Raw genomic sequence first — 57,671 nt, forward strand, 5'->3', positions numbered from 1 at the left:
CAGGAAGTGGCATAGAGAAGGAGCCGAGGTTCAGGAAGTGGCATAGAGAAGGAGCTAAGGTTCAGGAAGTGGCATAGAGAACAGCGGCTCTGCGCACACGTCGTGCCCGATGGCGTCCAACACGTGCGAATCCCATCCGAAAGCGTCAAACGCGTCTGGGGCGCTCGCAACGTCCCAGGTCACCGGAACCGCTCAGACGCGTTGGACGCTGCGGGGAAATTGCGACCAATCGACGCCCTGCTCGGCCTCGGCAATCGTCACCAGGAGCTCGCGCAGGACAGCCTCGGGGGCGACCTTGGGAAGGGTGTGGTCGGCGTCCGCGACGAAGGCCAGGCGCGAGCCGGGTATCGAGCGCGCGATGAGGCGGGTCTCGTCCGCGGGAATCTGGTCGAGCTCGCCTGCCATCACGCAGCAGGGGCAGGAGATCCGTCCCAGGCTCTCTGCCTCGATGTGCGGCTCGACCAGCATGAGCCGGAGGAGTTCCGCCATCTGGGTCGCCTGCCTGCGGCTGGGGGCGGGCGTTCCGTCCTCGTAGAGGGCGGACTCGTCACCCGCCGTCGCCCAGGCCTCCCACTCGCCCGCGGCCTCCGCCAGCTCGTCGTTGCCGGGGATTCCCTCGGGAGAGAGGTTGGCGCCCACGGACGTGAGGGACGCGATGCGTTCCGCGTGGTCGCGCGCGAGCAGCAGCCCCTCGATCGCGCCGTCCGAGAAGCCCAGCACGTGGACGCGCGCGAGTCCGGCGGTATCGAGGACGGCGAGCGCGTCGTCCGCCATGAGCTCGTAGGTGAGCTGCGCCGTCCCGCGCGTGCTCGTGCCCTGGGCGCGCGAGTCGACGGCGACCACGGGGCGTCCGCAGGCCACGAGGGCGTCGACGAGGACGCCGAAGATGCCGTGCTCCTCTCCGTTGCCATGGAGCATGAGGACCGGCAAGACACCCGGCGTGGCGGCGTTCGCGGTGACGGCGGCGTCGGCGGCCGGCGCGTAGCAGAAGGCAGATATCCGCGCGCCGTCGGGGGTCTTGACCTGCAGACGTCTATCCAGCGGCGCCGTGGGACGTGCGTAGGGGCGGGGGACGTGACGTTCGGGCAGGGCGGGTGCGTCGTTGCTCATGGAAGCTCCTCCTGGCTGCGTGGCTGCCCAGATTCTAGGTGAGAGGAGCGCGACCGCCGCCTTCCGCAAGGTGACGGTCGCGCTCCGAAGCGCCCCGTGCAGGGGGTGACGGCTTTCGGTGGCCTTCCGCTCGGCGTGGCCTACCTGCCCTGGCTCTCGTGCCTCTCGAAGAAGTCGAAGCGGGGAGGCAGCGGCACGAGCTCGTGCTCGGAGGGCCTCTCGCCTAGTGCCTCGGCGAGCTGGGCCGGCGTCAGGAAGGCGTTCTCCCAGCTGAAGAAGTCCGCCGCGGCGAAGCCCAGGCGCTTGCAGATGCGCTCGCAGCCGAAGGGCGCCGCGGGGTGCATGAGCAGGGTCGTCGTGCGCAGCGCCGCGAAGGCGTTGGCGAGCGCGTGCTCGTAGGCGGCGTCGTCACCCTTGGCGGCCTTGGACTCGTCACCCCAGCGCTTGTTGGCCGTGCGGGCGAACTCCTCGGCCACGCCCAGCGCCCCGTGGGCATCGAAGCCGTGGGCGCAGCGCTCGAAGGCCAGCGTCGCCTCGCGACAGGCGGCCACGACCTCGGCGTCCGCCTCGACGGAGGGCAGCCTACCGCCGCAGACGTTCTGCGCGCCGTAGAGGCAGCTGCGCGCCAGGCGGTTGAAGATGTTGGTGAGGAAGGCGCTCTCCTTGAGGGCGGGGTCCACCACGCGCGGGTCGTCCTTGACCAGGACGTCTTCGCCGGTCCTCTTGTCCTTGTGGCTCACGCTGGTGTCATAGGGCTTGGGAGAGAAGCTCACGGCCTTCTGGTCCAGGCCCAGACTCAGCCAGTGGCACCTCAGCTGCTCGGGGGTGTAGTTGTCGAGCAGCTCGGCGGCCATGGGCGGCTTGACCTTGCCCGAGCTGGAGGCCTTCTTGTTCATGAACAGGATGTGGTAGTTGGCCACGGGCGTGTCCTGGAAGAGCCCCCAGTCGAGCGCCTTCCAGAGCGCCGGCTGTGCCACGCAGTAGAAGTAGATGTTGTCCTGGCCGATGAACTGGTAGACGCGGGCGTCGTCGTCGCACCACCAGTCGCGCCAGTCGCGGCTGGAGTAGCGGCCCTCGTCGCTCGTGGCCAGGGCGGCCTGGGTGAAGCTGATGGGGGCCCAGAGGCTCTCGGGCCAGCACCAGACGGTGAGGCTGCCCACGCCCTCGAGCTCCGGCGCGGGCACGCCCCACTCGATGTTGCCGGTGATGCGGAAGGGCAGCAGGCACTTGCCCGTGCGGAAGCGCACGCCGGCGGCCTCCAGGATGCCGCGCGCCTCGTCGCGGTCCTGCCAGCGCGAGAACTCGACGGAGAAGGACTGCTGGCCCTTCTCGGCCTCGCGCAGGGTGTGGTCGGGGAGCTGGTCGCGCGCGGAGTCGAAGGCGGCGCGGAACTTGTCCTGCACGTAGATCACGGGGGCCACGAGCGACTCGCGCACGGTCTTGGTGACGATGGGCCTGACCTGCTCGTCGAGGTCCCACTCGTCCATGAGGGCCTTGAGCTCGCCCTCGAAGGCGGGCAGGTCGAAGTACCAGTTGTCGACGGGGCGCAGCTCGGGCGTGGTGCCGGTGAGCTGGGACACGGGGCTGATGAGCTCCTCGGGGTCGAACTGGTGGCCCAGGTCGCACTCGTCGGCGTAGGCCTTCTCGCTCTTGCAGCCGCGGACGGGGCAGCGGCCCTGGACCTGGCGACCGTTGAGGAACTGCCCGGCCTCCACGTCATAGAACTGGCGGGTGCTCATCTTATGCAGGTAGCCGCGGTCGTGCAGGCGGCGGATCAGCTCGGCGGTGAGGCGCTCGTGGAACTCGCGGGCGGGCTCGAGGCCAGAGCCGGCAAAGAGGTCGAGGCTGATGCCGTAGGCGTCGAGCGCGGACTTCTGCGCGTCGTGGTTCTCTCCCACGTAGTCCACAATCGTCCCCTGGTAGCCCTCGGCCACGCGCTTGCGGTAGCCCTCCATGATGGGGGAGCCATAGCAGTCGGTGCCCGAGACGAAGAGCACGTTCTGGGCGCCGATGCGGTCGCGCAGGAAGCGGGCGAAGAAGTCCGCGGGAACGAAGACGCCGCCGATGTGGCCGAAGTGCAGGTTCTTGTTGCCGTAGGGCATGCCGCCGGTGATGACCGCGCGGCGGGGGAAGGTGGGACGGGCGGCCTCGAGGGCCTCGCGCTCTGCTGCCATGTGGGAGTTCCTTTGCTTGTGGCTGCTGTGTAACCCCTGCAGTATCCCACAACGCGCCGGGGCGGCGGCGCGGTCGCGGGTGGGCACCGGGGTGCCGTGGCGTGCCGGGGTGCCAGGGCGTACCGGGGTGCCAGGGCGCATCGGTCGTCGGAGCACGCGTCCATGCGCGCCGCTGGCGTCGAGCACGCCGTTGCGCACACCCACCGGCAACGAGCACGCTTTTGCGCACGTCGCCTGCTGCGTTTGCCCAGTTGCTGGAGGACGGCATTGTGCGTTCGAGCGTGAAGGATTTTTGGCGCGTGCGTAGCCGCGTGCACGACGGCGACAGACGTGCGTAGCCGCGTGCACGACGGCACGGAAGGGGCGGCTTCTCTCGCCTGCATATAGAATCAAGGCGAGAATGGCACGTCAGGGGATGGTGACAACAGGGACGGCGCAAGGCGAGAGGGGGCTCCGTCCGCATCAGGGAGGTGACGACATGCGTAGGCACGGACGCGGGCGGATGGTCGTCACCGCGGCGGCCGTGGCAACTCTCGCCTGCGCCCTGTTCCTTGCCTGGCAGCTCAACTATGTCCCGCACCCCAGCCACTCCAGCGAGGAGCTGGGCATCGAGCGCTACCAAAGCCCCCGCGACACGGACGCGGACGGCGTGGACGACCAGACCGACATCCTCGAGTCCGCGCGCGCATACGTGGCGACGCGGCCGCGCTACCAGAGCCGCTACTACGCGGGAGGTTGGCCGGACGACGGCTGTGGCGTCTGCACCGACGTGGTTGCGCGGGCGCTCCTCGGGGCGGGCATCGACCTGCGCGCTCTCGTGGCGGCGGACGTCGACGCGCATCCCGAGGCATACGGCATCGCCGCGCCCGACCCCGACATCGACTTCCGCCGCACGCAGGTGCTCACCCTCTACTTCGAGCGGAACGCGCAGGTCCTCACGACGGACCTCTCCGACGTGGCCGCCTGGCAGGGTGGGGATGTCGTGATGTGGGAGGGGCATGTGGGCGTGGTCTCTGACCGGCGGCGCTCGGACGGCATGCCCTTCGTCATTCACCACTGGGGTCCCCTGCAACTGCGCTACGAGGAGGACCGGCTGGACGACTGGGGGCGCATCGTCGGCCACTACCGCTTGGGATAGCCACTGCCGCTTGGGATAGCCGCTGCCGCTTGGGATAGACTGGAGGAGCGGCCGCAGGGCCGACCCCGCGACGACCGAGAGGACGGCCATGTCCAAGCTGCGCGCGAACTTCCACACCCACACCACCTTCTGCGACGGCAGCGCCTCGGCCGAGCAGGTGGTCGAGGCGGCCCTGGGCAAGGGCTTCGAGCAACTGGGGTTCTCGGGCCACATGGACCCAGAGATCCACATGGACTGGCCCGCCTACACGGCCGAGGTCAGGCGTCTGCAGCGGAAGTACGCAGGGCGCATCGACATCCTGATGGGCGTCGAGTTGGACAACCTCTACGATCCCGCCTGCTGCCCGGGCGCCGAGTACGTCATCGGTTCCACCCACTTCCTGGATGTGCAGACGCCCTTCCCCATGAGCGTGGACAGCAGCGAGGAGCAGCTGCGCGAGCTCTGCGAGGGCTGTTTCGACGGGGACTGGCTCGCGCTTTGCCGTGCCTACTACGAGCTCGAGGCGCAGGTGCACGACCGCACCAACTGCGACTTCGTGGGACACTTCGACCTGGTGACGCGCTTCAACGACTCCATGCGCTATGTGGACGAGACGAGCCCCGCCTACCTCGGCCCCGCGCTCGAGGCCATGGAGTGCCTGGTGGGGCAGGGCGTCCCCTTCGAGATCAACTGCGGTGCCGTCAACCGCGGGCGCAAGGCGGAGCTCTATCCGAGACACGAGCTTCTGAGGGCCCTGCACGACTTCGGCGGGGAGATTTTGATCAGCGCGGACGCCCACCAGCCCGAGCTCCTGGACGGCGGCTTCGACGTGGCGGTGGCCTCGGCGATCGACTGCGGCTTCACGCACGTGAACGTCCTGGCGCACGATGCCATGGGCGGCGTGGAGTGGCGCCAGCTCGCCCTCGACACGCTGGCGGGGTAGGGGGGCGATGGCGACGGACGGCAGAGGCGTACCGCTCCTCCTGCACGCGTGCTGTGGGCCCTGCTCGCTGGAGCCGCTGCGGCTCCTGCGCGAGGATGGCTTCGAGCCCACGATCTGCTGGTCCAACCCCAACATCCAGCCGGTGGCGGAGCACGACCGCAGGCTGAGGACGCTTCTCGACTGGGCGCGTGACGTCGCCCACGTGGAAGTCGTCGTCGCTGGTGACGACCGAGGGGCATGGGAGAGGGGCGTCGCTCCCGCGGGCTTCGACCGCGAGCGCCGCTGCAGGTCCTGCTATGCCCTGCGCCTGGCGGAGTCCTGTCGTGTCGCCCGAGAGCGCGGCTTCGAGTACGTCTCGACCACGCTGGCGGTCTCTCCCTACCAGCTCTTCGACGCCTGCGAGGACGTGCTGCTCGACCTTGCCCGGGCCAACGGGCTCACGGCCGTCTGGCGAGACTTCCGCCCGCACTACGCCGAGGCGACGATCGAGTCCCGCGAGCTGGGGATGTACCGCCAGAACTACTGTGGCTGCCGCTTCTCCTCGGCCGAGGCTGCCATGGAGCGGCAGCGCGCCCGCGACGCCCGGAAGGCCGCCCGCGCTGCCCGGCGCGAGGGCAGGCTGGTGGTCGCGCCCCCGGAGTACTTCCCGGGCTAGGCCGGGGACATTCTCGCCTGGGGCTTTGCCTTTGCGCGACGCGTGGGGGCTTGGCGCCTGCCGCGGGAGACGCGAGCCCGCCGCGGGAGGCGCGAGCCCGCCACGGGAGGCGAGAAGTGGGTTGCTGCGATGCTGCGGGACTTGCGAAGTGGGTGGTTTTCGGGGTGGCCTGCCATGCGGAACCACCCACATCGAGCCGCTCGCGCGAGAGGCGAGAAGTGTGTGGCCACGGTGTCATGGGAACAGCGAAGTGGGTAGCCATGCGCTGCGGGAGTGCCGAAGTGGGCGGAACTCCGGTTCGCATGTAGGCGAGAACCACCCACATCGGCCACCGCGCGCGGCAAGCAGGATGTGAGTAACGCGCCATGTGCGAAATGGGCGCCCGCGCCTCCGCAGTCCGCGCCGCAGCGCAGTCGCCGCAGCCCGCGCCGCAGCAGCCCCGGCACGCCGCTCCCTCCGACACACAACGCACGCGCCGGCACCCTATAATCTCCCCGCCACGACCCACGCGGCTCGCCGGCCCTCCGCCGGCGCCGGCGCCAACAGCAAGGAACCAGCATGCCCATGCGCACCGACGACTTCGACTACCCCCTTCCCGACGAGCTCATCGCCCAGGCCCCCGCGGAGCCCCGCGACTCCTGCCGCCTCCTCGTCCTCGACCGCGAGGACGGTTCCGTCGGGCACCGCCGCTTCACCGACGTCCTCGACTACCTCGAGCCCGGCGACCTCCTCGTCGCCAACAAGACCCGCGTCTTGCCCGCGCGCCTCATGGGCCACAAGCGCGGCACCGGCGGCGTGGCCGAGACCCTCCTGCTCAGACGCCGCGAGGACCTGGACCCGCTGGGCGGCGTCTGGGAGTGCCTGGTCAAGCCGGGCAAGCGCCTGAAGCAGGGGGCCGTGGTCGAGTATCGCGAGGGCGGCATCCACGCGCCCCAGGACTGGCCGGTCGTGCTCACGGGCGAGGTCATCGACTACCTGGACGAGAACCGCGGCGGGCGCCTCCTGCGTTTCGTCCCCGCCGCGGGCCTCACCCTTGATGCCGCCATCCACAAGGCGGGCCACGTGCCCCTGCCGCCCTACATCACGGAGTACGAGGGCGACCCCGAGAAGTACCAGACCGTCTACGCCATGCGGGAGGAGCACTCGGCCGCGGCGCCCACGGCGGGGCTGCACTTCACCCCCGAGCTCATGGGGCTCCTCCGCGACAAGGGTGTCAACTGGGCAAACGTCGAGCTCGAGGTGGGCATCGACACCTTCCGACTGGTGGAGGAGGACGACCCCACCCAGCACGTCATGCACACCGAGCGCTATCACGTGGGCCAGGACGTCGTCGACGCGGTGCACGCGGCCAAGGCGGCGGGGCATCGCGTGGTGGCCGTGGGCACGACCTCGGTCCGCTCGCTCGAGAGTGCCTTCGACGCCGGCGCCCCTGCGGCGGCTCCCGCGATGATGGCCCGCCGCTTCGAGGCCGCGGCCGACTCTGCCGCGGCCCTGGGCAGGGGAGACCTGGTGGAGAGGTGCGACGCCACCACCGACCTCTACCTCATGCCAGGCTCGACCTTCCACGTGGTCGACGCCATGATCACCAACTTCCACGTGCCCCGCTCGACGCTCATGATGCTGGTCTCGGCCTTCGCCACCCGCGAGCAGATCATGTCTGTCTACCAGGCCGCCATGGACGAACGCTACCGCTTCCTGAGCTTTGGCGACGCGATGCTGATCCTCTAGCGGGCAAGCGCGGGCTAGGGGGATGGCGGGCGAGAGGGAACGCCCCCTTGGTCGCGGGTTTGGCTGCAGCGCGAAAGGCGGTCGCGGCGCGCAATCCACGCACGACCTGCGCGCAAAACCTCGTCCACCTGTCCAAACACAGAACGCCCGCGCAAACCAGGAATGGCCTGCGCGGGCGTTCAGCTTTTGGTGTCTCCACCCTCGGGCGAGAACCGCCTCCTACCGCCCCTAGCGGGCCTCCTGCCGCCCCTAGCGGGGGAGCAGCACGGCCAGCAGCACGACGAGCACGACGAGCGCCGCGAGCACCACGCCCAGGAAGAGCAAGCGCTTGGCGCGGGTGGTCTCGCGCAGGTGGCGCTCCGTGCTGGCGAGACGGGCCACCTCCGCCTCCTGGCGCTCCAGCTCGCCCTTCGCCTCGGCCACGTCGGCGCGCAGCTGGGCCGTGAGCTCCGGCGTGGCGTGGATCTGGTTGGCGTCGTCGAGGACGGCCTGCTCCGCCTCGCGCTCCTCGCGGAGCTTGGCGGCGCGCCCCTCTCCCTCGTCGAGCTCCGCCTTCGCTGCGGACATCTGCTCCTCGAGCCCCTTCTCGGCGGTGAGTGCCTCGTTGTTCATGCCCTCGAACTCCTCGCGCCGCGCGTCCGCCTCCTTGCGGGCGTCCTCGTTCTGGCGCTCCACGGTCTCGAGCGACTGCTTCTGGGTCCAGAGGTGGGTCTGGGCGTTGTCCACGAGCTGCTGGCACTCGGCGGTGACGCGGGTGACCTCGTCGCGGGCGGCGCCCAGGTGGGCCTGCTCGGCCACGACCTCGCCCTGCAGCTTGCCCAGGGCGGCGGGGGCGGCGTTGCCGTCCTTCTGCAGGGCACTGAACTCCGCCTCGATCTTCTGGAGGCGGTCCTTGGCGCTGTCAACCGCCCGGTTGGCGGCCGCGATGCGCTGCTCGCGCTTCTTCACGGCGTCGGCCATCTGCGCGTCGGCGTTCTTGACGGCGCGCCTGATGTCAGAGAGCGAGCGCGCGGTGTCGTCGGAACGTCCCTTGGTCGACTCCATGAGCTCTCGGTAGGGTCTGAGGCGCTCCTCGTTGTCCCGCCTGAGCTCGTCGAGCTGCTGCTGGAGCTGGTCGCGTCGGGCCGAGGCGGCCTGGCAGGCGTCCGCGAGCTCGGCGAGCTGGCGGTCGAGCTGGGCCAGCGCGTCGCCCTGGCGCTGGACGATGCCCTGGTAGTCGGCCTCGACCTCGTCGCGGTGGCCCAGGCGGGCGCCGTCCTCCTCGATCTGCTCCCTGAGCGCCTTGGCGCGCTCGCGGCCGGCGGAGTGCTCGCGCGACGCGGCGCGAACGTTGCGAATCGCCTCGAGCCCCTCGCGCAGCGACCTGCCGGCCTCGCGCGCGGTGCTTGCCGCGACCGAGAGGCCGGCGCCATTCTCGCCCTCGCCCTCCTGGGCGTCCTCGGGGGAGATGGTCTCGATGGGCTCCTGGGTGCCGGGTGCCTCCCGCATCCCTCGGGCCTCATAGTGCTCAGTGTTGGGCTCGTCAGCCATGGCGAGCTCCTTTCCGGTCAGGGGACGGGTGTCCCCGACAGCTCCTCATATCCCCTCATTCTGCCCCATGGTCCTGCGCTGGCAACGCGCGCCCGGCCATCTGCCCACAATCAGCGCTTTGCGGCGAACTTCCCCGAGGCGGGACTCGGGGGGCGCACGGGCGTCGGCCGGCACGCCAGGGGAGGATTTCCGCGCGGAGGGGTCCCAACGCCATGCCAAATTCAGACCCATGGCTTATCCATGAGCCTGAATGTTTTGCTAGTATGAGTCCGTAAGCAGGTCCCGCCGGGGCAACCCTGCATGATGTCAAAGGAGAGCACAATGGTTTCCAAGCAAGTGACGATCGTCAGCGCGACTGGCCTTCACGCGCGTCCGGCCTCCCAGTTCGTTCAGGTTGCCAAGCAGTACCAGAGCGCCGTCACCATCAAGGACGTCGACAAGGGCACCGCTCCCGTCAACGCCAAGTCCATCATGATGATTCTGGCCGCTGGTCTGGGCACTGGCACCAAGGTCGAGATCAGCTGCGACGGCCCCGACGAGCAGGACGCCCTGGGCGGCCTCCTCGGCATCAAGGACGGCGACGAGAGCCTCTTCGGCGAGTAGACTCGCTCCCAGGGAATCGGACCCAAGCGAGCCCGGCATCCAGCCGGGCTCTTTTTTGTGAGGGCACCGGGGTCGTTGCCGTGGCGCAGGCGGGTGGGTCGCACGGGCGCGCCGTGGCTCAGGACGCGCCTGCGCTGGCCGCCGCCGTCCGCGGAGCAGGCCACGGCCAGGGCCCACGAGGAGCAAGGCGAGAGGAACGCAGATGAGCGAGGCCGCAGTGCCCAAGGACAAGTGGTTCAGCTACAACGTCGTGGCCGAGGACCCCCAGACGCACGCCCGGGCAGGCGTGCTGCACACCCCACACGGGGACGTCCCCACGCCCATCTTCATGCCCGTGGGCACCAAGGCCACGGTGAAGGGGCTCCTCCCCCAGAACCTCGAGCAGCTGGGCACCAAGATCCTCCTCGCCAACACCTACCACCTCTCGCAGCGCCCGGGCACCGGGCTCGTGGCCGAGATGGGCGGCCTGCACGAGTTCATGCAGTGGCACGGCCCCATCCTCACCGACTCGGGCGGCTTCCAGGTCTTCAGCCACGGCTCCAACGTGAGGCTGAGCGACGAGGGCGTGACCTTCCGCACCGTCGACTACGACGGCTCCTACGTGCACTGGACGCCCGAGTCCAACATGCGCATGGCCGAGGAGCTGGGTGCCGACATCGTGATGCAGCTCGACCAGTGCCCGGGCTACCCCGCGACGCGCCGCTTCGTCGAGCGGGCCGTCGACCTCTCGAGCATGTGGGCCGAGCGCTGCTGGAAGGCGCACCGGCGCGAGGACCAGGCGCTCTTCGGCATCGTCCAGGGCGGCATGCACATGGACCTGCGCCTGCGCTCGCTCGAGAGGCTCGAGTCCATGGGGGACTTCCCGGGCTACGGCATCGGCGGCTACTCGGTGGGCGAGAGCCACGAGCTCATGTTCGAGACCCTGGCGCCCCTCGCCAGTGAGCACATGCCCAAGGGCAAGCCCCGCTACCTCATGGGCGTGGGCAACCCCACCACGCTGGTCCACGGCGTCGAGTGCGGCATCGACATGTTCGACTGCGTGCTGCCCACCCGCACCGCGCGCAGCGGGACGGCCTTCTCCAGCGAGGGGCGCCTCAACTTCAGGAACGCCCGCTTCGCCCGCGACCACGGCCCCATCGACCCGGCCTGCGGCTGTCCCGTCTGCACGGGCGGCTACTCCCGCGCCTACATCCGCCACCTGGTCAAGCAGGACGAGATGCTGGGCTCCATCCTGCTCTCCATGCACAACGTCCACTACCTGCTGGACCTCATGCGACGCGCCCGCGAGGCCATCATTAGGGGAGAGTACGCCTCCTTCGTGTCCCGCTGGGACGAGCTCCCCGCCGCCAGGGACTGGTAGGGGAGGGGCTCGGACGGGCGCGCCTCGACGCTCGTCGGCGCTTCGTCAGGCGAGAGCTGCCGACAATTCGCCCTTTGAGGGCAAGGACACCTCCTGGCCCTCCGTTTGTCGGCAGCTTTGCGGTCGAGAGCTGCCGACCAGCTCCCTTCCCCGGCCCTCCCGGGGTCCCGTTCCACGTCATCGCCCATGTCGGGCTAGAATGACGGGGTTGACTTTTTGAGAGGGGCGCCCTGCGCCCCGGGATGGGAGTGCCGATGTCGGAAGAGAAGAGCCCGGAGCGCGCCAGCGGCGTGGACCGGTGGAAGGCCACGGAGGCCGCGGGCGGGAAGCCCCGCCGCGACCGCCGCCGCAAGGGAAGGGGCACCGGTCCGCACGCGTCCGCTCATGCCCGCCGCTACCTGGGGACCCTCGTCGCCCTCGCGGTCCTGCTCGTCGCCTGCGCCGTGGGCTTCACGCCCCTGGGCGAGCGCATCACGCAGGGCCTCGACATCCGCGGGGGCGTGTCCGTGATCATGGCGGCCTCGAAGCCCGACGGCTCCGCCCCCACCGCCGACGAGATGGCCACCGCCACGAGCATCGTCCAGAGCCGCGTCAACTCCCTCGGCGCCTCCGAGACCTCCGTCCAGCAGCAGGGCACCAACTCCATCCTGATCCAGATCCCGGGCGCCACCGACGCCCAGGCGGCCATCCAGACCATCGGGCAGACGGGCAAGCTCGAGTTCGTCCGCATGGACGAGATAGGCGACGCCGACGCCCTGGCCAAGCTCAACGCGGGCTCGGAGGGCGTGCGGCTCGAAGAGGGGAGCTACACTGCCTTCCTCGACGGCTCGCACATCTCGAGCACCGCCGTGGCGCAGAGCTCCTCCTCGGCGACCGGCGACTACGTGGTCAACCTGAGCCTCGACCCCGAGGGCTCGGCCGCCTTCGCCGATGTCACCCGCGAGCTCGCGCCGCACAAGGGCCGCATCGCCATCGTGCTCGACGGCGTCGTGAACTCCGCCCCCGCCGTCCAGTCCGAGATCACGGGCGGCCAGGTCTCGATCTCGGGCAACTTCACCCTCGAGCAGGCGAAGTCGCTCAAGACCGTGCTCGACTCCGGCTCGCTGCCCGTCACGCTGACCTACTCCGAGAGCCGCGTGGTGGGCCCCACCCTGGGCCAGGACTCCCTCTCGAAGGGCGTCGTGGCCATCGCCGTGGGCGTGGCCGCGGTGGTCGTCTACCTCTTCCTCTTCTACCGCGGCCTGGGCATCCTCACCATGGGCTCGCTCGCCGTCTTCGCCCTGCTCTACCTGGGACTCCTCGCGCTGCTCTCGCGCTTCGGCGCCTTCGCGCTCACGCTTCCCGGCCTTGCCGGCATGGTGCTCACCACGGGCTCGGCCGCGGACTCCTCGATACTGGTGCTCGAGCGCTTCAGGGAGGAGGTCCGCATGGGCCGCAGCATCAAGAACGCCGCCGTCTCGGGCGCGCGGCACGGCATCCTGACCTCGCTCGACGCCGACGCCGTCACCCTGGTCACGGCCCTCGCCCTCTTCCTCGTGGCCGTGGGCCCCGTCAAGGGCTTCGGCCTCACCCTGGCCTTGGGCATCGCCTGCGACGTCGTGACCATGCTCTGCTTCAAGGCGCCGGCGCTCAGGCTCCTTGCCCTCGGCCCCATCCAGCGCCATCCCGGCTTCTGGGGCATAGCCCAGGACCTCGAGGAGGCAGCCTCCGGCCAGGGGGACGCGGAGCGCCAGAGGGGGGGTGTGGCCCGTGCGTAGCCACTTCGAGCGCGAGATTCCCTTCATCCAGCACCGCCGCCAGCTCCTGGGCCTCTCCTGCGCCCTGGTCGTCCTCGCCGTGCTGGGCATCGCCCTGCGCGGCCTCGTCTTCGGCATCGAGTTCCGCGGGGGCACCGAGGTCGACTTCACCGGCACCGGCGAGCTCGCGATAGAGCAGATGAGGGACGCCCTCACCGCCGCGGGCGAGGCGGACCCCACCGTCCAGACCACCGTGAGCGACGGCAGCGCGGGCTTCCTGGTGCGTTCGGACACCGTTGACCCAAGCGTCGCCAACCAGCATGCCGCCGAGGCGGCCAAGGCCCTGGGGCTCACCGACCAGAACTACACCGTCACCACCATCGGGCCCGACTGGGGCGCCGACGTGACGCGCACCTCCGCCCTGGCCTTCGGCCTGGCGATCCTGGCCATCATCGCCTTCGTGTCGATCCGCTACGAGTTCAAGATGTCCATCACGGCCGTCGTCGCGCTGGTCCACGACCTGCTCATCATCGTGGGCGTCTACGCCTGGACTCAGATTGCGATCACACCCAACGTCGTCGCGGCGCTCCTCACGATCATGGGCTACTCGCTCTATGACACGGTGGTCGAGTTCAACCGCATGAACGAGAACGCCAAGGGCCCGCGCGACCCACGTCACCGCACCTACTACCAGATCTGCAACTTCTCGATCAACGAGGTCATCGTCCGCACCATCAACACCACGATCACCTCGCTCGTGCCCGTCGTGGCCATGCTCGCCCTGGGCGGCGCGACCCTCAAGGACTTCGCCTTCGCCATGCTGGTGGGCGAGCTTTTGGGGACCTACTCCAGCTTCGCCGTCGCCTCGCCGCTCCTGGCCATCTGGAAGACGCGCGAGCCCAAGTGGAGGAAGCTCGAGGAGAGGTACGGAGAGGCCGCCGCCCAGGCGGCCCCGAAGGAAGCCGAGTAGCGTGGCCGGGCTCATGGGCAGCCGGCGCTGGGAGCTCTGCGCCCCGAACCCCGCCCTCGAGCGCGAGCTCTCGTCGCAGCTGAGGCTTGTGCCCCTGGTGGCGCGCGTCATGGCCGCGCGCGGCGTCGCCTCCGTCGACGAGGCGCGGGCGTTCCTCACTCCCTCCCTCGCGCGCGACTGGTGCGACCCCCTGCTCGTCCCCGGCATGGCCGACGCCGCGGGTCGCATCGAGAGGGCCGTCCGCACGGGCCAGACCGTCGCGATATTCGGCGACTTCGACGTGGACGGCATGTCCGCCACGGCCCTCCTCACCCTGGGCCTGCGCGAGCTTGGGGCGGAGGTGCACCCCTACATACCCCATCGCTTCGGCGAGGGCTACGGGCTCAGCCGCGAGGCCCTGGGCCGCGTGATCGAGGGCTGCGACCCCGACCTCGTGGTCACGGTGGACAACGGCATCGCCGCCCGCGAGGAGGTCGCCTGGCTCGTGGGACAGGGCGTCGACGTCGTGGTGACGGACCACCACGAGCCCGCCGAGCTTGTGCCCGAGGGCGTGCCCGTGACCGACCCCAAGCTCGCCGACGACTGCCCGAGCCGCGAGCTTGCGGGGGCCGGCGTCGCGCTCAAGCTCCTCCAGGAGCTGGGCCGGCGGCTGGGCGCCCCCGACATCTGGCGTTCCTACACCGAGGTCGCGACCCTGGGCACGGTGTCAGACATGATGCTCCTCTCGGGAGAGAACCGCGCCCTCGTGGCCGACGGGATCTCCCGCATGCGCGAGGCGGCCCGCCCGGGCATCGTCGCCCTGGCGGCCACCGCCCGCGTGGACGTGACGACGATCACCTCCGACCAGCTGCCCTTCTCTCTTGTGCCCCGCCTCAACGCGGCGGGACGCATGGGCACCACCGACGTGGCCTTCGAGCTCCTGCTCACCGACGACCTGGAGCGCGCCCAGCAGCTCGCCGCCCGCCTCGAGCAGGTCAACTCCGAGCGGCGCGAGATAGAGGCGCAGCTCACTGAGGAGGCCATGGCCAAGGTCGACTCCTCCTTCGACGGGGGCCGCGTGGTCGTGGTCTCGGGCGAGGGCTGGCACGAGGGCGTGAAGGGCATCGTGGCGAGCCGCATGACCAACCGCTACCACGTCCCCGCCATCGTCTTCTCCATCTCGGACGGCATCGCGCGCGGCTCTGGCCGCTCGGTGGGCTCCGTGGACCTCTTCCGCGCCGTGGAGCAGTGCTCCGACCTCCTCGTCCGCTTCGGCGGGCATGCCGGTGCCGTGGGCGTCACCTGCGACGTCGCCAACCTGGACGCCTTCAGGGTGCGCCTGGGGGAGGTCATGGCGGAGCTCCCCGACTCCCAGTTCGAGGACAGGGGGGAGGTCTGCGCCCTGGTGGACCTGGCCGAGATGACCGTTCCCAACATCGAGGCGCTTGAGACGTTGCAGCCCTTCGGCCAGGGCAACAAGAAGCCGCTCCTGGGCGTGCGCGGCGTGAGCATGCGCAACCGCGCCCGCGTGGGCTCTGATGGCAGCCACCTGCGCTTCGTGGCCACCGACGGCATGTCCTCGGTTCCCGCGATCATGTTCCGCGCGCCCGACATCGAGCGCGCGAACGACTGCGACGCCGCGGTCGACCTGGTCTTCGAGCCCGTGGCAGAGACCTGGCAGGGCCGCACGAAGCCCAAGCTCATGGTGAAGGACATCCTCTATCGCGACGAGCCCGAGCCTGCCCGTGAGGGGGAGGCCGGCGTGGCCGAGGAGCTCTTCTCGCATGCGTCCGAGATACTCTCGCGCGACGAGTTCGCGGGCATCGCCGAGGCGCAGGGCTTCGTGACCAAGCTCATGGGCGTGAGCTTTGCCGGGCGCCAGGAGCTTGTGCGCGGCCTCTCCGCAGGCGACGACCTCCGGCTCGGGCGCGAGCCCCAGAACCCCGACGACCCCAACGCGATCGCGGTGCTCGACGGCTCGGGCAGGCGCCTCGGCTACCTGCGCCGCCAGATAGCGGCCGCCCTCGCGCCCCACGTGGACGCGGGACGACGCTACGAGGCGCGCGTGCTCGACGTCACCGGGGGAGACGAGCTCCGACCCACGCTGGGCGTCAACCTGCGCCTCGAGCGCGTGGCCGGAACCGAGCCGACGGGAGGGGACGCGGCCTGCGCCCCCTCGTCCGTGCGCGCCGAGCTCGCCTCGCTGGGCGCGGGCGAGCTGAGGGCGCGCCTGGTGCGCTCCCTCATCGGCGACCACGAGCTCCTTCCGGCCCAGGTCGCGGCTCTCGACCGGCTCGCCGCCGGCCGTTCCACGCTCTGCGTCATGGCGACGGGCCGCGGCAAGTCCCTCGTCTTCCACGTGCACGCCGCGATCTCGGCGCTCCGCGCCGGGAAGGCGAGCGTCTTCGTGTACCCGCTGCGCGCGCTGGTGAGCGACCAGTCCTTCCACCTCGCCGCCGCCTTCGCCAAGCTCGGCATGAGCGTGCGCGTCCTCACGGGCGAGAGCTCCCGCGGCGAGCGTGACGACGTCTTCTGCGGCCTGGCATCCGGCGCGGTGGACGTCCTCCTCACCACGCCCGAGTTTCTGGCCATCCACGCGGACCGCTTCGCCTCCTCCGGGCGCGTCGGCTTCGTGGTGGTGGACGAGGCCCACCATGCGGGCGAGACGGGCGGGCGCAGCGCCTACGCCCAGCTCCCACGGGTGTTGGAGCGGCTCGGGAACCCCGTCGCGCTGGCCGTGACCGCCACGGCCCAGGCGGGGGTCGCGCGCGAGCTCTGCCGGCTCCTCTCCATCGACGAGCGCGACGTCGTGGTGGATGCGAGCGTCCGCGACAACCTGCGTGTGCGCGACTGCCGCGAGCTCCGCGACCGTGACAGCGCCCTGGTCTCGGTCGTCGCGACGGGCATGAAGACCGTGGTCTACGTCAACTCGCGCGAGCAGTCCGTCTCGCTCGCGCGGATGCTGCGTAAGGCCGTCCCCGAGCTCGCGCGGCGCATCGCCTTCTACAACGCCGGCCTCACCCGCGCCGACCGCGGCAGGGTCGAGGACGCCTTCCGTGCGGGCGAGCTCAAGTGCATCGTGTCCACGAGCGCCTTCGGCGAGGGCGTCAACCTGCCCGACATCCGCAACGTGATGCTCTACCACATGCCCTTCGGCTCCATCGAGTTCAACCAGATGAGCGGCCGGGCGGGCAGGGACGGCCAGGACGCCTGCGTCTGGCTGCTCTTCGGCGGCAGGGACGCGCGCATCAACGAGAGGATCCTCGCCGCCTCGGCCCCGGAGCGCTCGGAGCTCGTGACGCTCTACCGGGTGCTCCGCGAGCTCGCGGACGGGCAGGCGGCGGCCACGGGCCTGAGGCTCACCAACGCCGACCTCGCCCAGGAGGCGCTCCTGCGCCATCCCGCCTCGCAGTTGGACGAGCGCGCCGTGTCGTGCGGCATCTCGGTCTTCCGAGAGCTGGGCTTCCTCTCCACGGACGGCTACGGCTCCGCCCGCCGAATTACCATGGCCCAGAGCCCCTCGCACGTCCAGCTCGACCGCTCCATTCGCTATCTTGAGGGGCTACGCCTTCGCGACGAGTTCCAGGCGTTTCGCGACTGGGCGCTCTCGAGCAGCCCGCAGGAGCTTCTCGATCGCATCAACAGGCCCATCACGCCCGGCTTCGGCGACGTGGTGGACGGCTAGGAGGTCCTGATGGCCAACGCAGACTCGGCTCCCGCCCGACGAAGGGAGACCCCGCAGGCCGACAACTGGCGGGTCCTGTGCAACACCTGCTCCGACTACCTCGACGGCGGCGAGCTCGCCCGCGTCAAGGAGGCCTATTCCTTCGCGGCCGAGTTTCACGCCGACCAGCGCAGGCGCTCGGGCGAGCCCTACATCAACCATCCCGTCGAGGTGGCACTGATCCTGGCCAAGGACCTCAGGATGGACGGCGACTCCATCTGCGCCGCCCTCTTGCACGACACGGTCGAGGACACCCCCGCGACCCTGGCGGACATCTCGGTGCGCTTCGGCGAGACCGTGGCAGAGCTCGTCGACGGCGTCACCAAGCTCACCTCGATCCAGGTCGCCTCCATGGACGAGAAGCAGGCCCTCAACCTGCGCAAGATGTTCCTCGCCATGTCCAAGGACATCCGCGTGGTCATCATCAAGCTGGCCGACCGCCTGCACAACATGCGCACCCTGGCGGCCCTCAAGCCCGACCGCCGCGCCTTCAAGGCCCGCGAGACCATGGACGTCTACGCGCCCCTCGCGGACCGCCTGGGCATCTCATCGGTGAAGTGGGAGCTCGAGGACCTGGCCTTCTTCTACCTCGAGCCCACCGAGTACGAGCGCGTGGCGCGCATGGTGCAGGACTCCCGCGCCCAGCGCGAGCAGGACACCGCCGAGGCCATCCGCATCCTGGACGGCGAGCTCGCGCGGGTGGGGCTCGCGGGCTACCAGATCACCGGCCGCCCCAAGCACCTCTGGTCCATCTACCAGAAGATGACGCGCAAGGGCAAGGAGTTCAGCGACATCTACGACCTCATCGCCCTGCGCGTCCTCACGCCCTCCGTGGGGGACTGCTACAGCGTGCTGGGCGCCGTCCACTCGCTCTGGCACCCGCTGCCCGGTCGCTTCAAGGACTACGTGGCCATGCCCAAGCCCAACGGCTACCGCTCGCTGCACACCACGGTCATCGGCTCTGACGCGCGCCCCATCGAGATACAGATCCGCACCTACGAGATGCACGACCAGGCGGAGTACGGCATCGCCGCCCACTGGCTCTACAAGAAGTCGGGCGGGTCGCGCGGCCAGATGTCCCAGGGCGAGCGCGAGATAGACAACCAGATCAACTGGATCCGCCGCAGCCTGGACTGGGCCGTGGACGACGACATGGGCGACGCCCACGAGTTCCTCAACAACCTGCGCGTCGACCTCTTCGAGGACGAGATATTCGTCTTCACCCCCAAGGGCGAGGTCATGAGCCTGAGGCGCGATTCCACCCCCCTCGACTTTGCCTACACCGTCCACACCGAGGTGGGCAACCACTGCGTGGGGGCCAAGGTCAACGGCTCGGTCGTTCCTCTCACCTACCGCCTCCAGAGCGGCGACAGGGTCGAGATCCTGACCAACAAGAACTCCAAGCCCAGCCGCGACTGGCTGCACCTGGTGGCGACGCCCTCCGCCAAGGCCAAGATCAGGAAGTACTTCACGACCCTCTCCAAGACCGACGACGCGGAGCAGGGGAGAAGCGACCTCGCCCACGAGCTGCGCAAGCGCGGGTACGGCATCTCGACCCAGCGGGTGCAGAGGGCCATCGACAAGGTGGTGCCCCAGCTCGACCTCGTGCGCAGCGACGACCTCTTCGCCGCCGTGGGCACGGGCAAGCTGAGCCCACGCCAGATCGCGAACCGCATCGAGGAGGCGCTGGGCGAGGCCTCCACCAAGACGGTGGAGGCGGAGCGCCAGGCGGCGCGCCGCGACGAGCGTGAGCGCGCGATGGCGGAGGACAGGCCGCTGGTCAACGCCGCGGCGCGCGCCGCCTCGGACAAGAGGCGGCGCAGCAACTGCGGCGTCGTGGCAAAGGGCGACCCGGACCTCCTGGTGCACCTGGCCCACTGCTGCAGCCCCGTCGCCGGCGACGAGATCGTGGGCTTCGTGACCCGTGGGCGCGGCGTGTCGGTGCACCGCGCGAACTGCCCCAACGTGAAGAGCCTCATGTCGCATCCCGAGCGCATGATCGAGGTGGAGTGGGACGCCACCGGTGCCACCGAGTTCCAGGTCGAGATCGTGGTCGAGGCAACGGACAGGATTGGCCTGCTCAAGGACGTCACCATCGCCCTGGGGGATGGTGGTGGCAACATCCTGAGTGCCGCCACCCAGACCTCGAGCTCCGGCGCCGCCCGGCTGCGCTTCCTGATCGCCATCTCCGACGCGAGCCGGCTGGGGCCGCTGCTCGCCGCCGTCAACCGCGTGCCCAGCGTGTATGATGCCCGCCGCATCATGCCGGGCGAGGGCGCCAACCAGATGAAGAGGAGGGTCTAGCATGATCCAGGGCAGGGACGAGGACGAGGGCTGCTGCTGCGGCGGTCACGAGCATGACGCCAGCGAGGACTGCGGCTGCGGCAGCCACGAGGGCGGCTGCTGCGGCGACCACGAGGGCCATGGCGATGGCTGCGGCGGCCATGGGCATGAGGGGGGCCACTCCCACGAGGGCGGCTGCTGCGGGCACCATGGAGGCGGCTGCTGCGGGGGAGGCTGCGGCCACAACGCCAGCGACGACCAGATCCGCATGTTCATCGTGGGGCCCATCGAGACCGACTGCTACGCCTACGTCTCGGAGGGGGAGTGCCTGGTGGTCGACCCGGGCAACTCCGGCGCCGCCATCGCCCGTCACCTCGAGGACGTCCGCGTGACGACCATCGTGGCCACGCACGGGCATGGGGACCACGTGGGCGGCGTAAAGGCGCTGAGGGACGCCACGGGCGCCCGCTTCCTCATGCACGAGGCGGACGTCGAGCTTGCAGGTCGCGCGGGCGAGGCGAGCGAGCTGGGCCGCTCCTACGACGACGATGCCCCCGAGCCCGACCAGACCATCGCCGACGGCGACGTGATCGAGCTGGGTACGGCGAGCTTCCGCGTCATCGGGGCCCCCGGCCACACGCCGGGCGGCATCGTGCTCCTGGGCCAGGGGACGGCCGATGGCGTCGCCTTCGTGGGCGACACCCTCTTCAAGGGCTCCTGCGGACGCACCGACCTCGCCGGCGGCGACCACGACGCCCTCATGGCCACTCTCGCGCGCCTGCGGGAGGAGATACCCGCCCGCACCACGCTCTTCTGCGGCCATGGCGACTCCACCACCATGATGGAGGAGCTGGAGGGCAACCCCTGGCTGCAGCCGGGCGCGGCCTCGGATGGCATGCACTAGGCGCGGCGTGGCGCGGGAGCGGCTGGGGCGCGATCGAGGCGTAGCGCGCAGCTCGAGGTGCGATTAGGACGCAGCGCGCGGCCTGGGGGCGATTGGGCGTGGCGCGCGGCTCGAGGCGTACATTCCAGGCGTGAAATGCGCACCTCTCCGCAAAACCGCAGGTCAGCGGAGAGGGGTGTACATTTGAAAAATAGAATGCGCACTCAGCGCCGCACCTTCGGCCACGGTCATGTCTCTGGCGTGGGCGATGGCCGATTCGTAGCCGCCGCTCTCTGATATAGTGGTCCTGCGACTTTGCCCGAGTGGCGGAATTGGCAGACGCGGCGGACTCAAAATCCGCTTCTGGCAACAGAGTGTGGGTTCGAGTCCCACCTCGGGCACCATGCGAATGCGCAGGCGGCCGTCCCTCGGGGCGGCCCCTTTCGTTACGCGTTCGTGTCGCCGTGCCGTCGCGCGTGGCGCGGTGGCCCTCTCCTCTGGTACATTCGCCCAACAAAAATTCGCGACGAGAGAGAGGGGCACCCATGGCCGAGGCAGAGGCGGAGAAGACCCAGGGACGTTTCAGGATACCGCGCCTTCCCGGGGACATCATGATCTATCCCATGCTCCTGGGGCTGCTCCTGCACTCCTTCGTCCCGGGCCTGCTCGAGATCGGCGGCTTCACCACGGCCGTGGTGCACGGCGGCAACGCCCTCGTCTTCGTGATCCTCTTCGGCATCGGCGTGGGCATCAACTTCAGGTCCACCCCAAAGGCCGTGAAGACCGGCATCATGATCATCATCCCCAAGCTCGTGCTCTCCATCGCGCTTGGGCTCTGCGTCGCCTTTTTCATGGGCGACGACCTGCTGGGGCTGAGCTCGCTGGCCATCATCGGCGGCGTGAGCTTCTGCAACATCGCGCTCTACACCGGCATCATGGCCGAGTACGGCGACGAGGCGGAGCGCGGCGCGGCGGGCATCCTCTGCTTCACCGCCGGCCCCACCATCACCATGATCGCCCTGGGCGCCGCCGGCATCGCGGACATCTCGGTGGGACAGCTCGTGGGTTCGCTGCTGCCCATCGTCCTGGGCATCGTCCTGGGCAACCTCTTCCCCTTCGTGAAGCAGCTCATGGCGCCGGGCGTCAACCCCTGCATCGCCGTCCTGGGATTCGCCCTGGGCTGCGGCATGAGCCTCGAGAGCCTGGTCGCAGGCGGCATCTCGGGCATCGTGCTGGCTGTGATCTGCCTTGCCATCGGCTTTGCGACGGCTGGCTTCGACCGCCTCACGGGAGGCACGGGCAAGGCTGGCATGGCCTGCTCCACCATCGCGGGCACGGCCATGACCACCCCTCCCGCGGTCGCGGCCTCCGATGCCTCCTACGCGGCGCTGGTGCCCGTGGCCACCGCCCAGATCGCGGCCGCGGTCATCATCACCGCCCTCGTGGCGCCCCTGCTCACCGGTTGGCTGGACGAGCGCATCGCCGCGCGCGAGGGGCGCTAGGGGGCGTCCCGGGCCCGTTCGTCCGCTTGTGCAAAAGGCATGTGCGGGCGAACGGGCTTGCCAACTCGTCGCCGAGCGGCTAACATCGACAAAGTGCTTATCGCAAAGAGGGACGCACGTGGTCCCCACCTGCACGGCGCCAAGGGCAGCCGTCCGGTCAGACAAATAGCCGGCCCATTGCGAGTGGGTCCTTTGTCTCCTGGATGCTGCCATAGTTCTGGGAGTTTTTTCATGCGGCGCGAGCCGCACGAGCGAAGGAAGGTGTAAGAGATAGCGAAGAACGAGGGTCCTCGGATCAACGGCGAGATCACGGCGCGCACCTGCCGCCTGATCGGCGTTGACGGTTCACAGCTCGGCCTGTTCGGAGTCCGCGACGCGCAGCGCATCGCCGACGAGCAGAATCTCGACCTGGTGGAGATCGCTCCCAACGCGGAGCCTCCCGTCTGCAAGGTCATGGACTACCGCAAGTTCAAGTACGAGCAGGACCGCAAGGCCAAGGCCGCCCGCAAGAACCAGGCCAAGGTCGAGGTCAAGGAGATGAAGTTCCGTCCCAAGATCGACGTGGGCGACTTCACCACCAAGAAGAACCATGTGATGCGCTTCCTGAAGAAGGGCGCACGCGTCAAGATCACAATCATGTTCCGCGGTCGCGAGATGGCCCACCCCGAGCAGGGGAGGATGGTGCTCGACCGTCTGGCTGACGAGCTCAGGCCCTACGCCACGGTCGAGTCGGCCCCCAAGATGGAGGGTCGCAACATGCACATGCTGGTCGCCCCGATCAAGGGCGCCTTCGATGAGAAGGCAGTCGAGGACGACGCAGAGACGGAGAAGGAGAACTAGCATGCCCAAGATGAAGACGCACAAGGGTTCGGCAAAGCGCTTCCGCCGCACCGGCACCGGCAAGATCATGCGCGCCAAGGCCTTCAAGAGCCACATCCTGACCAAGAAGTCCCAGAAGCGCATCCGCGGCTTCCGCAAGGAGGCCGAGCTCACCGCCGGTGACGTCAAGGTCGTCTCCCAGCGCATGGGTTCCAAGAACTAAGCGGGCACGTCGCCCATTCGATGGCATTCTTTAGGAGTTGATTAGATATGGCACGTGTCAAGCGCGCAGTCGCTGGTCGCAAGAAGCGCCAGACCCTCGTCGAGCGTTCCAAGGGCTACTACGGAGTCCGCTCCCGCACCTTCCGCGGCATGAAGGAGCAGGTCCAGCACTCGGGCCAGTACGCCTATCGTGACCGCCGCAACAAGAAGCGCGACATCCGCGGCCTGTGGATCCAGCGCATCAACGCCGCCGCCCGCATGAACGACCTCTCCTACAGCAAGTTCATGCACGGCCTGAAGCTCGCCGGCGTCGAGCTGGACCGCAAGGTCCTCGCCCAGGTCGCCTACGAGGACGAGGCCGCCTTCGCCGACCTGGCCAACGTGGCCAAGAAGGCCCTCGCCGACGCCGAGTAGCTCGCGTCCCAGAACCAGAGCCGTCGAGGCCCGCTTCCTTCCAAGGGGGTGGGCCTCTTCTCGTGCGCGTCCCGCCGGACGAAAGCTGTGTTGGGGGAGGCCGGACGAAAGCCGTGCTGGGGGCGAAGGGTCTGGGAGAGAGGGGCGTTGGGGCGAGGCTGCGGCAGCCCTAACGAAGGCCGTGGTGGCGCTGGGACTCCTGCTCCCTGAAGCGCTCCTCCTCGTCCGGGAACTCCGGGTCCTGCGGGCAGACGAGCTCGTCGTCGCCGGTCTTCGGGTTGGTGTGGTGCAGCAGGACGGGACGGAAGAGGTGGAGCTTGCGCGCGACGGCGCCGGAGGCCAGGAGGAGGGCGAAGAAGATCGCGATGCGCGGCACGACCGAGACCTGGGTCATGACCAGCGTGCCCAGGCAGAGCAGGGCTGTCCAGGCATAGATGATCAGCACGGCCTGGCGCTGGTCGAAGCCCTCGGCGATGAGGCGGTGGTGGATGTGGCCGCGGTCGGCGTGTCCGATGCTCACGTGCGCGCGGCTGCGCCTCACGATGGCCGAGAGCGTGTCGATGATGGGGATGCCCGCGATGACCAGGGGCACGATGATGGTGGTGAGGCCCGCGATGCGCGCGACGGAGAGCAGCGAGACCACGCCCATGGAGAAGCCCAGGAGGAGCGAGCCGGAGTCTCCCAGGAAGACCGAGGCGGGGTGGAAGTTGTAGCGCAGGAAGGCCAGGCAGGCTCCGGCCGTCGCGATCGCGAGGGTGGCGGCGTCGGCCCGCCCCGCCATCACGGCGAGGACGAACATGGTGAAGCCGGCGATGCAGGTGAGGCCCGAGGCCAGCCCGTCCAGGCCGTCGATCAGGTTGAAGATGTTCACGTAGGCGACCAGGTAGGCCACGGTGACGGGGTAGCTGAGCCAGCCCATGCAGAGGGGACCCTCGGTGAAGGGGTTCACGATGACGCCGATGACCAGCCCGCCGCCCACGGCGACGGAGGCGGCGAGGACCTGTCCCAGGAGCTTGTGGAGGGGCTTGAGCTGGAAGACGTCGTCGATGGCACCCACCAGGAAGATGCAGACGAAGCCCCCCACGAGCGACCAGTACCGGATGTTCTTGAGGTGGGGCGAGGGGGCGAGCACCATGGGCCAGCGCAGGTAGGTCGTGCCCAGGTACTGCACGACGAAGGCGGCGGTGATGCCCAGGAAGACGGCGATGCCGCCCATGCGGGGGATGGGCTCGCGGTTGATGCGGCGTGCGTTGGGGTAGTCGACGGCCCCCAGCTTCCAGGCGACCTTGCGCGCGAGGGGCGTCATGAGGAGCGTCGTGAGCCCGGCGGCGAGGAAGACGCACAGGTAGGGAAGCCACGGCTGGTGCATGCTCGCCTCCCGTTGCGTCGCCTCTTCTCACACTGACCGGACAATCATAGCGAAAAGCAGGGCCAAGCGGAAAACGCGCAGGTATCGAGCGGGCGAATCGGCCTGGCGGGGGAGAGGGACGACGCGTCCTCGCCGCGGGGGCGGGCGCAGACGCCAGCTCCTCTCACTCTTTGCCATAATGCGCGTCAAGTCAAGACTGGTAATCGCGGGGGGCTCATCTATATTTGAGCTGTCGTCCCCCTGCGGTCACAACTGGGTGAACCGACACGCGTTTTGAGGGAGCCCGCATATCGTCCCCATTACAGGGATCCTCCGTTGTTGAGGAAGCTGGAACAGGCGACGAGGGCACCCACCTTAGAAAGGTGGGTTCATTTCGCAGCCGCAGGGGGCGACATTGCCTTGACTCGGGCTTGACAGGGGGCCGAGGAATGGCGATACTCTCCCTTGCACGTTTTTTGGGGATGTAGCTCAGCTGGGAGAGCGCTGCCTTCGCAAGGCAGAGGCCGAGGGTTCGAATCCCTTCATCTCCACCATAGGCGTCGTCGCCCGGGCCGTCGTGGCCCGGGCTTTTTTGTGGCGCGCCAAGGCACGCCGGCGACTGGTGGCGTCGCGCACGCTCCGGCGCACGTTCCGCTGCGTCCCGCACGCTCCGGCGCACGTCCTGCAGCATCCCGCACGCCGTTGCGCACAACAAATCCAGTAAGCACGCGCGAACGCACGGTCACCTTCACGTTTGCCCAGTTGATGTACCGCTCCAATGTGCGTTCACGCGTGGAAGACTCCTGTGATGTGCGCGATTGCGTGTTCGACGAACGGTCCGCCAGAAAGTTCGGCGAACGGTCCGCCAGAAATTGAGCTGACATTTTTGGATGTCAGCCACGACTTTGGCCTCCGCTCCGATATGGTCGGGCCCAGGTAGGACGGCGAGGACGGGAGGGGACTTGGACGCAGGTGGCTCAAGGCGGGAGCACATCGGCTGCATGCTGGGCGAGGGAGAGGCGCGCGGGGCATGCGTCGCGCCATCCAGCCATGCCGACGGGATGGCGATGGGACGCATGGTCGGCTCGGGGGAGCTCGTCCGCCTGGCGCGCGGGCACTTTGCCCGCCGGGGCTACTGGGAGGCGCTCGACGTGCCCTCTCGCCACCTGCACCTCGCGAGGTCACTGTCGAGGGCACATCCGGACTGGACGTTCTGCGGTCCCACGGCCGCCGTGGCGCATGGCCTTCCCGTCTCGTTCGGGCAGCTGGCCCGCATACACGTCGCGCATGGGCCGGGCGGACGGCACGGCACGAGGCTCGTGGCGTTTCACCAGCTTGCCCGCGAGGGCGGGTTGGAACGAGCACATGCCTCCGGCATCCCCGTCACGACCTTCGAGCGCAGCGTGGTCGACTGCCTCCTCATGATGGGCTTCTCCGACGGGCTCGTTGTGGCGGACGCCGCGCTCGCCCGGACGGGCAGGGACGCGCGATGGCTCGAGGGCCTCGTGCGGGACCTTGGCAGGCGGCGGCCTGGGGTGAGACGGGCGCTGGCGACGGCGGCCCGTGCCGACCGGCGTGCGGAGAGCGGCGGGGAGTCGATCGCCCGTGCGACGATGATCGAGCTCGGTTTTGCGGCCCCCGAGCTCCAGGCGGAGTTCGTCGACCCCCTGTCGGGCCGGGTGAGCAGGGTGGACTTTCTCTGGCGCCTTCCCGATGGGACCCTCGTGGCGGGCGAGCTCGACGGGCGCCAGAAGTACGTCGACCCGACGATGACGCGGGGGAGGGCGACGGTCGACCTGCTCGCCGACGAGCGCCTCAGGGAGTCCCGTCTCACCCGCGTGGCCCGGGTCGTGCGCTTCTCGTTCGCGGACGTCTGCGACCGAGGGCGCTTCGCACGGCTGCTCGACTCCTTTGGTGTGCCGCGGGCGTAACGTCGTCTGCGCGGCGGTCGGCTGCGTGGCGGTCGGCTGCCTCCTCCACGCCGTTTCGCACACGTCAGGCATCCTCCACGCTCCAACGCACAACTGGACGTCGCACCAACTGGGCAAACGCGGCGGCGGATGTGCGCAACAGCGTGCTCGATGAAATGGCCGTGCGCAACGACGTGCAGAATCAACGACGTGCTCGATGAAATCGCTGTGCGCAGCGACGTACGGAATGATGCTGGTCGTGCGTTCGCGCGTGGCGGGCGAGAGTGGCGTGCGTTCTCGGCCGCCCGGCGAGGCTCACGAGTGCGCGGATGGGCGCGGGCGCGTGGCGGCTCCGTGGCGTCCGTCCGGCAGTGATAGAGTCTCTGGCATCGCCGCGCCGTCGTCGCTCCCGTGCCGCAACCGGCAACGGCCCCGTCCAACAGGAGCGCCGCCAGGAAGGACGTCCATGGAACTCTCGTCCGGAGCATATGCGAGCTGCGAGCTCTGCCCCCGTCGCTGCCACGCCTCCCGCGCGGCAGGCAGGCCGGGCTTCTGCGGCGCCAGTTCCACCCTGCGCGTCGCCCGTTCGGCGCTCCACTTTTGGGAGGAGCCCCCCATATCAGGCGAGGCGGGCTCCGGCGCCATCTTCTTCACCGGCTGCCCCCTCCGCTGCGTCTTCTGCCAGAACCACCAGATATCCCAGGAGGGCTTCGGCCTCGAGGTCACGACGCCACGCCTCGCCCAGATGATGCTCGAGCTCCAGGCGCAGGGCGCGCTCAACGTCAACCTCGTGACCCCCCTGCACTTCGCGCCGCAGGTCAGGGAGGCGGTGGGTCTGGCCCGCGCGGCCGGCATGGCGCTGCCCGTCGTGTGCAACACCAGCGGCTACGAGCTCGCCTCCGTCGTCGAGGGCATGTCGGACGTCGTGGACGTGTGGCTTACCGACTTCAAGTACGCCTCGTCCGAGCTCGCGCGCTCGCTCTCGGGCGCGCCGGACTACCCCGAGGTCGCCCTGTCGGCGCTCGAGGCGATGCTTCGCTCCCTCCGTGCGCACGGCGGGCGGGCGGAGGGCCCCGACGGTCGCATGCTCCGTGGCATCGTGGTGCGCCACCTGGTCATGCCCGGGCACGTCGACGACTCGCTCGCCGTGCTCGACCGCGTGTGGCAGGCCTGTGGAAACGAGGTCGACCTCAGCGTGATGAACCAGTACACGCCCAACGAGTGCTGCCGCAGCATGGGGGGCGACCTGGCCCGCTCGCTTGGCGACGACGAGTACGAGGCGGTCCTCGACCATGCCGACGAGCTGGGCTTCGAGTGCCTGTGGTGGCAGCAGGGCGGTACGGTCTCAGAGAGCTTCGTCCCTGGCTTCGACGCGACGGGGGTCCGTGGTCCCGAGCTCGGCTAGGGGAGAGGCGCGCGGCCGCCCTCGAGCAGGCCACGACTGGCTGTTCTCGCGCCGCCGCGGCCCCGCTTCGCGGATAATGTCACGCGACGGCGGGCGCGGCCCGGGCCGTCTCGCACGGGACGAGGGAGAAGAGATGCCAGAGCAGAACGGGGACCTCTCTGCCGAGGAGCGCGCCGAGCTCGAGGAGCTTCGGGCGGAGCGCGACCGCAGGCAGGCGGAGGAGCAGGCCAAGAGGGAGCGCGAGGAGCTGGAGCGGCTCAAGGCCCAGCGCGAGCGAGCCGAACGCGAGGCGGCGAAGGACGAGCATGCCCGTGAGCTGCGCGAGCGCAACGCCCGCGCCATGGAGCCCGGTGACGACCTGAGCATGCCCAAGGCGCAGAGGTACGTGCTCATGGGCCTGGCCTGCCTGGTGCTGGCCATCGTCCTGTCCATGCTGCTGGGCGGGGCCAGGTAGGGCATCCGGCTGGGGGTCGGGCGAGGTCGAGGCGCGCGATCGCCGGCGCGACCCCAGCCGCGCCACTCGTGCTACGCTGGGACGAACACAGGAGCAGCGGCCCCGCAGCGGGGCCGCGTCGCGTGCGAGCAGAGGGGATTCCACCCATGGCCCTGACCGACTGCACCAAGCCCACCGACGTCTCGCTGAACACCGACCTCTACGAGCTGACCATGGCCCAGGGGTTCTGGGAGTCCGGCCTCATGGACGCGGAGGGCTGCTTCAACGTCTTCTTCCGCGAGAACCCCTTCGACGGCGGCTTCGCCGTGGCCTGCGGCATGGGGCAGATCGCGGACCTCGTGCGCAACTTCCGCTTCGACGAGGACGCGGTCTCGTACCTCGCCGGCGTCCAGGCGCCCGGCGGCGGCCCCATGTTCAAGCGGGGCTTCCTCGACTACCTGCGCGACTTCCGCATGCGCGTCTCGGTTTGGGCTGTCCCCGAGGGCGACCTGGTCTTCCCCCGCGAGCCCATGGTCCGCGTCCAGGGCCCCATCATCGACTGCCAGCTGCTCGAGACCGCCCTTCTCAACCTGGTCAACTTCCAGACCCTCGTGGCCACCAAGGCCGCGCGCGTGGTGCACGCGGCGGAGGGCCATCCGGTCTCTGACTTCGGCCTGCGCCGCGCGCAGGGTCCCGACGGCGGGCTGGCCGTGGCTCGCGCCTCCTACATCGGCGGCGCCGGCTCGACCTCCAACGTGCTGGCGGGCAAGGTCTACGGCATCCCCGTCTTCGGCACGCACGCCCACTCCTGGGTCATGGCCTTCCCCAACGAGCTCGACGCCTTCCGTGCCTTCGCCAAGTCGAGCCCCAAGAACTGCGTGCTCCTCCTCGACACCTATGACGTCCACCAGGGCATAAGAAACGCCATCGTCGTCGCGAAGGAGATGGAGGCGGCGGGCGAGAGGCTCGCGGCCGTGCGCATCGACTCCGGCGACCTGGCCAAGCTCAGCAAGGAGGCCCGCGGAGCCTTCGACGCCGAGGGGCTGGACTACGTGAGGATCTCGGTCTCCAACGACCTCGACGAGTACACCATCCAGTCGCTCTTCGCCCAGGGAGCCCCCATCGACTCCTTCGGCGTGGGCACCAAGCTCGCCACCTGCGACCCGCAGCCCTCGCTCGGCGGCGTCTACAAGCTGTCCGCCACGCGCCCGACCGCGGGCGACCCCTGGGAGCCGGTCATCAAGCTGTCCGAGATGGCCTACAAGCGCACCATCCCCGGCGTGCAGTCCGTCCGCCGCTTCTTCGACGCCTCGGGCTGCCCCGTGGGCGACATGATCTGCGACGAGTCCGCGCAGGGCGACCCTGGGACGCAGATGGTGGACGTCCTGGACGACCTCGCCTCCTACGACCTCTCGGGCCTCGAGTCGCGCGAGCTCCTGGTGCAGCTCGTGGACGGCGGCGAGCCCCTGCCCGCCAGCGAGGGCATCGAGGAGGCCAAGGCCCGCTGTCGCGAGGCGCTCATGCGCCTGGACCCCGCGGTGAGGCGCTTCCTCAACCCCCAGGGGTACCCGGTGGGCCTGGAGCTCGGCCTGGCGAGGCTCCGCCGCGAGCTGGCCACCCGCGAGCTCATGGGCTCGGGGCGCAAGTAGGCCGCGCGCCGCGGTGCCTGCGGGGGACGCGCGTCCCCTCTCGCCCTCCTCTTCCGGGGCCAAAGGCTGAACCTCAGGCTCGTTCGACGTCGGGGCCAAAGGCTGAACCTCAGGCTCGTTCGACGTCGGGGCTAAAGGGCACGTCGTTGACGCTATTTTGTGGAGCGGGGTCCTGCGGGGCCCCGCTCTGCTAGACTCACCAGATAACTGTGTCCGCATATCAGTCGTGGTACAAGGCCGAAGAAGGAGTAGCGCATGCCCGAGTCTATCGAGGAGCTTGTCAAGCAAGCGATCGCAGCCGCCCAGGCGGCTGGCAACCTGCCGGAGTTCGAGGTGGAGGATTGCGGCATGGAGCGACCTGCTGACTCCTCGAACGGCGACTGGACGTCCACCGTCGCCATGCGCTCCGCGCGCCTCGCCCACATGGCCCCCGCGAAGATCGCCCAGGCCATCGTGGACGCCATGCCCCAGGACCCCGCCATCGCCAAGGTCGAGGTCGCAGGCCCTGGCTTCATCAACTTCTACCTCAACGCCGCCACCAACAACGAGGTCTTCGACAGCGTCCGCAAGGCCGGCGGCGACTGGGGCAAGTGCAACGTGGGTGACGGCCTCAAGATGAACTACGAGTTCATCTCGGCCAACCCCACCGGTCCCCTGCACGTGGGCCACGGCCGCTGGGCGGCCCTCGGCGACTCCATGTGCAACGTCTTCGAGCACGCCAACTTTCAGGTCGACCGCGAGTACTACATCAACGACCACGGCTCCCAGATGGACGTCTTCGGCGGCTCGGTCGTCATGCGCTACCTCCAGCTCTGCCAAGTCATGCGCGAGCAGGGCGTGGGCAGCCAGGAGGCCATGGAGGCGCTCCTCGCCGACCGCGAGCGCTACGTCGAGGACGAGGGCGACGAGCATCCCGAGCAGCACCCCTTCATGGACGGCTTCAACGAGGCCCTGGGCGGCAACTCCTACGGCGGCGACTACATCATCGAGATCGCCCGCGAGTTCTTCGACGCCGACGGCGACAAGTGGGTCGACGCCGACGAGCAGGAGCGCGCCGACGAGTTCCGCGAGCGCGCCTACCAGGCCATGCTCGGCAGGATCAAGAGCACCTGCGACGAGGTTCGCTGCCCCTTCGACGTTTGGTTCTCCGAGCGCTCCCTCTATGCCAAGGACGAGAGCGGCACCTCCCAGGTCGACCGCGCCTTCGCCAAGCTCGAGGCCATGGGTCACCTCTACAAGACCGACGACGGGGCCCTGTGGTTCCGCTCGACCACCTTTGGCGACGACAAGGACCGCGTCCTGATCAAGAGCAACGGCGAGTACACCTACTTCGCCTCGGACGTCGCCTACCACTGGAACAAGTTCCAGCGCGACGACTACTCCATCGACCTCTGGGGCGCCGACCACCACGGCTACATCGCCCGCGTCACCAACGTCTGCGACGCCCTGGGCTATCCCGGCCAGTTCGAGGTCGACCTGGGCCAGTTCGTCAACCTGCTGCGCGACGGCGAACCCGTTCGCATGTCCAAGCGCCGCGGCACCATGGTCACCTTCCAGGAGCTCATCGACGAGGTCGGCGTCGACGCCACCCGCTACACCCTGGTCTCCAAGTCCTCCAACCAGACCATCGACTTCGACATCGAGGCCGTGAAGCAGAAGACCAACGCCAACCCCGTCTTCTACGTGCAGTACGCGCACGCCCGCATCTGCTCCATCCTGCGCAAGGCCGCCGGCGTCAGCGAGGACGAGGCCAGGGAGCTGGGCATGGACGAGGTCGCCCGCCGCGCCATCGGCGAGGGCTATGACCTCTCTCTCCTGACCGACCCGACCGAGGCCGCGCTCGCCCGCAAGATCTCCGAGTTCCCGGAGCTCATCGCCAGCTGCGCCCGCGACCGCGCGCCCTTCCGCATCACGCACTTCTGCGAGGAGCTCGCCAGCTGCTACCATGGCTTCTATGCCAACTGCCAGGTGCTTCCCAGCGAGGGGCGTCCGGTGGACGCGGAGCTCTCGCGCGCACGCCTGGTCGCCTGCGACGCCGTCCGCGTGAACCTCGAGGTCGCCCTCGGGCTCATCGGCGTGTCTGCTCCCGACGTGATGTAGGGGCCAAAGTCGACCATGATTTCAGGCTCATAAACATTTTATCGTATATGGACCCCCGTCCCTTGCGTTTGAACTAGACTTGTCAGGGACGTTGGTGCTAGCGGTGCCCCGTCGCGACTCTGTGACGGGGCACCTTTGCAAGGGGGAGGTGCGGGCGCGCTATGGTCCTACGTGAGTACCTGTCGATTCGACGTGCCTACAATCTGGTCCGTCAGGACGTCGAGTCAGCCCGGAGGCTCTCCTTCGCGGAGTTCGCCATCCTCTGCAGGCTCTCTGTCGAGGGACAGAGCCTGAGGACGTCGGACATCGCCGAGTACCAGGGCTCGCTGCGGCCCACCATGACCCACCGCACCAAGCACCTTGCCGCGCTGGGCTTCCTCGCGCGCGAGAAGGGCGGGGTCGACCGCCGCAACGTGATCTGCTCCATCACAGACGAGGGCCGCCAGTACGTGGAGGACCTCTGCGCCGCCTGCCGTGAGGCCATCCCCAACGGGCAGTCGCTCTCGCGCACGTCGGCCGCCCGCGTCTGCCGCTACGTTGACACGATGGGGTCGCTCACCTGCATGGCGGGCGATCTCACGCTGCTGGGCCTCTATTCCGCCAAGGGCGAGCCCGTGAGCATCTCCCGCCTGGTGGAGATACTCGGACTGCTGCAGCCCACCGTGTCGATGTCCGTGGCCGCCCTGGTCGAGGAAGGTCTTGTCAGGCGCGAGGAGGACGAGGAGGGCGAGACCGGGCGCACCTCTCCCGTGGTCCTCACCGACGAGGGTTGGGAGCGTGCCGACGCGCTGAACGGCCAAATCGAGCGCCTCGTCGTGCATCGTCGCCCGCGCGCTTCCAAGTAGGCCACGGGCGCAGGATTCCCACAGGCATGCGATTTGCGGCGACAGCCGGCGGCGGAGGTGCCCCGGCTGTCTTCTTATGGGAAGAGATGACGCCCAGGCAAGCAAAAACCCCGCATTTCATTGATGTTGCCTGACTTGCGCCGCAGTCATGCTATAGTGCAGCTGTCCGGCGAGCGAACGACGTTTGCCGCAGGTGAACAATCCCACTCAAAACCAAGCACAATGCAATCGCATATACGATGTCTGCACGCAGCCGGCTGCCAAGGGGCGGCCGTCCGTGCCCGTGGGCCGCAGGGCGGCCCCAGACGGAAAGGCAGCCTTGATGGCGGAAGAGACCCAAGAACAGACTGGCGAGAGGCGCGAGGAGTCCCAGGTGGAGGAGGCCCCCAAGCCCCGGCGCCGCCGGCGCAGCACGAAGGCGGACGAGGCGTCACCAGAGGCGACGGCCGACGCCTCGAAGGATGGTACGGCCGGGGAGGCGCCAGCCGCTCCCAAGCCCAGGCGCGGCAGGAGGCCTAAGAAGGCCGAGGCTGAGCCCGGCGAGACCGTGGACACAGTCCAGCAGGCCGCGACGGCTGCGGGCCAGCAGGCGTCCCCCTCGCCCGACGCCGCTGCCGCCGAGGCGGCGGAGAAGCCTCGCCGCCGTCCTGGTCGTCCCCGCAAGAAGCGCGAGGACGACCAGGCCACGGACGTAGCCCAGCCCGGAGACGCGACGGCTGCCGGACACGTGCGTCCCGCGGGCGAGCAGACCACGCTCGACGTGGGCGCCATGACCCGCGTCACCCAGGAGGCGACCGTCGCCACGGGGGAGCTCCTGCCCGCGCCCGCCACGACCATCGCCCAGGCTGACGCCGCCCAGGCAGACGCCGGCGCAGGGCAGCACGAGCAGGTCCGCCACGACGCCGGCGACCAGCGCGAGGAGGGCGAGCGCGAGCCCCGCCGCCGCCGTCGCAGCAAGAAGGACCAGGGGGACTTCCAGCAGCCCGGCCAGCGCGACCGCGGCCAGCAGGGATGGAACAGCAACTCCGGGCGCAACGGTCGCAACAACCAGAAGCGCCGCAACCGCCGTCAGGAGCAGTCGGTGGAGCCCAGCCTCTCGCGCGACGACGTGGCCGCGATGAAGGTCGCCGAGCTGCGCTCCAAGGCGGCGGAGCTCGGCGTCGAGTACGTGGGCGTCCGCAAGAAGGACCTCGCCGAGGCGGTCTACCTCGCCGCGGCGCGCCAGGAGGGCTTCCGCTCCGTCGAGGGCGTGCTCGAGATACAGAACGAGGGCTACGGCTTCATCCGCACGGGCAACTACATGTCCGGCGACGATGACGCCTTCGTCTACCAGCAGCTCATCCGCCAGTACGGCCTGCGTCCTGGCGACTACGTGACCGGCTCGGTGGCTCCCGCCCGCAACAACAACAGCAAGTTCCCGCCCCTCCACAGGGTCCAGAGCGTCAACGGGCGCCCTCCCGAGGAGATGCGCAACCGCCCCCGCTTCCGCGACCTCACGCCCATCTATCCCAACCAGCGCCTGGTCATGGAGCATGGCAGGGAGTCCATCACGGGGCGTGCCATCGACCTCGTGGCACCCATCGGCAAGGGCCAGCGCGGGCTCATCGTGTCCCCGCCCAAGGCCGGCAAGACCACGGTCCTCAAGCGCGTGTGCCAGTCCATCGCCGCCAACAACCCCGAGGTGCACCTCTTCTGCCTCCTGGTGGACGAACGCCCCGAGGAGGTCACCGACATGGAGCGCTCCATCAGGGGCACCGTCGTCGCGTCGACCTTCGACATGCCGGCAGACAACCACACTGCCGTGGCCGAGCTCGTGATCGAGCACGCCAAGCGCCTCGTCGAGCTGGGCGAGGACGTCGTGGTGGTCCTCGACTCCATCACCCGCCTGGCACGCGCCTACAACCTGGCGCAGCCTGCCAGCGGCCGCATCCTCTCGGGTGGCGTGGACTCCGCGGCCCTGTACCCGCCCAAGAAGTTCCTGGGCGCCGCCCGCAACATCGAGAACGGCGGCTCGCTGACCATCCTCGCGTCCGCCCTCGTGGACACCGGCTCCAAGATGGACGAGGTCATCTTCGAGGAGTTCAAGGGCACCGGCAACATGGAGCTCAAGCTCGACCGCGACCTGGCCGACAAGCGCATCTTCCCGGCCATCGACCCGGTCTCGTCCGGCACGCGCAACGAGGACCTGCTGATAAACGCGGAGCTCCAGCCCTTCGTGTGGGGCATCAGGCGCGTCCTCGCCAACATGAACAGCACCGAGCGCGCCGCCTCCGCCCTGGTCAAGGGCCTCAAGGCGACCAACGACAACGAGGAGTTCCTCATCCGTTCGGCAAAGAAGGCCCAGCAGGCAGACTACCTGTAGGGGTGGGTGGGGCGGCACCGCTCCGCAAAAATTGAAATCTTGCCGAGCGCCCTCGCAAAGGCGCAGGTCGCAGAAAATGGCTCCGCAGAATTTCTATTTCTGCGGAGCCGTTCTCGTGCCAGCGTGCGTGAGGTGATGAATCAGCGTGTGAAATCTCGTGCCAGCGCGCGAGACGTCGTGCCGGTGCGCGCGAGACGTCGTGCCTCCAGGCGAGAGGCGCTATCCCTCCCGCAGCAGCCACCCCTCGGCCCGCATGACGGCCCGGGCGGGAAGGAGCCTTGCCGTGAGGGCCGCCGCACGCATGTCCCAGGAGGGGATGACAACCTGTCGCCCCGCAATCGCGCCGGCGATCGCGCGCCTCACGACCCTATCCACGTCCTCGAAGCCGATCCGCGTCATGCCGCGCGCCACGCCGGCGTCCCCCGGCTCGTCCAAGAAGCCGGTGCGCATGAACTTGGGGCAGACGGCCGTCACGTGGATGCCCGTCCCCTCCAACTCGTGGTCGAGGGTGCGCGAGAGCTCCAGCACGAAGGACTTAGTGGCCGAGTAGACGCTGAGTCCGGGTTGGGGGATGACTCCCGCGATGGACGAGAGGTTGACGATGCGCGAGCCGGCGACCATGTGGGGCAGGGCGTGGTAGCTGCACTCCAGGGGTGCCAGGCAGTTGAGGAGCAGCATGTCGCGCGCCTCTCCGAGCGGGCGCGCCGCGAAGTCGCCGAACTTCCCGAAGCCCGCGCAGTTGACGAGCCACTGCAGCCTGAGGGCCTCCTCGCCGTCTAAGGCTGCGGCGAGCTCGTCCAGGTCCTCGCGGCGCGTGAGGTCCAGCGCGAGCACGCGGGTGGGCGTGGAGCAGCCGGCGGCGACCTCGTCCAAGACGTCCCTCCTGCGCGCGACGAGCCAGATCTGGTCGAGGGGCCCTCCCGCGCCCGCGTCGAGCTGGCGCACGAACTCGCGACCCACGCCAGAGCTCGCACCCGTCACCACTGCGACGTCATTCATCTCTCGCACCCCCAATATGCGGTCTGAGCTTGAACTACTCACGAATATAGGTATTATCTAGACAGTCTGGGAGCTTTGGGTCCTGGGCGTCCACATCACGACGGTACACGAAGATCAGACGAAGCAAGCCGTTGTTCGGGCCAGCAGCCCCTGGATGCTGGACCAAGCCTGCCTCTCCTGCTCCGCCACGCGTTCCCGTCCATGGGCGCCCGAGCCCGCATGGGAGGTGCATCCGCATGTGTCGAGAGGGACGTTGTCCGGCCATCGTGGCAGGTCTGATGGGAGTGGCGATGGGCTCCGCCCCCAGCCTCGCCCTCGCGGCCAGCGCGCAGTCGGACCTGGCGTTCCTCTCGCCTGAGTCCACCCTGGGCTTCGTCGTGCAGTTTGGCCTCGGCGTCGTGGTGGGGGCGTCCGCCGCCGCGGGGACGAGCGCCGTCATCCTGCATCGCATGCTCGCCAGGCAGGCCGAGGGGGAGGTCGCGCGCAGGGCGCCCGTCCGCGCCACCCAGCCCGAGCCGCGCACGGGCGACGCGAGACCTTCCGAGCAGGCGGCGCCCGTCATCGCCAAGCCCGCGCCCGCTCCCGTCTCGGATCATGTCGCGGCGTCGGACGACGCGGGGGAGGGGGACGACCTCCCGCGCGGAAAGCACTTCCGCAGGGCCGGACAGGGCCAGGGCGAGGCGGCCGCCCATGCCGCCGAGGGGCCCGAAGAGCCCGAGGAGCCCGAGGAGCCCTGCAGGGCCGCCGCCCGCCGCGACGCCGAGCGCTCCGAGGTAGACGAGGAGGCTTGGAACGCCTTCATGTCCGGTCCCGCGCACGTCGCCACCGACTACACGCAGGTCGCGGAGAACTACGTCCGCCGCGCGAGCTTCGCCGAGCGCATGGCCCAGCGCGCCCGCGGCGTCCGCGAGGTGCTCTCCGAGCGTCTGGGAGGGGACCGCTTCGAGGGCCTTCCCGTGATCGAGCGCGCCGACGGCTCCGTGGGAGACGTGGGGACCGGTTGGTGGAACGCGCGCATGGGAGACTCCGTGCGCCTCGTGGGCGTGCAGGACACTGCCAGGCGCGGCGGTACGGACGCCCAGCCCTCCGACGACGACCCGTTGCCCTCCGTGCCCAGCTGGATGGGCCGGGGTGCCTCCCGCAAGGCGGCGCCCCCCACGCCCTCGCGCGCCGCGCGGATCGCGCACAGCGTCGCCGAGGTCGACCAGGGAGCCTACCCCGAGCAGCGCAGCGCCCGCGAGCTCGACGACGACATCTGGGAACAGGCGCTCAAGGCCATGGGCGAGAGGATCGACCAGATCGCGTCCGTGCCCGTGGCGGCCGTGGCACCCCTCCCGAGCTTCGGCGACGCCATCGGCGGCACCGAGACCATCGACGAGCCCGAGGGCCTCGAGAACCCCACGAGCTTCATTCCCTTCAGGGCCCCGGCGGGACATCCCGAGGTCGTAGACACCGAGACCTACGTCGACTACCTCCTCGACCAGGAGTTCTCGCAGAACTCCTCCGAGTCGGCGCGCGCGAGCTCGAGGAACTACCTCAAGGTCATCGAGGGTGGCAGCCAGGAGCTCAGGTCCACGGGCAAGCTCCGCGGCCGCTCCGCGCGCCCCCACGCCCAGGAGAGGGCATCGGCCCACGCGCCTCGCCACCTCGCCCCGGCGCTCGCCGCCAACGAGGCCTAGTCGGTGCCCGATTTCAGGGAGGCCCGTCGCCGCGAGCCCCGGCTCGCGCCCCGCGTGGCCGCCGTCCTCCTCTGGACGGCCTTCATCTGGGGCAACTCGCTCGTGGCGGGGCCCGCGTCCTCGGCCCAGAGCGGGCTCGTGGCAAGCCTCCTGGCGCCCTTCCTCCATACCCTTGGCATCACCGACGCCAACGCGGTGACCTTCATGGTGCGCAAGTGCGCCCACTTCGGCGAGTACGCGGTCCTGGCCCTTCTCGCCCGCCGCGCTCTCGACGCCCTCCCGAGCGCGAGGACGCGGCGCCTGCGGCTCGTCCCGGCGCTGTACCCGCTGGCAGTGGCCGTGGCGGACGAGACGATCCAGCGCTTCGTGCCCGGACGCGCGGGCCAGCCGCGCGACGTCCTCATCGACTTCTGCGGTGCCTGCTTCGCCTTGGCTTGCCTGGCCCTCTGGTCCCGCCGGCATCCGTCCCGAGCCTAGGTGCGCCTGGCGGCCCGTCCCGTCCCGGGCCCGCCCGGCGCGTTACGTGCGCGCGAAGCCCGTGTTACAGAAATAAAAACCTTGAACTTCCCCGAGGGCGATTGCGACCCGTCCGCCTACAGTAGCCTTGTCAGCCAACACGACCATCTTCAAGGGAGGAAGCATGGCAACGAACTTTTCCAGGCGCGACTTCGTCAAGCTCTCTGGCGCGACTGCTGCAGGACTGGGTGGTGCTTCCATCCTTGCGGCCTGTGGCTCCAAGAAGGGCGGCTCGGACGACTCCATCATCAAGGTCGGCCTGATGGGGCCGTACTCCGGCGACGTGGCCCAGTACGGCCTCGCCGTGAGGCAGGGTGCCGAGCTCTACGTCAAGCAGGTCAACGCGGCCGGCGGCATCAACGGCAAGCAGGTCGAGCTCAACACCCAGGACGAGAAGGGCGACGCCACCGAGGCCGTCAACGTGTACAACAAGATGGTCGAGGACGGCGTCGTGGGCATCATCGGTGACGTCACCTCCACGCCCTCCATCGCGGTGGCGCAGGCTTCCGTCACCGACAACATGCCCCTGGTGTCTGCATCCGCCACGGCGGCCGACTTCATCAGCTATGGATCCAATGCCTTCCGCGCCTGCATCACCGACCCCTACCAGGGCAAGCTCATGGCGGACTTCGCTGCCGAGCAGGGATACAAGACGGTCGGCACCATCTACAACTCCGGTGGCGACTACGAGGTCGGCGTGAACAACGCCTTCGTCGAGGAGGCCCAGGCCAAGGGCCTCACCGTCACGGCCCAGCAGGCCTACGCCGCGGGCGACGTCGACTTCAACGCCCAGCTGACCTCCATCATCGCCACCAGCCCCGACGCCATCCTGGCCCCCAACTACTACCAGGACGACGGCAAGATTGTCACCCAGGCCCGCGCCCTCGGCTACAAGGGCGTCTTCCTGGGGGCCGACGGCTGGTCCAACATCGTGGGCGGCAGCGAGGAGTACGCCTCCGCGGCTGACCTCGAGGGCTGCTTCTACGACTGCTCCTTCGTCAGCGAGAACCAGAACGAGAAGGTCCAGCAGTTCATCAAGGCCTACCAGGACGAGTACAAGAGCGCGCCCACCAACTTTTGCGCCCTGGGCTACGACGCCGCCATGGTCCTGCTCAACGGCATCAAGACGGTGGAGGAGGCCGGCAGCGCGAAGGCCGGCAGCGACGAGTACAGCCAGGCCGTCATCGACGCCATCGCCAAGGGCCAGGCCGAGGGCGTGACTGGCACCATCAAGTACAACGGCAGCGGCGACCCGGTCAAGCCGACCCTGGTCATCACCTTCAAGGGCGGCAAGCAGGAGGTCTTCGACACCATCGAGGCTGAGTAGGCACCATCCAAAGAATCGCACGGGGCGCTGGGGGCCTGTCTCCCGGCGCCCCTGCCGTGAGGTCGACGGCCCCTCTCCCCTAGACTGGGGGCCACAACCAGGCGCCCGCCCCGCATGGCCGTGGCGCCCAGGAGCAAGAGAGAGGAAGTGTTTGCCGTGACGTTCTTGACGCAGGTGCTCAATGGCTTGCAGCTGGGCAGCATCTACGCACTCGTCGCCCTGGGCTACACGATGGTGTATGGCATCATCCTGCTGCTCAACTTCGCCCATGGCGACATCATCATGGTGGGTGCGTACATATCCTGGATCGTGATGTCCCAGCTCGGGCTCAGCCCCGTCCTGGCCGTGCTGCTCTCGGTCGTGTGCTGCACGCTCCTGGGCGTGCTCATCGACAAGGTGGCCTACGCGCCCCTGCGCAACGCCCCGCGCCTCTCCATCCTGATCACCGCCATCGGCGTCTCGTACTTCCTCGAGAACGGCGCCCAGCTGGTGTTCGGGGCCGACGCCAAGGTGGTGCCCTCCTTCATCGACTCCAGCACGATCGAGGTCGCCAGCCTGCAGCTCTCGCCCACGGCGCTCCTCACCATCGCGGTGACCGCGGTCTCGACCGCCATCCTCACCTTCCTGGTCCAGCGCACCAAGCTCGGCAAGGCCATGCGTGCCGTGTCCGAGGACATGGGCGCCGCCCGCCTCATGGGCATCAACGTGAACACCACCATCTCGTTCACCTTCGCCATGGGCTCCGCCCTCGCGGGCATAGGCGCGGTCCTCTACTCCATGGCGTACTCGCAGGCCACGCCCACCATGGGCGTCATGCTGGGCACCAAGGCCTTCGTCGCCGCCGTGCTCGGTGGCATCGGCTCCATACCGGGCGCCGTCATCGGAGGCCTGCTCGTCGGCTTCGCCGAGGTCTTCGTCTCGGCCATCGGCCTGTCCGTCTGGAAGGACGCGGTGGTGTTCCTGCTCCTGATCATCGTGCTGATCGTGAAGCCCACGGGCATCCTCGGTCACACCATGAGCGAGAAAGTGTAGGGGGGTCGACCCATGGTCAAGGAAGTTCCCGATTCCAAGCCGGTCATCACTGTGGCCGGTGGGGCGGGGGAGAAGAAGCCCCTCTCCATGCCCGTGCGCTACGCCATAAACGCCCTCCTCGTGCTCGCGTTCCTCGTCGTGGGCGAGCTGCTCATCGACGGCGGTGCCATCAGCCGCTACCAGACCTCGGTGCTGGAGCAGATCGGCATCTACGTCATCATGGCCGTCTCGCTCAACATCGCCACGGGCTACCTGGGCCAGCTGCCGCTGGGCCACGCCGGCTTCATGTCGGTGGGAGGCTACTCCTGCGCCATCTTCATCATGCGCCTGCAGCCCGTCTTCGGCGTGGGCGCGCGCGACTTCGTCACGGGCAGCCCCGCCGCCACGGCCCTCTTCGCCTGCGGCCTGCTCTTCGGCGGCATCGTGGCCGCCGTCTGCGGCGTGATCATCGGCATCCCCGCCCTGCGCCTGAAGGGCGACTACCTCGCCATCATCACCCTCGGCTTCGCCGAGATCATCCGCGTGGTCATGCTCAACATCGACGGCGTCCTGGGCTTCGACCTCACGGGCGGCGCCAAGGGCCTCACGGGCATCCCCAGCTACACGAGCTTCCTCAACACCTTCGTGGTGGTCGCCGTCTCGCTCTTCCTCATCCACACGATGATGAAGTCGCGCCACGGCCGCGCCATCCTCGCCATCCGCGACAACGAGATCGCGGCCGAGGCCTCTGGCGTCCACACCACCTACTACAAGACCCTCGCCTTCGTGGTCTCGGCCTTCTTCGCCGGCATCGCGGGCGGGCTCTACGCCGGCTGCATCGGCGTCATGGCACCCGCGAAGTTCGGCTTCATGAAGTCCATCGAGGTGCTGGTCATGGTCGTCCTCGGCGGCATGGGCTCCATGCTGGGCTCCGTCATCTCGGCGACCGTGCTCACCATCCTGCCCGAAGCCCTGCGCGCCTTCGCCGACTACCGCATGGTGGTCTATGCCGTGGTGCTCATCATCACCATGATCTTCCGTCCCCAGGGGCTCCTGGGAACCTACGACTTCTCGCTGACCTCCTGGATCGACCGCATCCGCGGCGTCAGGCCCAAGGCAGGCTCTGCGAAGGAAGGGGAGGTGCGAGCCGATGCCTAGCACGAACTCCAAGCGCAGGCACTCCGTCCTCGTCCAGATGGAGACGCCCAACCTCATCCCCGAGCGCGACATGGGCAAGATCCCCGTGCTCCAGGCCGAGCACCTGGGCATCGACTTCGGCGGCCTCACCGCCGTGGACGACTTCAACATCGCCATGGGCCGGACCGAGATCTCGGGCATCATCGGCCCCAACGGCGCCGGCAAGACGACCATCTTCAACCTGCTCACCAACGTGTACCAGCCTACCCGCGGCACCGTCCTCATCGACGGCTACGACACGGCGGGCAAGTCCATGGTGCAGGTCAACAAGATGGGCATCGCCCGCACCTTCCAGAACATCCGCCTCTTCAACCAGATGACCGTCGAGGAGAACGTCCTGGTGGGCCTGGGCAACTCCATGTCCACGCACCTGATGGACGACATCTTCCGCCTGCCCAAGCACTGGCGGCAGGAGGCGGAGTTCCACGACCAGGCCATGGAGCTGCTGCGCATCTTCGACATGGAGGGCTTCGCCAAGACCCAGGCGGGCAACCTCCCCTACGGGGCCCAGCGTCGCCTCGAGATCCTGCGCGCCCTGGGCACGCATCCCAAGGTGCTGCTCCTGGACGAGCCCGCGGCCGGCATGAACCCCAACGAGACCGAAGAGCTCATGGAGAACATCCAGCGCATCCGCGACGAGTTCCAGATCGCCATCCTGCTCATCGAGCATGACATGAACCTGGTCATGGGCGTCTGCGAGGTCGTGGGCGTGCTGGACTACGGCAAGATCATCGCGAAGGGCACGCCCGACGAGATCCAGAACGACCCAAGGGTCATCGAGGCGTACCTGGGCAAGCAGGGGGTGAGGTAGGTGTCCAAGATCCTTTCCGTGCGCGACCTGCACGTCTCCTACGGCGCTATCAAGGCGGTGAGGGGCATCTCGTTCGACATCGAGGAGGGCGAGATCGTCACCCTCATCGGCGCCAACGGGGCGGGCAAGTCCTCCACGCTCAACTGCATCGCGGGGCTCTTCAGGCCCGTGGGCGGCGAGGTGGAGTTCAAGGGACAGAGCATCGTGGGCGTGAAGCCCCACAAGATCGTGGAGAGGGGCCTGGCGCTCTGCCCCGAGGGTCGTCGCGTCTTCACGCGCATGAGCGTGGCCGAGAACCTCGACATGGGCGGCTACACCAGGAGCGACGACGAGAACGCCAAGACCCTCGAGGTCGTCTATGAGCACTTCCCGCGCCTGAGGGAGCGCGTGGGGCAGTTTGCGGGCACCATGTCCGGCGGCGAGCAGCAGATGCTCGCCATGGGTCGCGCCCTCATGAGCAGGCCCGACCTCCTCATGCTGGACGAGCCCTCCATGGGCCTCGCCCCCATCCTGGTGGACGAGATCTTCTCCATCATCAAGGAGCTCAACAAGCTGGGCACCACCATCCTCCTGGTGGAGCAGAACGCCTCGATGGCGCTCTCCATCGCCGACCGCGGCTACGTGCTCGAGACGGGCACGATCAGCAAGACCGGCACGGGCGCCGCGCTCTTGCACGACGACGACGTGAAGAGGGCCTATCTGGGGGGTTAGTTGCTCTCGTTTGCACGCGGGTGGATTGCGCGTGGATGTTACGGCGGGGTTCGGGCCGGGTCGCAGCGATGCGGCCCGGCTCGCTTGCGTTGCATGCGCACGTGTACGGGTGCGGTGGGGGCGCGACTACGTCCGACGCGTGCGTCGGGGCCGCGACAACGTCGAATGCGTGCGCGCAACCGCCGATTGCGTCCGACGCGTGTGTGTGGCCATCGACGACGTCCAGTGCGCGTGAAATATCGCCGAAAACGTCCAATGCGTTTCTCTCGTCTCCGCCAACTGGGCAAACATCGAGTCGTCAGACGCGTTGAGCGTTGTCGTCTCATATTCGCGCGCGTCGGGCGTTGTGGTCGCGAGTTCAAGCGCGTCGGGCGTTGTGGTCGCGAGTTCAAGCGCGTTGGGCGTTGTGGTCGCGAGTTCAAGCGCGTTGGGCGTTGTCGCGAAGCGCTCGTACGCATCGGACGCTTTCGTGCCGGTGCGGGACGTGTCGGACGCTGTGGTTGCGAGCCTGTGCGCGCGTTGCACGCGTCGGACGCAGCAGGGACGCGCGCCATTCGCCACGGATTCGCACGGCCGCACCACGGGTGAAGCACCAGGGCAAGGCGAGAGCGACGGGCGGCCTCCGCTGGCAGCCTAGGCCAGCTCCCACTCCACGCCGTGGCTCCGAGCGGGGAGCACGCGGACCCAGAGCCCATTGACGCGGTTCTCCACCATGCCCTCGACGGCGGCGAGCACGCGTCCCGCCGGCTCGTCCCCGTCGCAGATGGCGAGCATCGTCGAGCCCGAGCCGCTGATGGTGAAGGCCGCCGCCCCCGCGGCGAGCGCCGTGCGCCTCAGAGGCTCGTAGTCGGGGATGAGCGCGCTTCGGTAGGGCTCGTGCAGGCGGTCCTGGCAGGCGCTTGAGAGCAGGTCCGCGTCTCCCGTGGCAAGGGCGTGCACGGCGGCGACGCAGTGGCCGATCTGCCACACGGCGACCTCGGTGGGGACGCTCTGGGGCATGACGCGACGGGCGTCGGCGGTGCGCACCTCGTAGGGCGGCGCGATGGCCACGAAGCGCAGGCCCTCGGCCACGTCGAAGCGCAGCGACCTCGTGCTCCGTCCGTCCACGAACGAGCTCACGAGCCCACCCAAGAGCGCGGGGGCCACGTTGTCCGGGTGGCCCTCCAGCTCGCAGGCCACGTCCAGGGCTGCCTGCGGGTCCAGCCCGCCCGTATGGAGCAGCTGTGCGGCCACGACCCCCGCCGCCACGCAGGTCGAGCTCGAGCCCAGCCCGCCCGAGAGCGGGATGGGGGAGTCGATGTGCAGGTGCAGGGGGAGCGGACGCTGGTAGAGCCTGCGGCAGGCCTCGAGGTAGCTGGTCCAGGCGAGGTTGTCCTCGCCACGGAAGCGCTCGGGGCAGCCGTCTATGGCCAGCTCGTCCGCCGGCTCGAAGCAGAACTCGGCCATGAGGTCCAGCGCCAGACCCAGGCAGTCGTAGCCCACGCCCACGTTGGCCGAGGTGGCCGGCACGCGGACGCGCACGCCACGGGGGAGGGTGGCGCTCACGCGAAGACCCTCTGGCAGGCGGTTTCCACGAAGTTGGTCATCTGGCCCTGGTCGCAGACGTCCTCGTGCAGCACCGGGGCATCCCTCAGGGCCGAGAGCTGCGCCGGCGCCACAGTCCCCGTGAGCTCCTGCAGCCGGTCCATGCAGGCGAAGGCGTCAAGCCCTTCCACATCGTGTCCCAGCGCCCCCAGCACCTCGGCCGAGAACTTGTAGGGATTCGCGGTGGAGAGGCACACGCGCACGTTGCCGCCCCTCTCGCCTTGGCCCATGACGTGGCGGGCGACGGCGGTGTGGGGGTCGATGAGCACGCCGTCCGCCTCCCAGGCCGCGCGGATGGCGGCGCGGGTCTGGTCGTCTGTGGCCCAGCCGCAGTCGAAGTCGGAGCGCAGGCGCGCGAGCTCGTCAGGCGTGACCTCGTAGTGCCCCTCGTCACGGAGCTGGGACATGAGGGCGGCGACGCGCTCGGCGTCACCCCCCGTCAGGTAGTAGAGCATGCGCTCGAGGTTGGACGAGACCAGGATGTCCATGGAGGGCGAGATGGTCTTGGCGAAGTCGCGCCGGCGGTCGTAGACGCCGGTGCGGAGGAAGTCGAAGAGGACCCTGTTGCTGTTGGAGGCAACGGTGAGCCTGCCCACGGGAAGCCCCAGGCGCTTGGCGTAGTAGCCCGCCAGGACGTCCCCGAAGTTGCCGGTGGGAACGACGAAGTCGAGCTCGTCCCCCTTGCGGATGGCGCCCCTCGCAAGAAGCTGCGCGTAGGCGCTGAAGTAGTAGGCGACCTGCGGGGCGAGCCGTCCCACGTTGATGGAGTTGGCGCTGGAGAGGACCACGCCCTCCCGCTCGAGGCGCCCCCTCAGGCCCTCGTCCGCGAAGATGCGCTTGACCTGGGTCTGGGCGTCGTCGAAGGTGCCCCTGATGCCGCAGACGGCCACGTTGGCCCCGCGCTGCGTCACCATCTGCAGGCGCTGGGCGTCGGACACCTTGCCCTCGGGGTAGAAGACCGTGACCCCCGTGCCCTCGACGCCGGCGAAGCCCGCCAGCGCCGCCTTGCCCGTGTCGCCCGAGGTGGCGGTCACGATCATGATCCTGCGCCCGTCTTCCTCGCGCGAGCGGGACATGAGGCGGGGGAGCATCTGCAGGGCGAGGTCCTTGAAGGCGCAGGTGGGCCCGTGCCAGAGCTCGAGGAGCCAGTCGTCGCCCAGCGACGTGACGGGGGTCACGAGGGGCGTGTCGAAGTTCTGGGCGTAGGCGCCGCGCACGCAATCGTCGAGCTCGTCCGGCGAGAAGTCGGGCAGCAGCGTGGCCAGGACGCGGCGCGCGATGTCGTGGTAGCCGGCGGCCTCGAGGCCCTCGACGCCGAGTTCGGAGGCGCCCAGCTGGTCCGAGACGTAGAGCCCTCCGTCGGGCGCGATGCCTGCGAGTATTGCTTGCCTGCTTGTTACGGAATCGCCGCCGCCGCGCGTGCTGTGATAGAACATGCTCACTGTGGCGCTCCTAGCCTCGGGTTTCGCAGAACGTTCGTAAGTATCATAGTCGCAGGGTGCGGGACCTCCCGTCACCGTCACACAGTAGAAAGATTGGAAGCTCATGAAGGTCGCGCTGCTGGGACACGGCGTCGTGGGACGCGGGGTAGACCAGATCCTCTCCTCCAGGGACCTCGGCGTGGAGGTGACGCGGATCCTGGAGCTGCCGGGCCGCCTGGACGACGGTCGCATGACCTCGGACTATGAGGACATCTTGGGCGACGGGCAGATCGAGCTCGTCGTGGAGTGCATGGGAGGGCTCGAGCCGGCGCACGGCTACATCCTCTCGGCCCTCGCTGCCGGCAAGAGCGTCGTCACCTCCAACAAGGCCGTGGTCGCGGCATACTTGGACGAGTTCGCGAGCCAGGCGCGCTTCTCGCGCGCGAGCCTCCTCATCGAGGCCACCTGCGGCGGGGGAGTGCCCTGGATCGCCAGCATCGAGAAGGCCCGGCGCATCGACCGGATCAGCTCCATAGGCGGCATCATGAACGGGACCACCAACTTCATCGTGGACGCGATGGAGCGCGAGGGCGCGGAGTTCGCGGACGTCCTCGCCCGCGCCCAGGAGCTGGGGTACGCGGAGAGGGACCCCTCGGCCGACATCGACGGCATCGACGTGCGCAACAAGACCGCCATCGCCGCGAGCGTCGCCTTCGGCTGCGCCTGCAGGACGGACATCCCCACCTCCGGCATCCGCAACCTCACGAAGGCGGACCTCGACCTCCTGGCGTCGCGCGGGCTCTCGCTCAGGCTGCTGGGGCGCGCAGTGCAGGAGGGTGGTCGCTTCGCCGCGAGCGTCGAGCCCGTGGTGCTGGGCCATCGCGCCCTCGAGGCCAACGTGCCCGGCAACTTCAACCTGCTGAGCCTCGTGGGCGAGACCGTGGGCGAGCTCGGCTTCTACGGCCAGGGGGCGGGGTCGCTTCCCACCGGCAACGCCATGGTCCAGGATATCCTCGACTTCAGGGATGGCCGGCGCCCCAGCTACGACCTCTCGGCGGACCTCGCCTACGATCCCGGCCTGCTGCGGGGCGACTACCTGCTGCGCAGCGGCCTGGCCCCCGAGGGCTCCGAGGAGTGGGCTCCTGGCGTTAGCCTCCTTCGCGGCCTCAGCGCCGAGGAGGCGCGCGCGACGCTCGACCGTGCGCTCGGGGCCGACCCGACGAGCTTCATGGCCGTGCTGGACGCGAGGGGCTGACGCATGATAAAGGTCGCAAAGTTCGGCGGCTCCAGCGTCGCGGACGCGGAGCAGTTCCGCAAGGTCAAGTCGATCGTGGGGTCGGACCCAGAGCGCCGCTTCGTCGTGGTCTCCGCCTCGGGCAGGCGCTTCCCCCAGGACAACAAGGTCACCGACCTCCTGCTGCTGGTCAACGCGCACATCGAGTATCACGTCGACTGCACGGCGCTCCTCTCGGACATCCAGGCACGCTATCAGGACATCGCCGACGAGCTGGGGCTCAGCTACCCCGTCGCAGAGCGCTTCGGCGAGTTCGCGGCGCAGGTCAAGGGCTTCTCGCCCGAGTACGTGGTGTCGCGCGGCGAGTGGTTCACGGGCCAGCTCATGGCCGAGTACCTGGGCCTTCCCTTCGTGGACGCGGCGGAGGTCATCGTCTTCCACCATGACGGCAGCGTGGACATGGAGCGCACGGCGATGCGCCTGCGCGACCGCGCGACGCGTCTGGGGAGCTTCCTGCTCCCGGGCTTCTACGGCGCCACGGTGGATGGCAGCATCAAGCTCTTCCAGCGCGGGGGCGGCGACATCACGGGCGCCATCCTGGCGCGCTGCCTGGACGCCGGCGTGTACGAGAACTGGACCGACGTCTCGGGCTTCCTCGCCGCCGACCCGCGCGTGGTGGACCACCCTCGCTCCATCCACCGCATCACCTACGACGAGATGCGCGAGCTCAGCTACATGGGGGCCTCGGTCCTGCAGGAGGAGGCCATCTTCCCCGTGCGCGAGACCAACATCCCCATCCAGATCAAGAACACCAACGACCCCGACGCCAAGGGCACCATCATCCGCGAGACGGCCGAGGAGCACGTGAAGGAGCACCTCATCACGGGCATCGCCGGCAAGCGCGACTTCATGGCCATCCATGTCCAGCGCGCCCACATCTCGAACGACGTGGGCTACCTCAGGCGTGCGCTCTCGGTCTTCGAGAAGTACGGCGTGAGCGTGGAGCACGTGCCCACGGGAGTCGACTCCTTCGGCGTCGTGGTCAACGGCGCCGACGTGAAGGACAGCATCTACTCCATCGTCAACGAGCTCCAACACGAGCTCGAGCCCGACAGCATCAACGTGGTGGACAGCCTGGCGCTCATCAGCGTCGTGGGCCGCAACATGAGCCGCCGCGCAGGCACCTCGGGCCGCATCTTCGGCTGCCTGGGTGAGGCGGGCATCAACATCCGCATGATCACCCAGAGCTCGCAGGAGATATCGATCATCATGGGCGTCAACAACGCCGACTTCGAACGTGCCATCCAGTGCATCTACGACCGCTTCGTCGACGGCGAGATGGTCGAGATGCCGCAGCTTGCCCAGTAGGGGGTTAGGACATGCCTGACAAGAGAGTTGCCATCCTCGGCGCGACCGGCGTCGTGGGGACCCAGATGCTCCAGTGCCTCGAGGAGAGGGACTTCCCGGTGGGGGAGCTCGTCCCCCTTGCGAGCGCTCGCTCCGCGGGCAGCAGCGTGCGCTTCCGCGGCGAGGAGGTGGTGGTGCGCGAGGCCACGCCCGAGGCCTTCGAGGGCGTGGACGTCGTGTTGGGCGCGGCGGGAGACGAACTCGCCCGCAAGCTCCTTCCCGAAGCCGTGAGGCGGGGCGCCACCTGCGTGGACAACAGCCACGCCTTCCGCCTGGACGAGGACGTGCCCCTGGTCATCCCCGAGATAAACGCCGACGACGTGAGCTGGCACCACGGCATCATCGCCAACCCCAACTGCGCCACCATCATCGGCCTGGTGCCCCTCTGGCCCCTGCACCAGGAGGCCGGCATCAGGAGGCTCGTCGTGAGCACCTACCAGGCGGCGTCGGGGGCGGGCATGCCGGGCCTGCGCGAGCTCGAGCGCGAGATGGGTGTCGTCGCCCAGGGCGGCGAGATGGGGCCCACCGACCCCTTCGCCTACCAGCTCGCCGCCAACCTGATTCCCCAGATCGGCGGCTTCAAGGAGGAGGGCTACACCTCCGAGGAGCTGAAGATGCAGAACGAGGGGCGCAAGATCATGCACCTTCCCGAGCTGCGCGTGAGCTGCACCTGCGTGCGCGTGCCCGTGATGCGCTCGCACTCCGAGTCGATCACGGTCGAGTTCGAGAGGCCCCTCGCGCTCGACCGCGCCCGCGAGCTTCTCGAGGCAGCTCCCGGGGTGCTCGTGGTGGACGAGCCCTCCGAGCTGCGCTATCCCATGCCGCTCCAGAGCTCCGACCAGGACCTGGTCTGGGTCGGGCGCATCAGGCGCGACCTCTCCGCACCTGACGGCGTGAGCTCGCTATGCCTCTGGTGCTGCGGCGACCAGATTCGCAAGGGCGCCGCGACCAACGCCGTGCAGATCGCGGAGTTCCTGCTCTAGCGGCAGGCCTGGGCGGCGGCGCGAAGGATGGCGCCGCCGCGACGAGGCGTGAGCGGGCTCGAACGGGCGCGGGCCCTACTTGAAGGAGGCGAGGAGCCTCTCCACCAGGTGCTTGAGCTCGACGAGGTCCTCGCGCTCCATGCTGATGCAACCGCCGATGCAGGCGGGAACGTCCATCGCCCGCCTGCGAAGCCTCCTGCCCTCGTCGGTCAGGGTGATGATGATGGCGCGCTCGTCCGCCTTGGAGCGGGTGCGGTTGATGTAGCCGTGGCCCTCGAGCCGGCGCAGCAGCGGGGTGAGGGTGGCCGAGTCGAGGTAGAGCCTATGTCCCAGCTCGGTCACGGTGATGCCGTCCCGCTCCCAGAGGGCCATCATCGTCACGTACTGCGTGTAGGTGAGGCCCAGGGGGTCCAGGAAGGGCTTGTACCTGCGCGTGAGCTCCTTCGACGCCGCATAGAGCGGGAAGCATAGCTGGTTCTCGAGCGCCAGGGGGTCGAGCTCCCCACCCTCTGCGGCGTCCTGGGTGGCAGTGACCTTGGTATCGTCCATGTCAATCCTCTCTTCCCGCACGACTTAATCGTGCGCAATTTATCAAGGGAAGTATACCCAAGCGAGAGGGGCGTGCGCCAGAGAAGTCGCCAGGGCCATGCTTGCGGCAAGGCTCTAGTCCCACGCGCCACACAAGGAAGGGCCCGGACGGGATGTCGTCCACCCCGTCCGGGCCGCCATGTGACTCGTCGCGTGCGGGCTGGTCGTGCCTCGCCTAGTTGAACTTTATGAACCTCTGTGCGGTCCGGTACAGCGCGATGGTCGCCGCGCGCCCGCCGGCGCCCGGGAGGTTGGTGGCCAGGCCGCAGATGCCCAGGCGCGCACGCCTCCACATACGCCGGTCGTAGTCGTAGAGGTCGCTCCAGAGGCGGTCGAGCTCCGCCATGGCGTCGGCATGGTCCGAGAGCTTCGAGAAGACGGAGCAGATCATCATCATGATGACGAAGTAGTTGACCATGTAGCTGCGCAGGGCGTACGACTCGATGTCCTGGTAGAGGTGGTAGGACCTCATCATGATGCGAGTGATCTTGACCTGTTGGTCGATCCTGCCCGCCATGACCTTCTCGTTCACCGACTGGTCCTCCCGCCCGATGAAGTAGCGGTAGAGGTCCACGTCCAGGTAGTAGAGGGTGCGGCAGCGCGGCAGGGGGACGTAGGCGTAGATGTTGTCCACGTAGAAGGTGTGCGCCGGCATGGGCACCCCGCCGTCGCGCAGCACGTCGGTGCGGTAGCAGAGGGCGTGCATGAGGAGGTTCTGGGTCATCTTGAAGTGGCGGATGTCGTTCCAGCCAAAGGCCCTGCCCACGGGGAGCACCGAGCGGTAGTTGACCACGTGGCTGCTGCCGTCCTCCACGTGCTCGTACACGTAGTTGCTGATGATGAGGTCCACGCGCTCGCCGGTCTCGTCCAGCTCGCGGATCTTGCCCAGAAGGGTGGCGCAGGCCTCGGCGTCCAGCCAGTCGTCGGAGTCCACGACCTTGAAGTAGGTCCCCTCGGCGTTTCCCAGGCCCTTGAGGACGGCCATGCCATGGCCGCCGTTCTCCTGGTGCACGGCCTTCACGATGCTGGGGTGGCGCTCCTGCCAGGACTCTGCCTTGGCCAGCGTGTCGTCCTTCGTGGACCCGTCGTCCACGATGACGACCTGGACGTCCTCGGCGTAGTTGGTCCCCACGAGGATGGACTTTATGCACTTGTCCATGTATTCGGCGGAGTTGTAGCAGGGGATGGCGAAGGTGATGACCTTCTTCATGGGTTGGCCCTCCGGATTCGTTGCGACAGGCGGCTGTCGTGCCATTTCTCAAGACATTATGGCATGAGCCGCCCGTTCCATGCGCTCGCTGGTCTAGGATGGGGCTCGCCCGCACGGTCGCGGGCGGCGCTAGGAGGGGAGAGAAGCCATGGCAACCTACCTGAACCCAGGCCCCGTCTTCGGGCCCGTCCGCAGCCGAAGGCTGGGGGTCTCGCTGGGTGTCAACCTCGCGCCGGCGGACGGCAAGCGCTGCAGCTTCGACTGCGTCTACTGCGAGAACGGCACCAACGACGAGCGGCCCACGAGCTCGCCCTGGCCCACGGCCACACAGGTCGCCGAGGCGTTGGGCGCACGCCTGCGCGACATGTCCGCGGCGGGCGAGCCCCCCGACGTGATTACCCTCGCGGGCAACGGGGAGCCCACGGCCAACCCAGAGTTTCCCGAGGTCGTGGATGCGGTCCTCTCGCTTAGGGACGAGCTCTGCCCCAAGGCGCGGGTGGCGGTGCTCTCCAACGCCACCATGGCCCACGTGCCGGCCGTGCGCGACGCGCTCCTGCGCGTGGACGACAACATCCTCAAGCTGGACACGGTGGACGGGGACTTCATCCGGAGGGTGGACCGGCCCGTCGGCGGCTACGACGTGGGCCGCGTGGTGGACGCGCTGGCGGCCTTCGGCGGCAGGGTGATGGTCCAGAGCATGTTCCTGGGCGGGGAGCTCGACGGCAGGAGCGTGGACAACACGGGTGAGGCCTACGTCGGACCTTGGCTTGAGGCGCTCGCACGGATTCGCCCCGAGGTGGTGATGGTCTACACCATCGCGCGCGACACGCCCTTTCAGGGTCTCAGGAAGGCCAGCCCGGAGGCGCTCGACTCCATCGCGGCCCGGGTGCGGGCGCTCGGCCTGGAGTGCAGCGTCTCGTACTAGTCGCGCGAACCGCGCCAGCGCGGCGTGCCGACCGCTCGCCGGCGGGACGCGCTGGCGCAGGCCGGCAGCGACGTGTCGTCTACCAGTGCACGACCACCTTGTCCCCCACGCGGACCAGGTCCCAGAGGGCCTTCGCGTCCTGGTAGGGGAGGTTCACGCAGCCGTGGCTGCCGGCGTAGCTGTAGATCGACCCGCCGAAGCTGTAGCGCCAGGTCGCGTCGTGGAGGCCCACCGAGTTGCCGATGAAGGGCATCCAGTACGACACGTTGCTCCTGTAGTCGGGCTCGCCGTCGTGGTCCTCGTCGGCTCCCACCAGCACCGTGTCGCGGGCCATGTTCGAGTTGATGGCGTAGGTGCCCGTTGGCGTGGTGCGACCCTCCGAGGTGTTGCCCGACACGATGTACGACCTCCATATGACCCTTCCGTTCGCGTCGTAGAAGCGCGCGTACTGGGTGGAGAGGTTGATGTCGATGTGCCGTCCGCGCTCGCGCGCGCCCTCGCTCTCGGCCGGGCGCGAGCCCACGACCTGCAGGGGGATCTCTATGGGGTCGGAGCGCTGGCCCAGGAGGGCGTCGTAGATGGACTCGGCGAGGCTCGCGTCGTCCACCGCGTAGTCGTTGACCTCGTCGGAGTAGTCCACGCTGGCCGCGAGCACCGAGTTGATCCAGTTGCCTATGGCGTCGCCGTCCGCGCCGAGGGCGAGGTCGTCTCCCACGACGAGCCAGGACGCGCTGAGCGACTCGTCCACGCGCGCGACCTCCCTGCCGTCGCGCGTGAGCGGGATGGAGAGGGCGAGCGCGTCGTTGGCCTTCTTGGTCGCCGCCGCGAGCCGCTCGTCGTCATGCCTGACCGTTGGCTGGACGAGCTCCGCGTCGCCCAGGACGAGCTTGCGCTGGAGCGACTTTGCGGCCGTCGACGCGCTGGCGACGACGCGGTCGAGGTCGAGCATGGTGCCCGGCACCTCGTCCGTCACCCTGAACTCCCCCGCGTCGGCGTCGAAGGAGGAGCTGGCGCTGGTCGGCGCCGTGGCGGACTGGTTGTAGGCCTCGACCGCCGGTTGGAGGGCGTCGCGGAGACTCGCCTCGTCCAGGGTCACGCCGTCCTCCTGGAAGATCACGCGGCGGGAGAGGAGGTCAAGGGGCCAGGCGCGCGCGTCCGCCTTCCGGAACGCGTCGCCCGCGTAGTCGTCCGCACGGGCGGCGAGGCCCACGTCGGCGGACGCGACCTGGGCCGTGAAGCCGGAGGGCCCCTGGAGCTCGAGCCTCCAGTCGCGCACGGCGTCCGCAACCGAGGCCGAGAGCGCCTCCTCGGTCATGAGCGAGACGTCCTGCCCGTTCACCGTGGTGCCCGGCGTGAAGTGGGTCGAGAAGTACGCGCAGCCCCCGCCATAGACCGTCGCCAGGGCGAGGCCGCAGGCCACGAGCTTGGGGGCGAGTCGGTGCCTGGGCCCCTCGGGGACGCCGTCCTGGGCCGCCTCGGTGCTGGGGGTGACTGCATGCTTCGCCACGGTCTGCCTCGTCTTCGTTTTGGCTGCTTGAAGGGGCCGCCCCCGAGCGGGAGCGGCACGGCTCAAGAGTCTAGCGCATGGGAGGGGCGCGGACGGCGGGGGAGAGTGGCGTGGGGGCGGAGGCTGGCGGGTCTCTCCTCCGGCGGGCCTGGCCTTGGCCTACTTGCTCGAGCTCCCGCTCGAGCTGGCGGAGCTCCCGGCATCCGAGGAGGTCGTGCCGCCGCTGCCCGAGGAGCTCGTGGACCCGCTGTCGGTGGAGCCCGAGTCGGAGGAGGAGCTGGCATCCGTCGAGGAGCCGCCGCTGCCGGACGTGCTTCCGCTCGTGGAACCCGAGTCGCTCGTGCCGCTCGTCGAGCCGGAGCCGGACGAGCTGCTGCCAGACTCCGACTTCGAGGACTCCGTGCCCGAGGAGCTGGCGTCTGCCTTCGCCTTGTCACCCTTTGTGTCGCTCGAGGAGCTCGTTCCGCTTGCGGAGGAGTCCGCGGAGCTTGCGTCCTCCTGGCTCGTCACGGCCGAGGAGGCGGCGTCACTCTCACCTTTGCCCTGCGCCGCGGTCTCCTCCGTGACGGTGGGCTGCGCCACCTCGCCAAGGCTGGGGCCGATGCCCTGGCCGGCGGTGACGAGGCTGACGATTGCCGCGTAGGCCAGGACCGCGAGCACGGCGAACGCCGCCAGGGCGATGGCCGCCCTGTGCGCCACGCGCCGGCTCTGCTGCCGCGTTGCGGCGCTGCGCAGGCTGTCCGGGGCTATGGGGGTGCCCGTGGCGGCGAAGGAGACATCCCGGCCCTCCTGCAGCGGCGACTCGACGGCGGCAGGCATCAGGCCGGTGTTGCCGTCGTGGCCGCTCAGGGGCACGCCGGGCCGCGTGGGGTCCGGGTCGTCCGCGTGGTCGTACGAGAGGTCCTTGAGCTTCTGGGCGCTGGCCTTGATCATGCCCTTGTACACCTGGGCGGCCAGGGCGCTGGCGCCGGCCGCTACGGCAACGCCGATGATGGAGCCGGCGAGACCGATCCTGGACGAGAGGGCGAACGAGGTCGCCGCCGCGAGGGCACTCGCCACGATCGCCGAGAGCGAGAGCTCCCCCAGGACGCCCCCGCGCCCCTCCTCGTCCTCGTGACGGTCACCTTCCTGCCTCAGCTGGTCACGCATGGAGAACCTCCCAAGAAGACGCGTCCATCCAGACAAGCATTACCCAGCTCGCGGGGCCCATGCGCACGGGCATGGCAACTACACGAATATTTTGGCTAGCTGAGCGGTATGATTGGGGGCGTAGGTTCGACAGGGTGTCTCGTATAGGAGGTATCACCATGCTAGTCAACGCTACTGCCATGCTCCAGAGCGCTCAGAGGGGTCACTACGGCCTGGGTGCGTTCAACACCAACAACCTCGAGTGGGCCTCGTCCATCCTCGACGCGGCCGAGGAGCTCCAGTCCCCCGTCATCATCCAGTGCACGAGCGGCGCCGCTAAGTGGCAGACCAGCTTCAAGGTCGTCGCCGACATCGTGAGGGACCTTGTCGAGGCCAAGAACATCACCGTGCCTGTGGCACTGCACCTCGATCATGGTAGCTACGAGGATGTCTTCAAGTGCATCGATGCGGGCTTCACCTCCGTCATGTACGATGGCTCGCACGAGCCCGACTTCCAGACCAACCTCCAGCGCACCGCCGAGGTCGTCAAGGCCGCCCATAACAAGGGCATCTCCGTTGAGGCCGAGGTCGGCGGCATTGGCGGTACCGAGGATGGCGTGACCTCACAGGGCGAGCTTGCCGATCCCGAGGAGTGCAAGCAGATCGCAGACCTGGGCGTCGACTTCCTGGCGTGCGGCATCGGCAACATCCATGGCATCTATCCTGCCAACTGGGCGGGCCTCTCCTTCGAGCGCCTTGCCGAGATCAAGGCCCTCACGGGCGACCTGCCGCTCGTCCTTCATGGCGGCACCGGCATCCCCGTCGACCAAATCCAGAAGGCCATCTCCGAGGGCGTCTCCAAGATCAACGTCAACACCGATCTCCAGCTGGTCTTTGCTGCGGCCACCCGCACGTACATCGAGAGCGGTGCAGACAAGGAGGGTAAGGGCTACGATCCCCGTAAGCTCCTCAAGCCTGGTCGCGACGCCATCAAGACCCGCACCATCGAGCTCATGAAGGAGTTCGGCTCCGACGGCAAGGGCTGGGCGTAGGCATCGGCTCCTGCCCGGCGCGCCCGCGCAACCGGGCAGGGAAGGCGCACGAACGCAAGGGGGACCGTCTTCGGGCGGTCCCTCTTCCTGTGGACTTGTGGGCTGGACGTGGCTGCGTGGCTGTGGGCCGGGATGCTGCCGGGCCTGGGCGTAGCTGCCGGACTGGATGCTGCCGGCCCTGGGCGTAGCTACCGGTCCGGGATATTGTCGGCCTTGGGCGTAGCTGCCGGTCCCTGGTTGCCTACCAGCCGCAGCGGGCGGGCACGAGCACGTCGAGGGCCCGTGGCTCCACCTCGACCTCGAAGCGCCTGCCCTCGAATCTCTCGCCGTCGACCTGGCAGGGAATGCCCTCTCCCTCGAACTCGACCTGGAGCCTTCTCGCGCGCTCGGCCCTGATGACGCGCGAGCGCACGTGCCTTCCGGAGCGGGCGAGGCCGAAGAGGGCCAGCAGGCGGGGGATGGAGGGCACCTTCACGTTGTAGCAGACGTCCAGCATTCCGTCGTTGGGCAGCGCGTCGGGGCAGACGCGGAAGCCGCCGCCGTAGGTGGGGCCGTTCTGGACCGCGAGTATGAGGGC

46 protein-coding genes and 2 tRNA genes (1 of these 48 running past the window's edge) are annotated in these 57,671 nt (G+C 68.9%); 36 read left to right on the forward strand and 12 right to left on the reverse strand.

Annotated elements, in window-relative coordinates; genetic code table 11:
- Positions 1-192: 192 nt before the first annotated feature.
- Positions 193-1,110 (reverse strand): alpha/beta fold hydrolase, encoded by a 918-nt coding sequence (locus Q5923_RS05365; protein WP_303132640.1) that lies wholly within the window; start codon positions 1,108-1,110, stop codon positions 193-195.
- A 140-nt stretch (positions 1,111-1,250) separates the two neighbouring features.
- Entirely contained in the window at positions 1,251-3,284 is a 2,034-nt protein-coding gene (locus Q5923_RS05370; protein ID WP_303132642.1) for a class I tRNA ligase family protein, read from the reverse strand.
- Between the two features lie 478 nt (positions 3,285-3,762).
- Here Q5923_RS05370 and Q5923_RS05375 point away from each other — a divergent pair, with 478 nt between their 5' ends.
- From Q5923_RS05375 to queA, 4 genes are all read left to right on the forward strand, one after another.
- The gene (locus Q5923_RS05375) at positions 3,763-4,422 is read left to right on the forward strand and encodes a DUF1287 domain-containing protein (protein ID WP_303132643.1); all 660 of its coding nucleotides are present in this window, start codon (positions 3,763-3,765) and stop codon (positions 4,420-4,422) included.
- Positions 4,423-4,510: 88 nt separating this feature from the next.
- Entirely contained in the window at positions 4,511-5,344 is an 834-nt protein-coding gene (locus tag Q5923_RS05380; RefSeq protein ID WP_303132645.1) for a histidinol-phosphatase, read from the forward strand.
- 7 nt (positions 5,345-5,351) lie between these two features.
- Entirely contained in the window at positions 5,352-5,999 is a 648-nt protein-coding gene (locus Q5923_RS05385; RefSeq protein ID WP_303132647.1) for an epoxyqueuosine reductase QueH, read from the forward strand.
- Between the two features lie 564 nt (positions 6,000-6,563).
- Positions 6,564-7,727, forward strand: a complete 1,164-nt coding sequence (gene queA, locus Q5923_RS05390) for a tRNA preQ1(34) S-adenosylmethionine ribosyltransferase-isomerase QueA (protein ID WP_303132802.1) — start codon at positions 6,564-6,566, stop codon at positions 7,725-7,727.
- A gap of 249 nt (positions 7,728-7,976) precedes the next feature.
- Here the strand turns inward: queA and Q5923_RS05395 are convergent, their stop codons facing one another.
- Complete coding sequence (locus Q5923_RS05395) at positions 7,977-9,257, reverse strand: hypothetical protein (protein WP_303132648.1); 1,281 nt, start codon at positions 9,255-9,257, stop codon at positions 7,977-7,979.
- 321 nt (positions 9,258-9,578) lie between these two features.
- On the opposite strand from Q5923_RS05395, the gene Q5923_RS05400 reads away from it, so the two are divergent.
- The 12 genes from Q5923_RS05400 (at position 9,579) to rplT (ending at position 23,752) form a co-directional block, all read left to right on the forward strand.
- Positions 9,579-9,860: an HPr family phosphocarrier protein gene (locus tag Q5923_RS05400; protein WP_303132650.1), complete on the forward strand. Its 282-nt coding sequence runs from the start codon at positions 9,579-9,581 to the stop codon at positions 9,858-9,860.
- A 202-nt stretch (positions 9,861-10,062) separates the two neighbouring features.
- Entirely contained in the window at positions 10,063-11,220 is a 1,158-nt protein-coding gene (gene tgt, locus Q5923_RS05405) for a tRNA guanosine(34) transglycosylase Tgt (RefSeq protein WP_303132652.1), read from the forward strand.
- Positions 11,221-11,474: 254 nt separating this feature from the next.
- Positions 11,475-12,977 carry a protein translocase subunit SecD gene (secD, locus tag Q5923_RS05410; protein WP_303132654.1) on the forward strand — a complete coding sequence of 501 codons (1,503 nt, stop codon included), beginning with the start codon at positions 11,475-11,477 and terminating at the stop codon, positions 12,975-12,977.
- Positions 12,970-13,926 (forward strand): protein translocase subunit SecF, encoded by a 957-nt coding sequence (gene secF / locus Q5923_RS05415; RefSeq protein WP_303132656.1) that lies wholly within the window; start codon positions 12,970-12,972, stop codon positions 13,924-13,926. Before secD ends, secF begins: the two co-directional genes overlap by 8 nt.
- Before the next feature lie 13 nt (positions 13,927-13,939).
- Positions 13,940-17,590 carry a single-stranded-DNA-specific exonuclease RecJ gene (gene recJ / locus Q5923_RS05420; protein WP_303132803.1) on the forward strand — a complete coding sequence of 1,217 codons (3,651 nt, stop codon included), beginning with the start codon at positions 13,940-13,942 and terminating at the stop codon, positions 17,588-17,590.
- Positions 17,591-17,599: 9 nt separating this feature from the next.
- Entirely contained in the window at positions 17,600-19,933 is a 2,334-nt protein-coding gene (locus Q5923_RS05425; RefSeq protein WP_303132657.1) for a bifunctional (p)ppGpp synthetase/guanosine-3',5'-bis(diphosphate) 3'-pyrophosphohydrolase, read from the forward strand.
- A gap of 1 nt (position 19,934) precedes the next feature.
- Positions 19,935-20,816, forward strand: a complete 882-nt coding sequence (locus Q5923_RS05430; RefSeq protein WP_303132658.1) for an MBL fold metallo-hydrolase — start codon at positions 19,935-19,937, stop codon at positions 20,814-20,816.
- A 296-nt stretch (positions 20,817-21,112) separates the two neighbouring features.
- Positions 21,113-21,199: transfer RNA gene (locus Q5923_RS05435), tRNA-Leu, on the forward strand.
- Positions 21,200-21,340: 141 nt separating this feature from the next.
- Positions 21,341-22,297: a 2-keto-3-deoxygluconate permease gene (locus Q5923_RS05440; protein ID WP_009279508.1), complete on the forward strand. Its 957-nt coding sequence runs from the start codon at positions 21,341-21,343 to the stop codon at positions 22,295-22,297.
- A 270-nt stretch (positions 22,298-22,567) separates the two neighbouring features.
- Positions 22,568-23,137 (forward strand): translation initiation factor IF-3, encoded by a 570-nt coding sequence (gene infC, locus Q5923_RS05445; RefSeq protein ID WP_072499664.1) that lies wholly within the window; start codon positions 22,568-22,570, stop codon positions 23,135-23,137.
- A 1-nt stretch (position 23,138) separates the two neighbouring features.
- Positions 23,139-23,339, forward strand: coding sequence for a 50S ribosomal protein L35 (gene rpmI, locus Q5923_RS05450; RefSeq protein WP_009279506.1), 201 nt, complete (start codon positions 23,139-23,141; stop codon positions 23,337-23,339).
- Between the two features lie 47 nt (positions 23,340-23,386).
- Positions 23,387-23,752: a 50S ribosomal protein L20 gene (gene rplT / locus Q5923_RS05455; RefSeq protein WP_062530016.1), complete on the forward strand. Its 366-nt coding sequence runs from the start codon at positions 23,387-23,389 to the stop codon at positions 23,750-23,752.
- A gap of 169 nt (positions 23,753-23,921) precedes the next feature.
- Here rplT and Q5923_RS05460 read toward each other — a convergent pair whose 3' ends face one another.
- Positions 23,922-25,121 carry a glycosyltransferase family 4 protein gene (locus Q5923_RS05460; protein WP_009279504.1) on the reverse strand — a complete coding sequence of 400 codons (1,200 nt, stop codon included), beginning with the start codon at positions 25,119-25,121 and terminating at the stop codon, positions 23,922-23,924.
- A 457-nt stretch (positions 25,122-25,578) separates the two neighbouring features.
- On the opposite strand from Q5923_RS05460, the gene Q5923_RS05465 reads away from it, so the two are divergent.
- From Q5923_RS05465 to rho, 8 genes are all read left to right on the forward strand, one after another.
- Positions 25,579-25,654: transfer RNA gene (locus Q5923_RS05465), tRNA-Ala, on the forward strand.
- Between the two features lie 408 nt (positions 25,655-26,062).
- Entirely contained in the window at positions 26,063-27,031 is a 969-nt protein-coding gene (locus Q5923_RS05470; RefSeq protein WP_303132661.1) for a hypothetical protein, read from the forward strand.
- 445 nt (positions 27,032-27,476) lie between these two features.
- The gene (locus tag Q5923_RS05475) at positions 27,477-28,415 is read left to right on the forward strand and encodes a radical SAM protein (protein WP_303132663.1); all 939 of its coding nucleotides are present in this window, start codon (positions 27,477-27,479) and stop codon (positions 28,413-28,415) included.
- A gap of 133 nt (positions 28,416-28,548) precedes the next feature.
- Complete coding sequence (locus tag Q5923_RS05480; RefSeq protein WP_009279501.1) at positions 28,549-28,869, forward strand: hypothetical protein; 321 nt, start codon at positions 28,549-28,551, stop codon at positions 28,867-28,869.
- Between the two features lie 146 nt (positions 28,870-29,015).
- Complete coding sequence (locus Q5923_RS05485; RefSeq protein WP_303132664.1) at positions 29,016-30,497, forward strand: nicotinate phosphoribosyltransferase; 1,482 nt, start codon at positions 29,016-29,018, stop codon at positions 30,495-30,497.
- 255 nt (positions 30,498-30,752) lie between these two features.
- Entirely contained in the window at positions 30,753-32,597 is a 1,845-nt protein-coding gene (gene argS, locus Q5923_RS05490) for an arginine--tRNA ligase (protein WP_009279499.1), read from the forward strand.
- 161 nt (positions 32,598-32,758) lie between these two features.
- Positions 32,759-33,442, forward strand: coding sequence for a MarR family transcriptional regulator (locus Q5923_RS05495; RefSeq protein ID WP_009279498.1), 684 nt, complete (start codon positions 32,759-32,761; stop codon positions 33,440-33,442).
- A 322-nt stretch (positions 33,443-33,764) separates the two neighbouring features.
- A complete protein-coding gene (rho, locus tag Q5923_RS05500) occupies positions 33,765-35,804 on the forward strand; it encodes a transcription termination factor Rho (RefSeq protein ID WP_303132668.1) in 2,040 nt (679 codons plus the stop codon).
- A gap of 219 nt (positions 35,805-36,023) precedes the next feature.
- Here the strand turns inward: rho and Q5923_RS05505 are convergent, their stop codons facing one another.
- Positions 36,024-36,803: an SDR family oxidoreductase gene (locus Q5923_RS05505; RefSeq protein WP_009279496.1), complete on the reverse strand. Its 780-nt coding sequence runs from the start codon at positions 36,801-36,803 to the stop codon at positions 36,024-36,026.
- A gap of 236 nt (positions 36,804-37,039) precedes the next feature.
- Here Q5923_RS05505 and Q5923_RS05510 point away from each other — a divergent pair, with 236 nt between their 5' ends.
- The 7 genes from Q5923_RS05510 to Q5923_RS05540 all read left to right on the forward strand — a co-directional run bounded on the left by Q5923_RS05510 (position 37,040) and on the right by Q5923_RS05540 (position 44,055).
- A complete protein-coding gene (locus Q5923_RS05510) occupies positions 37,040-38,482 on the forward strand; it encodes a hypothetical protein (RefSeq protein ID WP_303132669.1) in 1,443 nt (480 codons plus the stop codon).
- 3 nt (positions 38,483-38,485) lie between these two features.
- Positions 38,486-38,959: a VanZ family protein gene (locus Q5923_RS05515; protein ID WP_303132670.1), complete on the forward strand. Its 474-nt coding sequence runs from the start codon at positions 38,486-38,488 to the stop codon at positions 38,957-38,959.
- Positions 38,960-39,122: 163 nt separating this feature from the next.
- Positions 39,123-40,325: an ABC transporter substrate-binding protein gene (locus tag Q5923_RS05520; RefSeq protein ID WP_009279493.1), complete on the forward strand. Its 1,203-nt coding sequence runs from the start codon at positions 39,123-39,125 to the stop codon at positions 40,323-40,325.
- A gap of 114 nt (positions 40,326-40,439) precedes the next feature.
- On the forward strand, positions 40,440-41,357 hold the full coding sequence (locus tag Q5923_RS05525) for a branched-chain amino acid ABC transporter permease (protein ID WP_368501950.1): 918 nt from the start codon (positions 40,440-40,442) through the stop codon (positions 41,355-41,357).
- A gap of 12 nt (positions 41,358-41,369) precedes the next feature.
- A complete protein-coding gene (locus Q5923_RS05530; protein ID WP_009279491.1) occupies positions 41,370-42,494 on the forward strand; it encodes a branched-chain amino acid ABC transporter permease in 1,125 nt (374 codons plus the stop codon).
- The gene (locus Q5923_RS05535; RefSeq protein ID WP_009279490.1) at positions 42,487-43,344 is read left to right on the forward strand and encodes an ABC transporter ATP-binding protein; all 858 of its coding nucleotides are present in this window, start codon (positions 42,487-42,489) and stop codon (positions 43,342-43,344) included. Before Q5923_RS05530 ends, Q5923_RS05535 begins: the two co-directional genes overlap by 8 nt.
- The gene (locus Q5923_RS05540; RefSeq protein WP_303132676.1) at positions 43,345-44,055 is read left to right on the forward strand and encodes an ABC transporter ATP-binding protein; all 711 of its coding nucleotides are present in this window, start codon (positions 43,345-43,347) and stop codon (positions 44,053-44,055) included.
- Between the two features lie 633 nt (positions 44,056-44,688).
- On the opposite strand, the gene thrB is transcribed toward Q5923_RS05540, so the two are convergent.
- Both thrB and thrC read right to left on the reverse strand, forming a co-directional pair.
- A complete protein-coding gene (gene thrB / locus Q5923_RS05545) occupies positions 44,689-45,600 on the reverse strand; it encodes a homoserine kinase (RefSeq protein WP_009279487.1) in 912 nt (303 codons plus the stop codon).
- A complete protein-coding gene (gene thrC, locus Q5923_RS05550) occupies positions 45,597-47,075 on the reverse strand; it encodes a threonine synthase (protein WP_303132806.1) in 1,479 nt (492 codons plus the stop codon). The genes thrB and thrC overlap by 4 nt, the downstream gene beginning before the upstream one ends.
- 109 nt (positions 47,076-47,184) lie before the next feature.
- Here thrC and Q5923_RS05555 point away from each other — a divergent pair, with 109 nt between their 5' ends.
- The 3 genes from Q5923_RS05555 to Q5923_RS05565 are packed head-to-tail and all read left to right on the forward strand — an operon-like array spanning position 47,185 to position 50,684.
- A complete protein-coding gene (locus Q5923_RS05555) occupies positions 47,185-48,315 on the forward strand; it encodes a homoserine dehydrogenase (protein ID WP_009279485.1) in 1,131 nt (376 codons plus the stop codon).
- Positions 48,316-48,318: 3 nt separating this feature from the next.
- Positions 48,319-49,662, forward strand: a complete 1,344-nt coding sequence (locus Q5923_RS05560) for an aspartate kinase (protein ID WP_009279484.1) — start codon at positions 48,319-48,321, stop codon at positions 49,660-49,662.
- An 11-nt stretch (positions 49,663-49,673) separates the two neighbouring features.
- Entirely contained in the window at positions 49,674-50,684 is a 1,011-nt protein-coding gene (locus Q5923_RS05565; RefSeq protein ID WP_303132680.1) for an aspartate-semialdehyde dehydrogenase, read from the forward strand.
- A gap of 75 nt (positions 50,685-50,759) precedes the next feature.
- Here Q5923_RS05565 and Q5923_RS05570 read toward each other — a convergent pair whose 3' ends face one another.
- Both Q5923_RS05570 and Q5923_RS05575 read right to left on the reverse strand, forming a co-directional pair.
- Positions 50,760-51,233, reverse strand: coding sequence for a MarR family winged helix-turn-helix transcriptional regulator (locus tag Q5923_RS05570; protein ID WP_009279481.1), 474 nt, complete (start codon positions 51,231-51,233; stop codon positions 50,760-50,762).
- Between the two features lie 214 nt (positions 51,234-51,447).
- Complete coding sequence (locus tag Q5923_RS05575; RefSeq protein ID WP_009279480.1) at positions 51,448-52,482, reverse strand: glycosyltransferase; 1,035 nt, start codon at positions 52,480-52,482, stop codon at positions 51,448-51,450.
- A gap of 148 nt (positions 52,483-52,630) precedes the next feature.
- Between Q5923_RS05575 and Q5923_RS05580 the strand changes: the two genes are divergently transcribed.
- Positions 52,631-53,407: a radical SAM protein gene (locus Q5923_RS05580; RefSeq protein WP_303132683.1), complete on the forward strand. Its 777-nt coding sequence runs from the start codon at positions 52,631-52,633 to the stop codon at positions 53,405-53,407.
- Between the two features lie 79 nt (positions 53,408-53,486).
- Here the strand turns inward: Q5923_RS05580 and Q5923_RS05585 are convergent, their stop codons facing one another.
- Entirely contained in the window at positions 53,487-54,914 is a 1,428-nt protein-coding gene (locus Q5923_RS05585; RefSeq protein ID WP_303132685.1) for a L,D-transpeptidase, read from the reverse strand.
- A gap of 159 nt (positions 54,915-55,073) precedes the next feature.
- Complete coding sequence (locus Q5923_RS05590) at positions 55,074-56,063, reverse strand: hypothetical protein (protein ID WP_009279477.1); 990 nt, start codon at positions 56,061-56,063, stop codon at positions 55,074-55,076.
- 158 nt (positions 56,064-56,221) lie between these two features.
- Between Q5923_RS05590 and fba the strand changes: the two genes are divergently transcribed.
- Positions 56,222-57,094, forward strand: a complete 873-nt coding sequence (gene fba, locus Q5923_RS05595) for a class II fructose-1,6-bisphosphate aldolase (RefSeq protein ID WP_009279476.1) — start codon at positions 56,222-56,224, stop codon at positions 57,092-57,094.
- 241 nt (positions 57,095-57,335) lie between these two features.
- Here the strand turns inward: fba and Q5923_RS05600 are convergent, their stop codons facing one another.
- Positions 57,336-57,671 carry the final stretch of a diacylglycerol kinase family protein gene (locus Q5923_RS05600; RefSeq protein WP_009279475.1) on the reverse strand. Its footprint extends 624 nt past the window's final position, so the window shows 336 of its 960 coding nt (coding positions 625-960); its start codon lies off the right edge, out of view; it ends in the stop codon at positions 57,336-57,338.

It is taken from the genome of uncultured Olsenella sp., from assembly GCF_959602185.1.
GTDB lineage: Bacteria > Actinomycetota > Coriobacteriia > Coriobacteriales > Atopobiaceae > Olsenella_I > Olsenella_I phocaeensis.

What these genes read in the sequence shown, in the direction of transcription:
- Q5923_RS05485 (WP_303132664.1), top strand. Translation starts at nt 29,016, where the DNA reads ATGGCCCTGACCGACTGCACCAAGCCCACCGACGTCTCGCTGAACACC.
- argS (WP_009279499.1), top strand. Translation starts at nt 30,753, where the DNA reads ATGCCCGAGTCTATCGAGGAGCTTGTCAAGCAAGCGATCGCAGCCGCC.
- Q5923_RS05475 (WP_303132663.1), top strand. Translation starts at nt 27,477, where the DNA reads ATGGAACTCTCGTCCGGAGCATATGCGAGCTGCGAGCTCTGCCCCCGT.
- Q5923_RS05510 (WP_303132669.1), top strand. Translation starts at nt 37,040, where the DNA reads ATGTGTCGAGAGGGACGTTGTCCGGCCATCGTGGCAGGTCTGATGGGA.
- Q5923_RS05575 (WP_009279480.1), bottom strand. Translation starts at nt 52,482, where the DNA reads ATGAAGAAGGTCATCACCTTCGCCATCCCCTGCTACAACTCCGCCGAA.
- Q5923_RS05365 (WP_303132640.1), bottom strand. Translation starts at nt 1,110, where the DNA reads ATGAGCAACGACGCACCCGCCCTGCCCGAACGTCACGTCCCCCGCCCC.
- Q5923_RS05395 (WP_303132648.1), bottom strand. Translation starts at nt 9,257, where the DNA reads ATGGCTGACGAGCCCAACACTGAGCACTATGAGGCCCGAGGGATGCGG.
- Q5923_RS05375 (WP_303132643.1), top strand. Translation starts at nt 3,763, where the DNA reads ATGCGTAGGCACGGACGCGGGCGGATGGTCGTCACCGCGGCGGCCGTG.
- secD (WP_303132654.1), top strand. Translation starts at nt 11,475, where the DNA reads ATGTCGGAAGAGAAGAGCCCGGAGCGCGCCAGCGGCGTGGACCGGTGG.
- Q5923_RS05525 (WP_368501950.1), top strand. Translation starts at nt 40,440, where the DNA reads ATGGCCGTGGCGCCCAGGAGCAAGAGAGAGGAAGTGTTTGCCGTGACG.
- rpmI (WP_009279506.1), top strand. Translation starts at nt 23,139, where the DNA reads ATGCCCAAGATGAAGACGCACAAGGGTTCGGCAAAGCGCTTCCGCCGC.
- Q5923_RS05560 (WP_009279484.1), top strand. Translation starts at nt 48,319, where the DNA reads ATGATAAAGGTCGCAAAGTTCGGCGGCTCCAGCGTCGCGGACGCGGAG.
- Q5923_RS05530 (WP_009279491.1), top strand. Translation starts at nt 41,370, where the DNA reads ATGGTCAAGGAAGTTCCCGATTCCAAGCCGGTCATCACTGTGGCCGGT.
- Q5923_RS05505 (WP_009279496.1), bottom strand. Translation starts at nt 36,803, where the DNA reads ATGAATGACGTCGCAGTGGTGACGGGTGCGAGCTCTGGCGTGGGTCGC.
- Q5923_RS05535 (WP_009279490.1), top strand. Translation starts at nt 42,487, where the DNA reads ATGCCTAGCACGAACTCCAAGCGCAGGCACTCCGTCCTCGTCCAGATG.
- tgt (WP_303132652.1), top strand. Translation starts at nt 10,063, where the DNA reads ATGAGCGAGGCCGCAGTGCCCAAGGACAAGTGGTTCAGCTACAACGTC.
- Q5923_RS05460 (WP_009279504.1), bottom strand. Translation starts at nt 25,121, where the DNA reads ATGCACCAGCCGTGGCTTCCCTACCTGTGCGTCTTCCTCGCCGCCGGG.
- Q5923_RS05565 (WP_303132680.1), top strand. Translation starts at nt 49,674, where the DNA reads ATGCCTGACAAGAGAGTTGCCATCCTCGGCGCGACCGGCGTCGTGGGG.
- Q5923_RS05520 (WP_009279493.1), top strand. Translation starts at nt 39,123, where the DNA reads ATGGCAACGAACTTTTCCAGGCGCGACTTCGTCAAGCTCTCTGGCGCG.
- Q5923_RS05480 (WP_009279501.1), top strand. Translation starts at nt 28,549, where the DNA reads ATGCCAGAGCAGAACGGGGACCTCTCTGCCGAGGAGCGCGCCGAGCTC.
- rplT (WP_062530016.1), top strand. Translation starts at nt 23,387, where the DNA reads ATGGCACGTGTCAAGCGCGCAGTCGCTGGTCGCAAGAAGCGCCAGACC.
- Q5923_RS05580 (WP_303132683.1), top strand. Translation starts at nt 52,631, where the DNA reads ATGGCAACCTACCTGAACCCAGGCCCCGTCTTCGGGCCCGTCCGCAGC.
- thrC (WP_303132806.1), bottom strand. Translation starts at nt 47,075, where the DNA reads ATGTTCTATCACAGCACGCGCGGCGGCGGCGATTCCGTAACAAGCAGG.
- queA (WP_303132802.1), top strand. Translation starts at nt 6,564, where the DNA reads ATGCGCACCGACGACTTCGACTACCCCCTTCCCGACGAGCTCATCGCC.
- recJ (WP_303132803.1), top strand. Translation starts at nt 13,940, where the DNA reads ATGGGCAGCCGGCGCTGGGAGCTCTGCGCCCCGAACCCCGCCCTCGAG.
- Q5923_RS05555 (WP_009279485.1), top strand. Translation starts at nt 47,185, where the DNA reads ATGAAGGTCGCGCTGCTGGGACACGGCGTCGTGGGACGCGGGGTAGAC.
- Q5923_RS05570 (WP_009279481.1), bottom strand. Translation starts at nt 51,233, where the DNA reads ATGGACGATACCAAGGTCACTGCCACCCAGGACGCCGCAGAGGGTGGG.
- Q5923_RS05385 (WP_303132647.1), top strand. Translation starts at nt 5,352, where the DNA reads ATGGCGACGGACGGCAGAGGCGTACCGCTCCTCCTGCACGCGTGCTGT.
- Q5923_RS05495 (WP_009279498.1), top strand. Translation starts at nt 32,759, where the DNA reads ATGGTCCTACGTGAGTACCTGTCGATTCGACGTGCCTACAATCTGGTC.
- Q5923_RS05430 (WP_303132658.1), top strand. Translation starts at nt 19,935, where the DNA reads ATGATCCAGGGCAGGGACGAGGACGAGGGCTGCTGCTGCGGCGGTCAC.
- Q5923_RS05440 (WP_009279508.1), top strand. Translation starts at nt 21,341, where the DNA reads ATGGCCGAGGCAGAGGCGGAGAAGACCCAGGGACGTTTCAGGATACCG.
- Q5923_RS05590 (WP_009279477.1), bottom strand. Translation starts at nt 56,063, where the DNA reads ATGCGTGACCAGCTGAGGCAGGAAGGTGACCGTCACGAGGACGAGGAG.
- Q5923_RS05370 (WP_303132642.1), bottom strand. Translation starts at nt 3,284, where the DNA reads ATGGCAGCAGAGCGCGAGGCCCTCGAGGCCGCCCGTCCCACCTTCCCC.
- rho (WP_303132668.1), top strand. Translation starts at nt 33,765, where the DNA reads ATGGCGGAAGAGACCCAAGAACAGACTGGCGAGAGGCGCGAGGAGTCC.
- fba (WP_009279476.1), top strand. Translation starts at nt 56,222, where the DNA reads ATGCTAGTCAACGCTACTGCCATGCTCCAGAGCGCTCAGAGGGGTCAC.
- Q5923_RS05425 (WP_303132657.1), top strand. Translation starts at nt 17,600, where the DNA reads ATGGCCAACGCAGACTCGGCTCCCGCCCGACGAAGGGAGACCCCGCAG.
- Q5923_RS05380 (WP_303132645.1), top strand. Translation starts at nt 4,511, where the DNA reads ATGTCCAAGCTGCGCGCGAACTTCCACACCCACACCACCTTCTGCGAC.
- Q5923_RS05400 (WP_303132650.1), top strand. Translation starts at nt 9,579, where the DNA reads ATGGTTTCCAAGCAAGTGACGATCGTCAGCGCGACTGGCCTTCACGCG.